Origin of the sequence: Yoonia sp. 2307UL14-13 (assembly GCF_037572755.1) — a bacterium.
Classification (GTDB): domain Bacteria; phylum Pseudomonadota; class Alphaproteobacteria; order Rhodobacterales; family Rhodobacteraceae; genus Yoonia.
Window position 1 is genome coordinate 109,400 of the sequence record NZ_JBBIFZ010000001.1, and the last position, 55,712, is coordinate 165,111.

Genomic DNA, 55,712 nt, shown 5'->3' on the forward strand with positions numbered 1-55,712 from the left:
CCGAACTGGGCTGGCATCTGGCAGGGGACGCAGATTATGGCACCCAGCGGTTGCGGCTATGGAGCACATACGATCTTGGCGATGTGCGGGCGCGTGTCGCGGGCGGGCTGACCTATTACGACATCCCGGGCGGTGACGCCAACGGCACCAATCTGGGGGTCGGGGTCGAGCGTGACTTTTCCCCCAACGTGACCCTGCGCGGCGAGTTCATCCGCGATTTCATGGATGACACCTTTACCGCCGCGGTGACGACGACCCGTATCGCGGTGCTTTATAACTTCTAACGCTCGCGGCTGCGGCCCAGCAGCCGCCCGATCGCAAAGCTGGTCCGGGGCGCGTAGACATAGCGCGTCCGCTCTTCCGGTGTCTGCCGCACGATCATGCGGCGAAGACCGAACAGGATCAGTACGGCGTGGCCGATGGAAATAAGGTAGAACATCGCGGCCGGGCCGAACCCCGCGATGAGGGCGGATGTGGCGTAAGGCGCGGCGATGGCACCGACGGCGTAGAAGAACATCAACGCGGCGGAGAGCGCGATGCGTTGGTCGGAGGTGGCGAAATCATGCGCGTGGGCGGCAGCGACCGAGTAGATCGGGAATGTCGTCAGGCCGAAAAGCGCGGCGGACAGCAATATGCTGGAGGTGCCATTCGCCGCGATTGCGACCGTGATCGCGCAGGACGCGATTGCCGCGACCGACAGCCAGATCATCACCCAGCGCCGGTCGAATTTGTCGGCGAGCCATCCCACGGGATACTGCGCCAGCGCACCGCCCGCGATGAAGGCGGCGAGGAAATAGCCGATTTCCTGGGCGCTCAGCCCCACCTCTTGCCCGTAGATCGGGCCGACCATACGGAAGGATGCACCTGAAGGGCAGCCACGAGCACGGCCGCTACGGCGAGCGGAGAACAGCGCCAGGCAAGGCGCGGTTCCAGTCGCGGGGCCGTCGGCGTTTCGGGTTGTGGCAGCCTGGTGAGGGCGAGGGGGAGGAGGGATGCGCAGCAGAAGATCGTGAGAACGTTGTAGGCGATGTAAGTCTCAAGATTGGCGAGCGCGCCGATCATGAATTGCGCGACGAAAGCGGCCGAGATATCGGCGATCCGATAGCTGCCCATGGCCCGCCCCCTTGTTTCATTGGTCACTTTGGCCTGCAGCCATGCTTCGATCACTGTGTAACAGCCCGCCACGCAGATGCCCGAGGCGATACGGCAGAGCGCCCAGAACAGCGGGTCCTCGATGACGACGTGAGCGGCGAGGCCGATGGCGCCCATGGCGGTGAAGGTCGCGAAGGTGCGGCTGTGCCCCACCGCCCCCATCAGACGTGGGGCCCACCAGCAGCCGATGAAGAAGTCCAGGAAATGGGCGGAGCCCAGAAAGCCGACCTCTGCCGGTGAAAACCCTGCGTTCAACCCCGTCAAGGCATCCAGCGGGCCGACCCCGCCGGAGGAGAGTTGGAGCAGCACGACTGAAAGAAACAGTGCGGCGAATGTGATCAGCAAATGCATATGCGCAGCTTTGAACCGAGTCGCGCCGAATGACCATCAAAGATGCGACATCGGGTTGCCCCTTTGTGCGTGGGCGCTAATGTCCGCCGGGCAACCAGATGAGGCACCCCATGAAACAGATTCCCCTTGGTCGCACCGATATCATGGTCAGTGATTGGTGTTTGGGCACAATGACTTATGGCAACCAGACGCCAGAGGATGATGCCCACAAACAGATCGACATGGCACTGGATGCTGGAATAAATTTTCTGGATACCGCCGAGATGTACCCTGTGAACCCGATCCGGGCCGAGACGGTGGGGTTGTCCGAGCGGATTGTTGGGAATTGGCTGGCCAAGACCGCGCGGCGGGATGAGGTGGTGATTGCCACGAAGGTATCCGGCAACAACCCCGGCTGGGTGCGCGAGGGGCGCGGCTATGACGGGGCGGTGATCCGTGAGGCGGTGGAGACCTCGCTCAAGCGATTGCAGACCGATGTGATCGATCTTTACCAGATGCATTGGCCTGTGCGGGGGTCTTACATGTTCCGCCAGAACTGGACGTATGATCCGTCGGGGCAGAACCGGCAGGAAACGCTCGATCATATGATGGACGTGCTTGAGGCGCTGGGCGAGTGCGTCAAGGCCGGGAAAATCAGGGCAATCGGGATGTCCAACGAAAGCGCGTGGGGCATGACCAAGTGGATCGATCAGGCTGAAAGTGCGGGTCTGCCGCGGATGGCGTCTGTGCAGAATGAGTATTCGTTGCTGTGTCGTCTCTACGATACCGACATGGCCGAGATGGCGGTGAATGAGGATGTGACCTTGCTGTCATTCTCGCCTTTGGCCTGTGGGTTGCTGACCGGCAAGTATCAGGGCGGCGCGGTGCCAGAGGGCAGCCGGATGTCGATCAATGCCGAGATGGGTGGCCGGATGACGGACCGCACTTTGCCCGTCACGCAGGTCTATCTGGACCTGGCCGCGGCGCATGGTTTGGATCCTGTCCATATGGCCATGGCGTGGCAGGGGACGCGGCCTTTTCCGGTTTCCGCGATTTTCGGCGCGACGACCGCGCAGCAGTTGGAGCGGATTTTGGCGGGGGTCGATGTGGCCCTTTCGAATGAGCTGGTGAGTGCCATTGACGAGGCGAATAGGACCCATCCGATGCCTTATTGAGCTGGGGTGGCTCGAGAGCCACCTTACGTTATTTCGATCCAGAAGCGTGGACCGGCATCGGTGATCTCTTCCAGGCCCATCGCGCGGTAGGCGGCCTGGGCCGTCGCGTTCTTTGGGTCTGTGCCGATCGTCAATCCCTTGGCGCCGCGCCTTGTCGCGTGGGTTTTCGCGGCGGCGATCAGCGCTTTTCCGATGCCCTGACTGCGTTTGTTCTCGATCACATGCAGGTGGTGGATGTCAAAACGGGGGACAGCACTATGGATCGCGATGGTTTCCAGGACTCCGGCATAGCCGATGATCTGATCGCCGTCCTTGGCGACGAAGGCGGCGCCCTTGGCCTTTGGTCCGAAGAATATGTCTTGCAGCTGTTCGAGCGTGACCGTTGCCGTGTCGCCGTGAAAAGCAGAGAGGGCGCGGATGAGTTTCTGGATATGCGGCAGGTCGCTTGGTTTTGCCATGGTGACTGAGGGGTGTTTCATGTTGTGTCCTTGCTGTGTCGCCCGGCAAGGACACGAGACAGTTCGGGCCCTTGCGGGCGGCTGTTGTCATCGAATGTCGAAAAAGAACCAGCTGCCCTATGTGGCGCTGGTAAAGTAGACCGTTGTAATGGTGCGATCTGTACTCATGGCTCTAGCAGTGGCAGAGGAAAGGTGCCGATGTCAAGAAACGTGGTTGCCGTTGCGTCCGGGATCGCTGACGGTGCCCGGAAAACGGATAGGGTTTTTGGCATGAAACGTTTTCTTTTCGGTGGCTTCCTTCTTTTGACGGCCTGCACCAATTCGGATGGCGGCGGGTTGTTGGAGGTGTATCGCGATACAAATGTGCCGATTTCATCGAAGGCGGTTTTTGAACCCGAGCGATATCTGGGCACCTGGTACGAGGTCGCCCGCTATCCCGTGCCGTTCGAGGCCGGGTGTGTGGATGTGACGGCGACATACGGTCGGCGCGATGATGGGTTGCTGTCGGTCTTGAACATTTGCCGCAACCCGGATGGGTCTGAGCGGTCGCGGATCGAAGGCACGGCTGAGATCGTGGGGCCGGGCCGGTTGAAGGTGCGGTTTCCGAGCGTGCCGTTCGTGGCCGCCGATTACTGGGTGCTTTGGACGGATGAGGCGTATCGTGTGGCCGTCGTCGGTGCGCCGAACGGCCGGTCGGGGTGGATATTAAGCAGGACGCCCGAGATCAGGCCGGATCTTTATGCGGCGGCGCGGGATGTGCTGGCGTTTAACGGGTATGATCTGAGCCGTTTGCTGGTTAACGAACGCTGAAGGCGGAGTGCGGTGCGCAACCTGTGGGCGATCGGCAGTGCATTTTTGGGGGTTTTACACTTTGTGTTCAGAACCGCCCTTAAAACAAAGGGTTTGCCTGCAAAAACAGGTGTCGGACTTGCGTCGGATAACCGTCGGATTTGCGTCGGACATTTGTCGGACCCTCGCGTGCGGTGGTCCGGCGTTTAACGCAACGCGCGGTGACCGCCTGTTAACATTTTACCCCTCTCTCTGGTTTGCCGGATATGTAAGCTATTTCGGCAAGCGTTAACGCATCGACAAGGCCACGCTCGAGACGGGCTCCGGTCCGGTAGGGGATTGTATCCTAAGCTGCCTTTGGGGATGCACGCGGTGAAATTCAGGGGAGAGCCCAACCTGTGAATTCAGTTTTCTCGCTGCGCGCGCTCGCAGCACGACAATCGCTGCATGTGCACCATGTTGGGCCATATTCAACCGCGAAGAAAGCTGCCGTTCGAAGCATGCTAGGCTATCGCCGTCAGCGCGGTGCTGATGACTGGGTTTGGAGGGAGGAACGGAGGGCAAATCATGCCAAGAGTCCAACTTCCCGCAACAACCCCGAAACGAAGAACCTGGAACAAAGGGCGGATCATTGGTCAGAAGCGGCCGCTGTTACCGAAGCAGGTCTGGTCGATCCGGGCACGGCTGGAACTTGCCGGCAATCTGCGAGACCTGGCCTTGTTCAACGTTGCCATCGACAGCAAGTTGCGCGGCTGCGATTTGGTTAAACTTGAAGTGAGTGATTTGGTGAAGGATGGCCGAGTGCGAGAACGCGTTTCAGTGATCCAGAGCAAGACCAAACGACCTGTTCAGTTCGAACAAACAGAAAATACACGTGAAACTGTGCTGGCCTGGGTCAAATCTCGTGAGATGTTCGCGGGCCGCTTCATGTTCCCGAGTCGCTTCCATGATCGGCCACACATATCGACGCGCCAATACGGCCGGATTGTTCGCGATTGGGTGACCGCGATTGGCCTAGAGCCGAGCGGCTACGGCACGCACTCGTTGCGCAGAACTAAGGCTGCGGAAATATATCGCAAGACTGGCAATCTCCGAGCTGTCCAATTGCTGCTTGGCCACACCAAGGTCGACAGCACTGTTCGATATTTGGGCGTCGAACTCGAAGATGCACTGAGTATCGCGGAGCGCGTTGATATCTAGTCAACAAAGGCGGGCGGCGGTGCCGTTCGCCTGCTTGAAGCGGTTGCCCGTCTTCGTGCGGTGACAGTACCTACCGATCTAGTGCCATCTCGGACACTGAGGCCGCATCACCAACACCAGCCAAAGCGGCAATCGTTTCGAGCCGCGCCACGGATAACTTACGTTCTGGTGCCCCGAGCCGGATGGATTCCAGGTCGGATAGGATCATGTCACCGATAAGCTGCCGCCCTCCGGCCACAGCCGCAGCACGGTGTGGGGACAGGACCACGTTGGATTGCCGGCGCAAACTGTCGTCTTGCGCGACAGGCTCATGAGGAAAGACATCAATACAGGCGCGAATGCGTCCGCTTGCAAGCTCGGACTTGAGCGCCGCAAAGTCCACAAGGTGCGCGCGGCTCAACACGATCAGCAAGGCGTTTTGTGGCAGTTGTTTCAACTGGACCCTATCAATGAGGTGTTGGTTCTCTGATGAGGGGGCCGCTGTCACGAACAGGCATCGAGACTGGCTCATGACCTGATCCAATGAACACAGTTCGGCCTGGAACCCATCAGCGACTGCCTTGGGCAACCACGGGTCATAGGCCCGCGTGATTGGCGCAAAGGGCGCAATCAGCCTCGTGATTTCCTGCGCGATCTGGCCAAAGCCGACAAATCCCACATCGGCACCGAACAGGCTGAAATCGGTGTCCCTACGATCAGCGAGCCAGTGCTCTTGGCCCACTCTGAAGGCTTCGTGTTCGTCCACCAACCCGCGCGCACCAGCGAGTGCCATGGCGAGACCCATTTCAGCGACGGATTGGCGAAAGCCGGGCGCGCAGCTGAGGACTTCGACGTTTGAATCGAAGCAGGCCTGATAGTCGATGGTGTCTGGAAAAGCGCCGGAGACCTCAATGACCGTCCTGAGACTAGGAGCACAGCGCAATGTGTCAGCATCGATGCTTGGTGTCGCAGCGATGAGCACAGTGGCATGTGGCAGAGCCTGCGAAAGAACATCTGATGGGATCGATCCGTCCCGCCCCCATACGACGTCATATCTCTCCCGCAGTTTAGACTGGGCGGATGTCGAAAAAAGCTCATCCATCCGCCGCCAATCCGGGTCAATGATGACGACCGGCTTGCTCATCGTACCTCAGGAAAAATGTGGGCTTGATTTGGGTCGAATTGGAATGATGCCGAAGTGCCTTCGGTCAGGATGGCATCCTCAGATAGTGCTGCGATGATCTTGTTGCCGTCGGCCAGTTTGATGTCGATGACCGTTTCGCTGCCAAGTCGTTCCGTCAATGCGACCTTGCCGTGCAGCTTACCTGTCGCTTCGTCAGCGGGGTGAAGATATTGCGGCCGCACGCCCAAAGTTGCCGTCTGCCCCTGTGTGAAAGCCCGGCCTTTGGATGGGACTTCGATCAGATCAAGCGAGGCGTTCTTCACGGTCACGGTCGTCTCATTGACCGCCTCGACCGTGACATCAAGAAAGTTCATCGAAGGAGCGCCGAGGAACCCTGCAACAAACAGGTTGGCAGGTTCGTGATAAAGCTCCATCGGGGCACCGGCTTGCATAACCATGCCGTCTTTCAGCACGACGATCTTGTCTGCGAGTGTCATTGCCTCCACCTGATCGTGGGTGACGTAAATCATGGATGCCGCAAGATCGTTGTGCAGCTTGCCGATCTCCATACGCATGTCCATCCGCAATGCGGCGTCCAGGTTCGACAGGGGTTCGTCAAACAGGAACACCTTCGGGTCGCGCACGATCGCCCGCCCGATTGCAACGCGCTGTCGCTGACCACCTGACAATTCAGATGGTCGACGGTCCAAAAGATGTTCCATTTGAAGGATACGCGCCGCCTCGGCGACCTTTCTCTCTTTTTCTGCCTTGCTCGCCTTGTTGATCGTCAGGCCGAACGCAACATTCTCGCGCACCGTCATATGCGGAAAAATCGCATAGGACTGGAACACCATGGCGATCCCACGCTTGGACGGCTCAAGGTCGTTGACCCGCACTCCGTCGATTTCGAGGGTACCGCCCGTAATGTCTTCAAGCCCTGCAATCATCCGCAGCAGCGTCGACTTCCCACATCCCGACGGGCCGACGAACACCACGAACTCTCCATCATCGATGTCAATATCCACACCCTTAATCACCTCGACTGAACCGTAGCTTTTGCTAATGTCATGAAGTTTCACCTGTGCCATGATCTATTCCGCCGCCTTGATGGAAGGATTGATAAAAAGAAGACCGTTCTCGGTGACCTCGACCCGTTCGGGGTCCATCACGTGACCGCGGAACGCACCGCCGTCGGGCCGATCGGCAAAGCCTTTGATGAAAAGGCCATCCTTGGTCTGAAGCAGTCGCGCCGCGTACCGGTTTGGCGGCAGCGCGCCGTCCAGAAAACCCGGTGCTATGCGCCACGGACCGCGCGGCGTATCACCAATCAGATAGTGGTTTCCAGTCACTGGCCCTCCAGGTGTCGCCTCAGCCTGCGCCTTCGAGAAATGTTCGGCCGCGGTGCAGAAAAGGCAATACCAGTCCCCGTTCACTTCCAAGACTTGAGGCACCTCAAGCTGGCCATATCCGCCTGTGAAAACAGGTGGTTGAAGCGTCCAGTCATAGCCGTCGGGCGAGGTGGCAAAGCCGATATTGCCGCCAGCATTGGGTTCTTCAATGCCACGGGTCCGCGCGGTGAAAAACATCAGCCAGCCATCGCCATCAGGGTCGCGCATGACCCAAGGATCGCGCATCGCACGGTCATGCCAGACAGATGTTTCCATGCTGTCTTCGTAGTGCACGGCGTTGGGGCCTGTCAGGTCAAGGATAAGCCCGTCACCGACACGCTGCCAGCTGTGCAGATCGCTGGATGTCGCATGCCCGATCCGCTGGTACAAGCCATCCTCGGCCTTCGTCGAGCCGGTATAATAGAGATGCCAGAGCCCATCGTCGCCTTTGATGGTTGACCCGGTCCATGTGGTGTAGTCGTCCCAACCGCCATTATTGGAAGGTTCAAAGCAGGTGCCCAGATGGGTCCAGTTCATCAAATCGGTAGAGGTCGCATGCCCGTAGCTGACATTCCAGTGGCGCTGCTCGGGGTCTTCAAGCGAGCGCGGCGCCTGCAGGAAAAAGGCATGCCATATGTCGCCATCCTGAACGTACCAGCTGTCCCAGATATATTTGTCATCAAGCGCAATCATCAGATCACCCTTTCACGCCGGTTGAGGCAATCGACGCGATGAACGCGCGCTGCAGAACGAGGTAGAAGGCCAAAACGGGCACGGTGATGATGGTCAGGTAGGCCATGATCTCGCCCCAGGCAGTGTTGAGCTGGAAGAAATATTGCAAACCGACCATGACAGGGCGGTAGGTTTCTTCTTGCACGACGATGAGCGGCCAGAGGTACTGGTTGTACATCACCAGAAATTTGAGAATCGCCGCCGTCGCAATGACAGGACCAGAGAGGGGCATGACTACCTTGGTGTAGATCTGCCACCACGTCGCCCCTTCCACTCGTGAGGCTTCAATGAGGTCACGTGGCAGGTCTTTGAAGAACTGGACGAAGAGGAATATCGTCAGCCCGTCCGCGATCCAGGGAATGATCTGGACCCGGTAGGTGTTCAGCCAGCCAATGGAGAATCCATCGAACCCGATCCATGGTAGTTTCGACACAAGCAACAGAAGCGGGATCGCGATGGTCTCGAAGGGGACGATGAGCGTCGCAATGATGATCGAAAGCAACACGTTCCGTCCCTTCCATTCAAGGAAGACAAAGGAAAACGCGGCCAGAGAGCATAAAAACAGCGACAACAGGACCGTCACGCCTGTCACGAGGACCGAATTGAACACGAACAACCCAATCGGGGCGCGGTTAAACGCCGCCGCGTAGTTGTTGGTGCTAATGTCACCCACCGGCAGGAAGGCCCGAATGCTCGAAGCATCGCGGAGCAGCTGCAGGTCGGGCTTGAAGCTCGACATGACCATGAACACGAGCGGGAAGACAAAGATCAGCGCGATCAGCGTCAGCACCACATAGCGGGTGACGAGACGCAGGCCGTGATTGTCAGGATTGATTGCAGCCATGGTTATTTCTCCCGCGTGAGGTAGCGTTGGATCAGGCTGATGCTCAACACGATGAGGAACAGGATGACTGAGATCGTGGACCCGCCAGAAATGTCCTGCTTGCCATAGCCCCGTTCAACTGCCTGAAAGACGACCGTCGTGGTGCTGTCGAGTGGGCCGCCGTTGGTCATAACGTCGATCTGCGCGAAGAGCGCAAAGGCCTGCATGGTGATCACGATCAGGATCAGCACAGCGGTATTGCGCAGACCCGGCCACGTCACATAGCGGAAAGTCTGCCACTTGGAGGCGCCTTCTATGGAGGAGGCTTCATAAAGTGTCGGTGAGATGGTTTGCAGACCCGACAGCCAGATCACCATGTGAAACCCGACCGCCTGCCAGATCGACATGGCCTTGATCGCACCAAGGGCTGTGTTCTCATCGCCGAGCCAGTCCCGCCCTTCGAAGGCGCCGAAACTGAGCGTCTGGAGAATTGAGTTTAGCAATCCTTCCTCGGCATAAAGGAACCGCCATAGCAAGGAGACCACCACGATCGAAACCACAACGGGCATGAAATAGATCGCCCTGTAAACGTTGATCCCGCGCAATCGTTGGTTGATCAGCAGAGCGAGTCCCAAGGCAATGGCCGCTTGCACAGGGGCAACCACCAATACGAACATCAACGTATTTCGCAAGGATTTCCAAAAGACGACGTCCTTTGCCACGACCACCTTTGCGGTGTCGCCTGAGTGCCAGCGGAACCATTCGCGCATCCTGTCGAATTGTGGGTAGTCGGCATTGTTGCGGGTGAATTCCCGAACACGCGGGTACTCGGGGTTTCCGTCGGCGTCGCGCACGATTTCTCCCGCATCATCGCGTTCAGGCTCAATCGTCAGCACGCCGATCGCGAGCAGGTTTCTGTAGTTTTCCAGCCCGACAAACTCAGTCGGGTTAGGAGATATCAGTCGTTGGTTGGTCAGCGATAGCCAGAAGGCGAAAAAGAAGGGCACCACGATGAACATGGCCAAAAGGCCAAAGCCCGGCAGGGCAAAGGCCCAACCCGTACGGTTCGATGTTGTCAGTTTGGATGCCATTGTCATTCGCCTCTCGGGGAAAGAGAGTCGGGGCCCGCCGAAGCAGGCCCCAACCGGGAGGATCGCTTAGTGGCCGTAGCCGCTGTTACGTTCGATGTCAGAGTCGATTTCATCGACGGCGGCATCGAGCGTGTCGGCCACATCCGCGCCGTTTGCGATGTCTGCCAGTGCCTTTTCAAACACCTTGGCTGCCACGACGTAACCGGGCGACACCGGACGCACGAGCGCCTGGGCTTCCGACAGACCAAAGAACGACTCTAGCGCACCGCCTGCCGCGTAGTTCGCCGTCATCTGTGCCGCGTCCGTCGTGGACGGGATCAGGCCGATGCCGTCCGAGAAGGCTGCAAGATATTCGTCCTGCAGGGCATGTTCGACAAAAGCAGCGACGCCGTCAGGATGTTCGCATGTGCCCGATGCGCCGAACTGCCAGGAACCCGCCCCGATGACGGATCCATTGCCAAAATCTGGCGCTGGCAGGAAGACGACATCATAAACGCCGCCGTCAAGCGTCGCGACACCCGCCCAGTTGCCGTTCCACGCAAAGGCATATTTGCCGTCAATGAACCCGGTGTCACGATCTGCCGGGTCCTGGCTCGTGCCGGGCGCATAGCCTTCGGTGAACAGGGTTTGCCACCATTCACCAAACGCCAGCGCCGCATCCCCGTTCAGGACGCCATCAGCCGTTTGATAGGACGAACGGTCGACAATATCGCCACCGAAGCTTTGCAGGAAGGGGCTGAATGCATATGGATACCATTCACCGGTCCAGGCCATGCCGGGATCGAAAGCATATTCATAGTTGCCAGATGCTTTGGCTGCATCAAGCGCGCCCATGAATTCTTCCATGTTCCAAGGGTTGTCGAGGGTCGGGATCCGCAGGCCAAGTTCGTCCAGCGTGGACTGACGCGCATAAAGGGCGACCGCTGCTTCCCAAAGGCCAACGGAGTAGATATCACCGTCCCAACGACCGATGGTGCTGTCGAGGTGACCCTCAAGAGCAGCGTCAGAGATCGGAAGCGGTTGCATGTAGCCTGCCCAGGCCCAGTTGGGCATCACTGGGCCGTCAACATCCAGAATACACGGCAGGTTGCCCGCCAGTGCGGCCGCAACGACACTGTCGTTATAGCTGCCCTGCGGGAAGCTTTCGACCGTGACCATCCAGTCCGATTGTGCTGCGTTGAAGTCTTCAACGATCCCGTTCAGGATGTTGCTTTCAACTTCGTTACCGCCGCCATGATACCACATGGTCAGCTCTGTTTGGGCCATGGCCGCGCTGGCCAGCCCAGTCGTGGCCAGCAAGGTTGCTGCAAGTGTTGTCTTCAGTTTCATTTGGTCGTCCTCCCTATTGACGAAAGATGGGTGATGGGTGTGGGCAGGTCCTTCACGGAGTTGCCGTGCACAACGGGGCCGCTGACAAGGATCGGGTCCTTTGTGGGCGGTGCATTGCCTTCGATCATGCTCAACAACAGCTCCGTCGCGCGGATGCCGATGGCTGCATAAGGCAGCTCCGCCGACGTGAGCGTTGGATAGAGCGTTTGGGTGATCAGTTTGTAATTGTCATACCCGGCGACCGAGATGTCATCGGGCAGCGACAGGCCACGGCTGCGCAAAATGCCGTAGGCGCGCATGGCCATCCGGTCATTGCCAAAACAGATCACGGTCGGTGGTCTGTCCAAGCTCAAGAGCCGATCAATCGCGTCCCACAACAGTTGTTCTTCGGCAGCGCCATCTGACGCGTCAACGCCCGCTGGCATGAGAAGCGCCGGGTCAAAGGCAATACCAGCCTCATCCAGCGCCGAGCGATAGCCGGCGGTGCGCAAGGTCGTCGCCTCATGCCCCGGTGTTAGGGTGATATAGCCAATGCGAGAGTGCCCCTTGGCAATAAGCGACCGGACCAGCGCATATTGTCCCTGGAAGTCATGAGGCAGAATACAGGGGGTCCCTGCATCATCATAGCAATTTGCCAGCACCAGTTTCGTCGCGTCAGACACCGTCGGAAGTTCAACGCGCCGGTGGTAGTCGGCCACATAGATAATGCCTTCGACGCGATGTTCTTCGAAGGTGCGGATCAATTTCGGAACGCGGTCAGAATGACCGCCCGTATCGGCAATAAGAAGTGTTTTGCCGCTGTGTTCCATCGCTTTCTGAATGCCCTGCACGATAAACAGATCGGGCAGGCCAGAGGCCTCGGAGCGATCAGGTGACAGTGAGATCGCGCCGGTAATCAACCCGACCAGACCGGACTTGTTCGACCGCATCAAGCGGGCGGCGGTCGAGGGAACGTATCCCAGGTCAGCAATCGCCTTCTGAACCTTTTGCTTGGTCGACGCCTTGACGGCACCATCCCCATTGATCACCCGACTAACTGTCTTGGGCGACACGCCAGCCGTGCGCGCAACATCGTAAATCGTTGCCATCAAGCGCCCTCCCAACCGTTGTGACGTCCCTGATTGGAATCAGGTCATCACAAATGACACCGATGTCATGACACCGATGTCATAGGCGTGTCAAACGTAAGTTTGACGGCCCTGAGGGGATTTGGCCTCCATTTCCCAAGGCTCAGACGACCAAATCTCTTTAGTGACGGCCGACAATTCAAGGAAAAATCCAAATCAGAACTGGGCTTTAAGGTTGGGTGAGTAATTGCCCCACATTGAGCAAGCGGTGCTGATGCGGTGCTGTCCTGCGTGAAATCAAAGTGATTGAATGCCCGGTTCGGAGACGTCGGAGTTTCTCTAGCTTAGCTGACGTCGCAATCGCAGATGGATGCTGCGTTAGCAATAGCCGCAACTGCAAAAGTCCGCTTTGTCCCGCACCTTACCCCTTCGCGTGCTGTGCGGGCAATGGCGCCTGTGCGGATCGGAACCCGCATTTGAGCTTCCTGCTGTACCATCTATGTGAGACGCTCAATCGCCGACCCTGCGTGGACAGCGATGCAGTATAGCACCGTCACGTTCAACGGCCCCCTTATGGTACGATTCTACCCCCCTCCCGGAACGGCCCGCCAAACGAAAAAGCCCGCCGCATTTCTGCGACGGGACATGTTACGTAGCTTCTTTCCGCTTATTCGCGGCTGCCGAACAGCTGCAGCAGGAAGATGAACATGTTGATAAAGTCGAGATACAGGTTCAGCGCGCCCATGATGGCGGCCTTGCCCAGCCATTCCGTATCGCCGTGGGCGGCGTGCGCGATGTAGTCGTTCTTGATCTTCTGCGTGTCATACGCGGTCAGACCCGCAAAGATCAGTACACCGATGGCCGAGATGGCGAACATCAGGCCGGACGATTGCAGGAACAAGTTGACGATCGATGCGATGATCAGACCGACCACGCCCATGATCAGGAACGCACCCCAGCCGGAGATGTCTTTCTTGGTCGTGTAGCCCCAGAGCGACAACGACGCGAATGCGATCGCCGTGATCAGGAAGATCTGGATGATCGAGAAGCCGGTGTAGATCAGGAAGATCGAGCTGAGTGACACACCCATCACAGCGGCAAAGCTGTAGAACACTGTCTGTGCGGTGGCGGCCGACATACGGTTGATCATCGCGGCAAAGCCGAAGACGAAGGCCAGGGGCGCGAACATGATGACCCAGCGCAACGGCGATCCATAGATCATTTCACCAAAGCTGGTCAGCAGTTTGCCGTTGGCCAACTGTGCGGTTGCCACGGATGGATCCGTAGTGGTTGCGAGACCTGAAATCGCCCATGCGGCCAGTGCGGTGATCACCATGCCGATGGACATGGTGCCGTACACCTTGTTCATGTGGGCGCGCAGGCCCTCGTCAATGGCCGCGGCGCGGACGCCGGTGGCCGGATTCATTGTCTCGTATTGAGCCATTTAGACCTCCAGTTAAATCCAAATACCGCTAAGCGATACTTTCCGCACTAATATTGGCCGAGACCCCTGTTTTTTCAAGCCGCTTTGCGACTCAATCGCTTAAAACTGATCGTTTTGGGCGGCTTTGTCGCATTGCGGCCCGCAAACGCGCCCTACCGCCAGTGATCCGGCACGTCCCAGACCTGTCTTTTGCTTTCGATATCAGCCTCTTCGCGGGTCACGCCGATATCTCTTAGCATGTGATCGTCAAGGTCCTTGAGCGTCCGCCGTTGGCGGTTGAGCGCCAAGAAGGCGAACAGGCGTGGCATGAGACCGCTTGGCCGCGCTGTCGTGGTGCATCCGCAGGTGGTCGATGTTTGTATTGCGTGGGGCATATCCGGTCCTTTCGTGATGAAACAAGCTGGTCTTATTCGAATGCTTGATATTTATCGGCGCTTGATACATGTTGAAAGCGAATGTTTGATATGTCTTTCATCAAGGATGGTGATGTATGCGTAATCTGGATATGACGGCCCTGCGTTCATTTGTGGCAGTGGCCGAGACTGGCGGGGTCACCAAAGCGGCGGGGTCGCTGAACCTGACTCAGTCGGCGGTGTCGATGCAGTTGAAGCGGCTCGAAGAGATGCTGGATATCGCGCTGCTGGATCGGTCGGCCCGGCAGATCGGCCTGACCCCGCAGGGTGAGCAGTTGCTGAGCTATGCCCGCCGGATCGTGACTCTGAATGATGAGGTTTACGGCAAACTGACGGCGACCGCGTTCGAGGGAGAGGTGACGCTGGGTGTGCCGCACGACATCGTCTATCCGGTGATCCCGCGCGTCATGCAGCGCTTTGCCGCTGCCTATCCGCGCGTGCGCATTCATTTGGTGTCGTCCTATACCCGCAAGCTGATCGACGATCTGAACCGGGGTCAGATCGATATCATCCTGACGACCGAGGACAGCGTGGGCACCGGCGGTGAAACATTGGTCAAGCTGCCGCTGGTCTGGGTCGGCGCGCCGGGTGGTCAGATATGGAAGCAGCGCCCGTTAAGGCTGGCCTATGAGCAGCGTTGCATTTTCCGTCAATACGTGCAGCGCCGGTTGGACGATGCGGGAATTCCGTGGGAGATGGTCGTCGACAGTAACTCGACCCGCACGATCGAGGCCACCGTCAGTGCCGATCTGGCCGTGCATACGATGCTGGAGGGAACATCCCCCCGCCATTTCGAGCCGATCCAGCATGGTGGCGCGCTGCCACGGTTGCTGGACCTGAACATCAACATGTATCGCAATGGTGTGAAGGACGGCCCGGTGATGACGGACCTGTCCAAGTTCATCCGCGATGGATTTTGTGCGCTGGGCGCGCCGGTTATGGCGTGACGACGACCTTGCCGGTGGATTTGCGGGTGCGCATGAGGTCAAGCGCCTCTGCCGCCTGATCCAGCGGGATTTTGTGGCTGATATGAGGTTTCAGCCGCCCCTCGCCATACCATGTCATCAGCTCGCCCAGGCTTTCGGTCAGCGCGGGTGGATTGAACATCAGGTAGCCGCCCCAGTAGAAGCCGATCACCGTGATGTTCTTCACCAGGATGATGTTGGCGGGGATTTGCGGGACGTCGCCGCTGGCAAAGCCGATAGTGATCACCCGCGCTTCGCGGTTGCAGGCGCCGAGTGCTGCTTTGAAGGCGTCGCCGCCGACCGGGTCGTAGACGACGTCAGCGCCGCCCAGTTTCTTGACCTCTGTCTTGATGTCCTGGCTGTCGCTGTCGATGAGGTGGTCGGCCCCGGCCTTTTTCGCGACGGCCAGTTTGTCGGCACCGCGGGCGACGGCGATGACCTTGGCCCCCATGGCCTTGCCGATTTCGACCGCCGTCAACCCGACACCACCGGCCGCACCGAGGACGAGGAGGGTTTCGCCGGCTTGCAGGTTGGCGCGCCGCGTCAGGGCGAGGTGTGAGGTGCCGTAGGCGACCATGAAGCCTGCGGCCACATCGGACGGCATGTCGTCGGGGACAGGACGGCAGAGCATGGCGGGGAAACAGCCCTGTTCGGCCATGCCGCCATGTCCGCCAAAGACCGCGACGCGCGTGCCGATTGCGGGTTCTTTAACGCCCTTGCCGTGTGCGGTGACGGTCCCGCAGACCTCCATCCCCAGGGTGAAGGGTGGTTCGGGCGTCGCCTGATAGGTGCCGTTCGCCATCAGCAGGTCGGCGAAGTTTAGACCACACGCCGCGATATCGATCAGAACTTCGCCTGCTTTGGGTTGTGGTTTGTCGATATCGGCAAGGGTCGGGGGCGTGTCGAAGGCGGACACTTGAAATGCGCGCATGGGGCGAATCCTGTCTTGTATTGGTTTGTTAATCCTTATGAACGCATGATGATCGGGATGAAAGATTAGTCAATTTGACCGGTTGGACAAAAAAATCGCGGGTTGAACCTGTCCTAAAGGGCAGGTCGTCGCCTGCAACCGTTGCGTGTTCATCCGGATTGGTGCCATGCACGTGCACAGGCGTGATGCGGCCGCGGTGAGATCCGCGTGCGGAGCGTTGTATAGGATGCCGACCGATCAATGGTCGGTGTTCTTTCAAATTAAGGAAACGAGTGAATGAAACATCCCGTAGATGTACATGTCGGCAAACGTATCCGTCATCGCCGTTGGATGAACGGTACGACGCAACAACAACTTGCCGAGCAAGTGGGCATCAAATTTCAGCAAATCCAGAAGTACGAAACCGGTATGAACCGGGTCAGCGCGTCTCGCCTTTGGGATATCTCCAAAGTGCTGAACGTGCCGATTTCGTTCTTTTTCGAAGGTCTCGACGCTCAACCTATGGCCGAAGGTGCCGAGGGTGATATGCCGGGCGATATCCTGACCGATAAAGAAGCGCTGGAGCTTTTGCGGTCGTACTATGCCATTCCGGAAAACCAGCGCCGCCGGTTGTTCGATCTGGCGCGCGTGCTGAGCGAGGCGGCGTAACGCTGCCTTGACCCCCAAACTGCCCCGCGTTACCGCCTTGGTCGGGAGCGGGTGCAGACAGGGGTGATTTCCATGCAGATCAATGATGCGATGCGGGTCGATCTGATCCGGGTTGCGCATCTGATGGCGGATGCCGCACGCCCCGAGACGCTGCGGCTGTTCCGCCATGTCGATCTGTCGGCGGACAACAAGCTGACAGATGGTTTTGATCCGGTGACCGAGGCCGACCGCGCGGCCGAGCGGGCGATGCGCGGCGTTCTGGCGCAGGAGCGGCCCGATGATGCCGTGCTGGGCGAGGAATTCGGCCATCAGCCAGGCACGAGCGGTCTGACATGGGTGCTGGATCCGATCGATGGGACGCGCGGGTATATCAGTGGCACGCCCACCTGGGGTGTGCTGATTTCGGTCGCCGATGAGATGGGCCCGGTCTTTGGTCTGATCGATCAGCCCTATATCGGCGAGCGGTTCATTGGCGGCTTTGGTCAGGCGGAACTGGTCGGGCCGCATGGGGTGATGCCGTTGCGGACGCGGAAGACCGTCGCATTGGCGCAGGCGACCATTTTGACCACATTTCCAGAAGTCGGGACGGCGCGGGAGATGGCGGCGTTTCAGGCTGTCGCCGGGCAATGCCGTCTGACCCGCTATGGCATGGACTGCTATGGCTACGCGCTGGTCGCGACGGGCCAGGTCGATCTGGTGATCGAGGCCGGATTGGCGGCTTATGACATTCAGGCGCCGATCGCCGTTGTCACTGCGGCGGGTGGTGTTGTCACCGATTGGAACGGTGCGCCGGTGCATGAGGGCGGCCGTGCCTTGGCGGCGGCGAACGCGGATATCCATGCCGCCGCGCTCGCGATCTTGCGCGATGTGATGCATGGCTGATCTGGTTCTGCGCAATGCCGACGTGGTCGTCACGATGGATGACGACCGGCGTGAGTTGCGTGGTGCGGTTATCGCGGTGACCGATGGTGTGATTTCCGGTGTTGGTGCCGATCTTGACGGAGTGGAGGTTTTAGATGCCACTGGCTGCATCGTCACGCCGGGCCTGATCAACACCCATCATCATCTGTACCAGACCCTGACCCGTGCGGTGCCAGCCGCGCAGGATGCGTTGCTGTTTGGCTGGCTCCAGACCCTTTATCCGATCTGGGCCCGGTTCGGGCCCGAAGAGATGTTTGTCTCCGCCCAGATCGGGTTGGCCGAGTTGGCGTTGTCGGGTTGCACGCTGACCTCGGACCACCTGTATCTGTTCCCGAACGGTGCCCGGCTGGATGATACGATCGCTGCCGCTGGTGAGGTGGGGCTTCGTTTGCATGCGACCCGTGGCGCGATGAGCATTGGCGAAAGCGATGGCGGCCTGCCGCCGGATGCGCTGGTCGAGGGTGAGGCGGCCATTCTGGAGGACTGCATTCGCGTCATTGATACGTTTCACGATCCCGCGCCGGGGGCGATGATCCGCGTGGGTGTCGCGCCGTGCAGTCCGTTTTCGGTCAGTCGCGATCTGATGCGTGATGCGGCGGTACTGGCCCGCGACAAGGGCGTAATGCTGCATACCCATCTGGCCGAGAATGATGAGGATGTGGCGTATTCGCTGGAAAGATTTGGGTGTCGTCCGGGGGAATACGCCGAGGATTTGGGCTGGGTCGGCGATGACGTCTGGCATGCGCATTGCGTAAAGCTGGATGGTGCAGAGATTGATCTGTTTGCCCGGACCCGCACCGGTGTCGCCCATTGTCCGTGTTCGAATTGCCGTCTGGGGTCGGGGATCGCGCCTGTGCGGCAGATGCGGGATGCGGGCGTGCCGGTGGGTCTGGGCGTCGATGGATCGGCGAGCAATGATGTGGGCAGCGTCGTGGCCGAGACCCGGCAGGCGATGTTGTTGCAGCGGGTATCGCTGGGCGCCGATGCGATGTCGGCGCGTGAGGCGTTGGAAATTGCCACGCGCGGTGGTGCGGCGGTGCTGGGCCGCGATGATCTGGGTCAGATTGCTGTGGGAAAGCGGGCTGATTTTGCTGTGTGGGATGCGCGCGATGTGGCGAATGCCGGGTCGTGGGACCCGGCGGCACTGGTTCTGGCGGGGCCAAGCCGCGTCCGGGACCTGATCGTCGAAGGTCGTCGGGTGGTGGCGGATGGCCGCATCCTCACGATTGATTTGCCAAAAGTGATTGCACGTCAGAATATACTTGCGCGGGATCTGATGGAGGGGAACTGATCATGCGCTTTATTATCGCTGTTCTATTGGTGTTCGGGATGAGCGCCTGTGTGGTGCCTGTGCCGGTGACATCTGCGGCACCTGCCGGGAACCAACCGGTCGGCAGGCCGGATTCGAGCGAATTCACGACGCGGTTGAATGCTTTGCGGGCCGAGCGGTCGTTGCGCCCGCTGGTGCGCAATGCGCGCCTCGATCGCGCGGCCAAGGCGCATGCGAACGACATGGCGCAGCGTGGGTATTTCTCGCATCGTGGTGCGGATGGCAGCAGTGCCGGGGATCGGATTGGCCGTGCCGGATATCAGGCGTGCGGCTGGGCGGAGAATATCGCCGACGGTTATCGTGGGCCATCGGCGGCGTTTGCCGGGTGGGAGGGGTCGGCTGGGCACAGGCGGAACATGCTGGGGCGGAATTACACCGAATATGGCCTAGCGAATACCGGCGGGAAATGGGTGATGGTGCTGGCGCGCCGGTGTTAGTGCTTTTGCCCCGCGACCCAGACGTCTTTGATCGCCCGGTCGTCCCCCATCATGATCGTTGGAAAGAGGGCGTCCCAGATGCTGTCGGCCCGGTTGGTTCGCTGCGCGATTGCGGGGGTTGAACCGAGGTCGAGCACGGTGATGTCGGCCATGGCGCCGGGGCCGAGATGGCCGATTTTGCCTTGCATGTGCAATGTGCGGGCAGAGCCTTCGGTCGCCAGCCACATCAGTTGTGCGGGGTGCAGGGCGGTGCCGCGCAACTGTCCGATCTCGTAAGCCGCGGCCATGGTGCGCAGCATGGAGAAGGACGAGCCGCCGCCGGTATCGGTCGCGAGGCCGATGTTGAGCCCGGTCTTGGCGAGGCCCATGAGGTCGAAGAGCCCCGAGCCGATGAAGCAGTTGGAGGTGGGGCAGTGGATTGTCGCGGCGCCTGTTTCGCGCAGGCGGTCGATTTCGCGCTGTTCGAGGTGGATGGCGTGGCCGTAGAGGCCGCGTTCACCCAGCAGTCCGAACTTTTCGTAGGTGGCGAGGTAATCCTGTTCCCCGGCGTAGAGCGATTTGACCCAGTCGATTTCGGGAAGCTGTTCGCTGAGATGGGTTTGCATCAGCGTGTCGGGATGCTCGGCCCAGAGCGCGCCGAGCGCTGCGAGTTGTTCTGGTGTGCTGGTCGGCGAAAAGCGAGGTGTAATCGCGTAGGTGGCGCGTCCCTTGCCGTGCCACTTTTGCAGGAGTGCCTTGCTGTCTTCATAGGCCGATTGCGCGGTGTCGCGCAGGTTGTCGGGCGCGTTGCGGTCCATGCAGGTCTTACCCGCGACGACGGCCATGTTGCGGGTGGCGGCGGCGCTGAAGAAGGCGTCAACGCTTTCGGGGTGGATCGTGCAGAAGCTCGTCAGCGTCGTGGTGCCGTGGGCGAGGGCAAGGTCGAGGGTTTGGGCCGCGATCTGATCGGCATAGGCGCGATCGCTGAACCTGGCCTCTTCGGGGAAGGTATAGGTATTGAGCCAGTCGATCAGTTGTTTTCCCCAGCTCGCGATGATCCCGGTCTGGGGGTAGTGCATGTGCGCGTCGACGAAACCGGCGGTGATGAGGGCGCTGCCGTAGTCGGTGATTTTTGCGTCGGGGTTTTCGTCTTTCAGCGTCGCGGCTGATCCGACCACCACGATCCGCTCGCCGTCGATCAGAACGCCGCCTGCGCTGTCGTGATGCGCGCAATCCTTCCACGCTGTCGTCAGCGGATTGCCAGTGAAATGCAGCGTTTGCCCGAGGAGGAGGTGTTTCGTCATGGCCGCAGCTTATGGCGCGGCTTGAGGGGCGTAAATCGCAGAAATGCCGTTGTCTGTGCGAACCCAGCGGCTATGTTGCGGCGGCAAAGAGGGGCGTTATGACAGAGCATCACGACGAACATTCAGACGGTGCCTTCGGTGTCACCGACAAGCTGTTGGCCGGTGTCATGGACGCGGTCAAGGCCCGCGATACCGAGACGATGGATGCGTTGCTGGACCCGCTGCATCCGGCTGATGTCGCACATTTGCTGGAACAGATCGACGGGAAGTACCGCCCCGACGTGCTGTCGCTGTGGTCGGGGGGTCTTGAAGGCGACGTTCTGTCCGAACTGGACGAGAGCCTGCGCGAAGAGGTCATCGAGCAGCTTGAACCTGCCGAACTGGCCGAGGCCGTGCGTGATCTGGAAAGTGACGATGTTGTCGATCTGGTCGAGTATCTGGATGACGCGCAGCAAGAGGCGGTTCTGGGTGCGTTGGACGCGACCGACCGGGTGGTCGTCGAGCAGGCGCTGTCCTACCCCGAAGAGTCCGCCGGTCGCCACATGCAATCCGAATTGGTCCGCGCGCCCGAGCATTGGACTGTGGGCGAGGCGATCGATTACATGCGCTCGGACGTCGTTCTGCCGGATCAGTTTTATCACATCATTCTGGTCGATCCACGGCTGAAGGCTGTGGGCTATGTCACGCTGGGCCGGATTCTCAGCAATCCGCGCAAGACGCCTTTGCGGGATTTGACGGAGGACACGTTCCGCACCTTCCACGTCGCGCAGGACGTGGAAGAGGTGGCGCAAGCCATCAACCACTATCACATGATCACCGCGCCGGTGGTCGATGACGACGAGCGGATCGTCGGCGTCATCACCATCGACGACGCGATGATGTTTCTGGAGGAAGAGGCGGAGGAAGACATCCTGCGTCTGGCCGGTGTGGGCGAGGGCAGCCTGTCGGACCGGGTGATCAATACGACCAAGCAGCGGTTCCCGTGGCTTGCGGTGAATCTGGTGACGGCGATCCTCGCCTCGCTTGTGATCGCCATGTTTGAAGAGACGATTGCGGGGTTGGTCGCCCTGGCCGTGCTGATGCCTATCGTGGCGTCGATGGGGGGAAATGCGGGGACGCAATCGCTGACCGTCGCCGTGCGGGCGCTGGCGACGCGCGACCTGACCGGGTCGAATGTGTGGCGCGTGATCCGGCGCGAGGTGCTGGTTGGCCTGATCAACGGGGTGATCTTTGCCGTGGTGATGGGTGTGATCGGTGTGATCTGGTTTGGATCACCGATGCTGGGTGTGGTGATTGCCGTTGCCATGGTCGTCAATCTGGTGGTCGCAGGGCTGGCGGGCACGGTGATCCCGATTGCGCTGGACCGGTTGAAGATCGACCCGGCGCTGGCCTCGGGCGCGTTTGTGACGACGGTGACGGATGTCGTCGGTTTCTTTGCCTTTCTTGGATTGGCGGCAGCGTGGCTGCTGTGATGGACAAATCGGCGGCGCGAAGGGCGGCTTTTGCCCGACGCAAGGTGGCGCATGACGCGGGCATCGGGAATGCGGGGTACTTGAGCGAGGTGCTGGCCGGGTATCGCGGTGTGCGGCTGGCCGGATACATGGCGATGCGGACCGAGATCGATCCGCTGGCGGCGATGGAAGAGGCCGCCGCTCATGGGCCGGTGGGCATGCCGGTGATTATTGGCGCCGGGCAGCCTTTGCGGTTTCGGGTGTGGGAGCCGGGTGTGCCGATGATCAAAGGTGAATTCGGGGCGATGATCCCGGAGGTGGGTGACTGGATGGTGCCAGAGATCGTCGTTGTGCCGCTGGTGGCCTTTACCCGGTCGGGCGGGCGTCTGGGCTATGGTGGTGGCTTTTATGACCGGACCCTGGAAGGGCTGCGCACGGCGCGTCCGACCTTGGCGATCGGATTTGCCTATGGCGCGCAGGAGGATCCGGATTTGCCGTTGGAGCCGACGGATCAACCGCTGGATATGATCGTGACCGAGACCGGTGTCGCCGCAGATTTTTCGTGACGAAAAATCTGGTGGGTCAAAAATCTTCTGGAAGATTTTCTGTCTGCTGCTTAGGGGTTATCCATGAAAATTCTCTTTCTTGGTGATGTGATGGGCCGTGCGGGGCGGAGCGCCGTGCAGGCCCATTTGCCGCGGTTGCGGAAAGACTGGCGGCTGGATTTTGTCGTGGTCAATGGCGAGAATGCGACCTCTGGCATGGGTCTGTCCGGAGATCACGCGAAAGCGCTGCTGGAGGCCGGGGCGGATGTGATCACCCTGGGTGATCATGCCTTTGACCAGAAGGATATGCTGACCTTTATCGGGCAGGAGCCGCGGGTCATCCGGCCTTTGAACTATTCCAAGGCCGCGCCGGGGCAGGGCGCGCGGGTGTTTACGGCACCCGGTGGCCGTAAGGTGCTGGTCGCGCAGGTGCTGGGACAGGTCTTTATGAAGCGCCCGTTCGACGACCCGTTTTCGGTTTTGGATGCGGTGCTGCGCCAATACCCGATGGGCGGGCAGGTGCAGGCCTCGCTCATCGACATCCATTGCGAGGCGACGTCGGAGAAAATGGCCACGGGTCATTTTTGTGACGGCCGGGCGAGTGTCGTTGTCGGGACGCATACGCATGTGCCGACCGCGGATGCGATGATCTTGCCAGGTGGGACGGCTTACCTGACGGATGCGGGGATGTGTGGAGATTACAATTCGGTCATCGGGATGGAGAAGGCCGAGCCCATGCGCCGGTTCGTGACGGGGATGCCCAAGGCGCGGTTTACCCCTGCGTTGGACGAGGCGACGTTATCGGGGCTTTATGTGGAAACCGACGACCGCACGGGCAAGGCTGTCAGGGTCGAGATGGTGCGCGAGGGCGGGCGATTGACGGCGGCGGGACCATCATGATGGCTTGTCGTCGCGTGCAACCTTCGCGACACTGGTCCCTATGAGCGAATTTTTTCAGTTGACCGACATGCAGGCTGCGTTTCTGACGATGACCGTCGTCGTCATCATGTTCCTGATGTTCCTGCGTGAGGCATTTCCGACCGAAGTGGTCGCGATGATCGGTCTGTCGATCCTGTTGGTCACGGGGGTGCTGCCTTACGAAGACGCCGTGATGGTGCTGGCCAATCCGGCGCCGTGGACGATTGCGGCGATGTTCATCATCGTGGGCGCCCTGGTCCGCACCGGGGCGCTGGATACGATGACGCGGCTGGCGCAACGGCAAGCGCGGAAGAGCCCGGCGCGCGCGATTGGCGGCGGCCTCGTCTTTGTCGCCTTTGCCAGTGCGATCATGAACAATACACCGCTGGTCGTCGTGATGATCCCCGTGTTCATCCAGCTGGCGCGGACCTTGGGCACGTCGGCCTCTAAGCTGCTGATCCCGCTCAGTTATGCTGCGATCGTTGGTGGGACGATGACCTTGCTGGGCACGTCGACGAACCTGCTGGTCGATGGTGTGGCCCGGGCGTCGGGGATGGAGCCATTCGGGATTTTGGAGATTTTCCCCGTAGGGATCGTCGTCGTGGCATGGACCTTTACCTATCTCTACTTCATGGCCCCCCGCCTGTTGCCGGACCGTCAGAGCATGGGCGTCATGCTGTCGGACCCGTCGAAGAAGAAGTTCTTTTCCGAGGCGGTCATTCCGCCCGACAGCAACCTGATCGGGCGTGAGGTCACAGGCGTGCAGCTGTTCAAGCGCGAAGGGGTGCGGCTGATCGACGTGATCCGGGGGGATAGGTCGCTGCGCCGGAATTTGAAAGGCGTGGAACTGCAGGTGGGTGATCGTGTGGTGCTGCGCACGGCGATGACCGAGCTTTTGTCGTTGCAGGCGAATAAGGAGTTGCGGCGTGTCGATCAGGTCTCAGCCGTCGAAACGACAACGGTCGAGGTCCTGATTACGCCCAACTGCCGGATGGTGGGTCGCCGGTTGGGGATGCTGCGGCTGCGCAGGCGTTATGCCGTCTATACATTGGCCGTACATCGGCGAGATACCAACATCGCCCAGCAGATGGATGATATCGTTGTCCGCGTGGGTGATACGCTGCTGTTGGAGGGCGCGCCGGAGGACATTCAGCGGCTGGCGGAGGATATGAACCTGGGCGACGTGTCGCTGCCGTCGGAACGGGCCTATCGCCGGGGTCATGCGCCGATCGCGATTGGTGTGCTTGGCGCCGTTGTGATTTTGGCGGCGCTGGGTGTGGCCCCGATCCTGTTGCTGGCCATGGTGGGCGTGACCACCGTGCTGATGACGGGCTGCATCGATGCGGAAGAGGCGTTTTCGCATATCGACGGTCGGCTGCTTGCGTTGATCTTTGCGATGCTGGGCGTCGGGTCGGCCCTTCAATCGTCGGGGGCGGTCGCGTTGATCGCCGATACGATTTCGCCGGTGATGATGGTGCTGCCGTCGTTCTTTGTCGTGCTTTCGGTCTATCTGCTATCGAGTGTGTTGACGGAGCTGGTGTCCAACAACGCCGTGGCGGTCGTGATGACGCCGATTGCGATTGGCTTGGCCAGTGCCTTGGGCGTTGATCCCCGTCCGTTGGTTGTCGCGGTGATGATCGCGGCGAGCGCGAGTTTTGCGACGCCGATCGGGTATCAGACGAATACGCTGGTTTATGGCCCGGGGGGGTACCGGTTTGCGGATTTCCTGAAATTCGGCATTCCGTTGAACCTGTCGCTGGCGCCGATTGCGTCGTTTGTGATTCCGATCATCTGGCCGCTTTGAGTTGAAAGGGCGGATGCCTCCGGCGGGAGTATTTTTGGCAAGATGATAAGCTGGTTGCGAGATGTGCTTTGGTTGCCATATAGAGGCGCAGATTTTCTGAACAGACGTGAGGTTTCCGATGGCGGGCCATTCCAAATGGGCAAATATTCAGCATCGTAAGGGGCGGCAGGACAAGCTGCGCTCCAAGCTGTTTTCCAAGCTGGCCAAGGAAATCACAGTGGCCGCGAAGATGGGCGACCCGGACCCGGATAAGAACCCGCGTCTGCGTCTGGCCGTGAAAGAGGCCAAGAGCCAATCCGTCCCGAAGGACGTGATCGAGCGGGCTATCAAGAAATCGCAGGGCGGCGATGCCGAGAATTATGATGAAATTCGCTATGAGGGTTATGGCCCGAATGGTGTGGCCGTGATCGTGGAGACGATGACGGACAACCGGAACCGGACGGCATCGACCGTGCGCTCGACCTTTTCGAAAAATGGCGGGAATTTGGGGGAGACCGGGTCGGTTGGCTTCATGTTCGACCGTAAGGGTGAGGTGGTTTATCCGGCTGATGTCGCTGACGCTGATACCGTCATGATGGCGGCGATTGAAGCAGGCGCCGAGGATGTGCAGAGCGATGAGGATGGTCATGTGATCATCTGCGCCGATACCGATCTGAATGATGTGTCCAATGCGCTTGAGGCGGAACTGGGCGAGTCGGAGTCGACGAAGCTGATCTGGAAGCCGAACATGACGACCGAGGTGGATCTGGACGGGCTGACCAAGCTGATGAAGCTGCTGGATACGTTGGAAGAAGATGATGACGTGCAGCGTGTGACCGCCAATTTTGAAGCTTCGGATGAGGTGATGACGGCTTTCGCAGAGACCTGATCTTGTCATTTCCGGCCTGGCCTGCCACGGCTGGGCCATGAGTGTTTCCCCCGCATCACGCCCGGTTGTCGGCATCTTTTGGATGGTGATGACGGGGTTCAACTTTGTCGCCGTGACCGCGATTGTGAAACATGTGGGCGATGATGTGCCAGCCGCGCAGGCGGCGTTTTTGCGGTATGTCCTGGGGCTGGTGTTTCTGGTGCCGATGATCCGGCCTATCCTTGCCGCACGGCTGAATAGGCGGCAGGTCTGGCTGTTCGGTTGGCGCGGGCTGGCGCATACGATTGCCGTGATGCTGTGGTTCTTTGCCATGACCCGCATTCCGATCGCCGAGGTGACGGCGATGAATTATCTGTCGCCGATCTACGTATCGGTGGGCGCGGCGTTGTTTTTGGGGGAACGGTTGCCGTTGCGCCGGTTAGTCGCTGTCTTAGTCGCCCTGTTGGGGGCGTTCATCATTTTGCGTCCGGGGATACGCGAGGTCGATCTGGGCCATATCGCGATGCTTGGGACGGCTTTGGGTTTTGCCGCCGGGTATTTGATTGCGAAGCCGTTGGCGGGGGAGGTCTCGGCGGCGGTCGTGGTGGGGATGTTGTCGATTACGGTGACGATTGGGTTGGCGCCGTTTGCCTTGGCCGTGTGGGTTGCACCCACCCTACAGGACCTTGGCTGGCTGTTTCTGGTCGCGTGTTTTGCGACGGCGGGGCATTATACGATGACGCTGGCCTTTGCGGCGGCGCCGTTGACGGTGACGCAGCCCGTCACGTTCTTGCAGCTCGTCTGGGCGGTGATGCTGGGGTATTTTGTGTTCTCGGAGGCGGTGGATTTGTGGGTGATCGTGGGTGGGGCGATTATTATGGGGGCGGTGAGTTTTATTACGTGGAGGGAGGCTGTGGCACGGCGGGGGGAGGCACATGCTTAAGTATAGATTTCAAGTTGCAAGCAACGTCATTAATGACTCTTTGAGTGTCGAAGTGTTGAATGAAGCTGGGAATTGTGTTGCTGCAGTCGAACGTTTTGACACGACAAAAAAACTCAAGTTGAGCATCTTTTCGGCGAGTTTGGACGTCGCTTTCGTCAGAGAAATACTGGAGCTTGCAGATAAAGAGTTGGTTGCTTTCGAAGATAATACCCCTCTTTACCAAGCTAATCGTGACGAGGCGATGACTTAAGCGGCTAATTGAGATACACAATTTTGCAACGCGCGCGAAGACTCATTTCGGCGTCAGTCGTGCCAGCAGTGATGTCTGCGTGACCTGACCCACCGGCTCCCCATTCTCTGTCACTGACAGCGCCGTCGTTTCGATCTGTTCGATGATCTCCTGCACCGGGGTTTCTACATCGATGCTTGGGCCGTTTGCCACCCCGTCGGTCATGACATCCCGCGCCGTCAGCACGCCCAGCGGATTCATGTGGGCGACGAATTCGGCGACGTAGTCGTTCACCGGATTCGTGAAGATGTCGCGGGGGGTGCCGCATTGGACGATCCGTCCGCCCTCCATGATCGCGATGCGGTTGCCGATCTTGAACGCCTCATCAAGGTCGTGGCTGACGAAGATGATCGTGCGGTTCCGCTTTTGCTGCAGGTCGAGCAGTTCGTCCTGCAGTTTGGTGCGGATGAGCGGGTCGAGCGCGGAGAAGGGTTCGTCCATCAAGAGGATCGGCGCGTTGGTAGTGAAGGCGCGGGCGAGGCCGACCCGCTGTTGCATGCCGCCGGAGAGTTCGCCGACCAGCGCATCGGCCCGGTCGGCGAGGCCGACGAGGCCGAGTTCTTCGTCGACCCGTTTGAGCCGTTCCTTTTTACTGAGGCCAGAGAGTTCGAGGCCGAGCCCCACATTGTCCCTCACTGTCCGCCATGGCAGCAGGCCGAATTGCTGGAAAACCATCGAGACGCATTCGCGTCTAACGCGGCGAAGGTCGCTGGCGGAGGCGGAGCCGACGCTGCAGGACCAGTCGCCGTCGTGGATGCGGACTTCGCCCCGGATCACCGGGTTCAGGCCGTTGACGGCGCGCAGAAGTGTCGATTTGCCAGAGCCCGATAGGCCCATGAGGACGAGGATTTCGCCAGCCTGCACGTCGAGTGAGCAGTTGTGGACGCCGAGGATCTGGTTGGTCTTCTCGCTGATCTCGGGCCGCTCCAGCCCTTCATCCATGAGGGGCAAGGCGGTTTGCGGTTTGTCCCCGAAGACGATGGAGACGTTATCAAACTCAACAGCGTTCATTTGTTCACCCGCAGCATACGGTCCAGCATGATGGCGACGGCGACGATGGCGAGGCCGGATTCAAACCCGAGCCCTGGGTCGTTTCGTCCGAGCGCTTGGACCACTGGTTTGCCAAGGCCGTTCGCGCCGACATAGGCCGAGATGACGACCATAGAGAGCGACAGCATGATGACCTGGTTCAGGCCCGCCATGATCTGGGGGAAAGCGTAGGGGAGTTCGACTTTCCACAGGCGTTGGGAAGGGGTCGCGCCAAAGGCTTCGGCGGCTTCAAGAAGCGGGGTTGGCGTTTTCGATACGCCCAGATAGGTGAGCCGGATCGGCGCGGGCAGGACGAAGATGACCGTCGCGAATAGTCCGGGGACCATACCGAGGCCGAAGAACACGATGGCGGGGATCAGGTAGACGAAGGCGGGCAGCGTCTGCATCAGGTCGAGGATCGGGCTGACGGCTTGGTACGCCTTGGGCCGGTGGGCGAGGAAGATGCCGATGGGCACGCCGAGCCCCATGCAGACGAGGCAAGAGGAGAGGACGAGGGCGAGGCTGTCTGTCGTTTCTTCCCAATAATCCTGGTTAATCACGAAAAGCAGGCAAACGAGGACCAGAACGCAGATTTTCCACGACTTCTGCAAGAACCATGTGAGTGCTACAAAGGCTATGACGACGACCCACTCGGGTGGCGTTTGCAGCGCCCAGACGATTGTGTCGATCATTGCATCCAGCCCATCGCTGAGCGCGTCGAAGAACGGGCGGCCATTGTCCTTGAGCCAGTCGACGGCCGTTTCGGACCAATCGCCGATGGGGATTTTGTTTTCGGTGAGCCAGTCCATAATCTACACTCTTTGATATCTGTTCATTTCTGGAGGGATCGTACGATGGCTGACCTGACGCTTTACACCAACCCGATGTCGCGCGGGCGGATCGCCCGATGGGCGATGGAGGAAATCGGACAGCCCTATGAAACGGTGCTGCTGGAGTTCGGAACGACGATCAAGGCACCCGATTATCTGAACGTCAATCCGATGGGCAAGGTGCCGACGCTGACGCATGGTCAGACGGTCGTCACTGAATGCGCGGCGATCTGTGCCTATCTGGCGGATGCTTTTCCTGATGCGGGTCTTGCGCCGCCCGTCGGCGGTGATCTGCGCGGATCCTATTATCGCTGGCTGTTCTATGGTGCCGGACCTGTGGAGGCCGCCGTGACGAACCACGCGATGGGCTTTGATACGGCCGGGAAAGAACAGCAGATGGGCTATGGCGCGTTCGATCACGTCATGAATACGCTGGAGGGTGCTGTGAAAGACCGGGAGTTTCTGGTCGGCGACAGCTTTACGATGGCCGATCTTTATGTCGGATCGCAGATTTCCTGGGGGCTGGGTTTCGGCACGATGGATAACCGCCCGGGATTCAAGGAATATGTCGCGCGTCTGACGGCACGTCCCGCTGCGATGCGGGCCAATGAACTGGACGATGCGGCGATGCCGCAGACCGCCGGTTAAGGCGGTCTGGGTCTTTGGTCTAGGGTTCAACCTTCGAGGGCAGTGCTGACAGCTGCGACAGCGTCACCGCCATCTTCGGTCGTCACGCCTTCGAGCCATGGCTGCCATGTGTCGGGGTTCGCGGCGAGCCATGCTTTGGCGGCATCTTCCGGGTCCTCGCCGTCATTGAGGATCGCGCCCATGATCTCGTTTTCCATGGCGAGCGTGAATTCCAGATTCTGCAGCAGTTGGCCGACATTTGGGCACTCATCGACGTAACCGGCGCGGGTGTTTGTTGCGACTGTCGCGCCGCCAAGGTCGGGGCCGAAGAAGTCATCACCGCCCGGCAAATAGGTCATTTCGAAATTGGCGTTCATCGGGTGCGGTTCCCATCCAAGGAACACGATGGGTTCGTCCCGGTCATCGGCCCGTTCGACCTGTGCGAGCATCCCTTGTTCAGAGCTCTCGACAACCTCGAACCCTTCGAGGTCAAAGGCGTTGGCCTCAATCATGTCGATGATCAGGCGGTTGCCGTCATTGCCGGCCTCGATCCCATAGATTTGACCGTCGAGCGCGTCTTTGGCCTGCGCGATAGAGGCGAAATCGGTGATGCCCGCTGCCACACCGGCAGCGTTGGTCGCGAGCGTGTATTTCGCGCCTTCAAGGTTCGTGCGGACTGTGTCGACGGTGCCCGCTTCGCGATAGGTCGCGATGTCGCCTTCCATGGTCGGCATCCAGTTGCCGAGGAATACGTCGATATCGCCTTGCGCCATGGAGGCGTAAGTGACTGGCACCGACAGAATATCGGTCGAGGTGTCGTAACCCAGCGCTTCAAGCACGATGGATGTCGCCGCCGTCGTCGCGGTGATATCGGTCCAGCCTACATCCGAAAACCGCACCGCGCTACAGTCAGCGACAGCGGGGGCAGCGGCGCAGATCGCCAAGGCCGAAATGGTTGATTTCAATGTCATCGTTTTCTCCCAGTTTTTTCTTGATTGACGAGTCAATAAAGAACGATCTATGTGCTGAGGCATGTTTTTTCGCGAGGATGCGATGCCAAAGCTTGGAATGGAACCTATCCGCCGTGCCGCATTAGTTAAAGCCACGATTGACGAGATCGGGGCCGTCGGGTCGTTGGACGTGACCGTGGGGAAGATCGCCAAGCGGGCGGGGATGTCGTCGGCGCTGGCGCATCACTATTTTGGCGGGAAAGAGCAGATATTTCTGGCGGCGATGCGGCATACGTTGTCGCTGTATAAGGCTGAGGTTTTGGGGGCTTTAGGCCGGGCATCCGGTCATCGCGCGCGGCTGGAGGCGATTGTGCAAACCAGCTTTACCTCGTCCAATTTTCGGCCCGAGGTCATTGCCGTCTGGCTGAATTTCTATGTTTTGGCGCAGACATCTGCTGATGCCGATCAGCTTTTGCGGATTTATCAGCGCCGTTTGCACAGCAATCTGGTGCATGATTTGCGACCTTTGGTGGGTGCGCGGGCGGTGGATGTGGCTATACGGGTCGCGGGGCTGATCGATGGGCTGTATCTGCGGCAGGCCTTGACGGGTGTGGGGTCGGATGACGCCGCCGCCCACGTTCTGGCGTCGTTGAAAGCGGAATTGAAAGCGGGGGCGCAATGACCAAGCCGAATATCCTGATCATCATGGTGGACCAGTTGAACGGCACGTTGTTCCCGGATGGCCCGGTTGATTGGCTTCATGCGCCGCACCTCAAGGCTTTGGCGGCGCGGTCGACGCGGTTTGCGAACACCTACACAGCGTCCCCCTTGTGTGCCCCGGCGCGGGCGTCTTTCATGTCGGGTCAGTTGCCCTCCCGCACGGGGGTTTATGACAATGCGGCAGAGTTTGCGTCCTCCATCCCGACCTATGCCCACCATCTGCGCCGTGCGGGTTATCAGACATGTCTGTCGGGCAAGATGCATTTCGTCGGTCCTGATCAGTTGCACGGGTTCGAAGAGCGGCTGACGACCGATATCTATCCACCCGATTTCGGCTGGACACCGGATTATCGCAAACCCGGTGAGCGGATTGATTGGTGGTATCACAATATGGGTTCGGTCACGGGGGCAGGTGTGGCCGAGATCACAAATCAGATGGAGTATGATGACGAGGTCGCTTATCACGCGACGCGGAAAATTTACGATCTGTCGCGTGGTCATGATGACCGCCCGTGGTGCCTGACGGTCAGCTTCACCCATCCGCATGATCCGTATGTGGCCCGCAAGAAGTATTGGGATTTGTATGAGGATTGTGCGCACCTCATGCCGGAAGTTGGGCCGATTCCATATGCAGATCAGGATGCCCATTCGCAGCGTATTCTGGATGCGAATGATCGGGACAATTTCAACATCACCGATGAGGATATCCAGCGGGCGCGGCAGGCTTACTTTGCCAATATCTCGTACCTTGATGACAAGGTGGGGGAGGTCTTGCGGACGCTGGAGGATACGCGGCAGGAGGCCGTGATCCTGTTCGTGTCCGACCATGGCGATATGCTGGGCGAGCGGGGCTTGTGGTTCAAGATGTCCTTCTATGAAGGGTCGTCGCGGGTGCCCTTGATGATCGCGGCGCCGGGGATGGCACCGGGTTTGGTCGCGGCGCCGGTGAGCACGATCGATGTCACGCCGACCCTATGTGATCTGGCGGGTGTGGACATGTCCGAGGTCATGCCCTGGACCGAAGGCGAAAGTCTTGTGCCGCTGGGGCAGAGTGGTGGTCGCGATACGCCGGTGGCGATGGAATATGCGGCCGAGGGCAGCTATGCGCCGCTCGTGTCCCTACGCTATGGCAAGTGGAAGTATAACCGCTGCGCGCTGGACCCGGATCAGTTGTTCGATCTTGAGGCTGATCCGCACGAGATGACCAACCTCGCCGACGTTTCCGAACATCAGGGAACGGTGGCATCCCTGCGCGCGAAATCCGAGGCGCGATGGGACTTGGAAACTTTCGACGCCGCCGTTCGCCATTCACAGGCCTGCCGCTGGGTCGTCTACGAAGCGCTGCGCAATGGCAGCTATTTCCCATGGGACTACCAGCCGCTGCAAAAGGCGTCAGAGCGGTACATGCGCAACCATATGGACCTGAACGTTCTCGAAGAAAATCAACGCTTTCCCCGTGGGGAATAGCTTTATCATCTTGCCAAAAATACTCCCGCCGGAGGCTCCCGACCTATGCAAACACAACCAACTGCCAGCCATTTCGTGAATGGTGAATACGTCGAAGATACAGCAGGCGAGGTGATTGATGTCATCTATCCGGCCACTGGCGAGGTGATCGCGACACTGCATGCGGCGACGCCCGCGATTGTCGATCAGGCGTTGAATGCGGCGAAGGCAGCGCAGAAAGAATGGGCCGGGTGGTCGCCGACAGAGCGGGGTCGTGTGTTGCGCCGTGCTGCCTATATGATCCGCGACCGCAACCATGATCTTTCGGTGCTGGAGACCTATGACACCGGTAAACCTTATCAGGAAACGAGTGTGGCGGATGCGACGTCAGGCGCGGATGCGCTCGAGTATTTCGGTGGGCTGGCGGCCAGTATCACGGGCGAACACATTCCGCTGGGCGGGGATTTCGTATATACCCGTCGCGAGCCCTTGGGGGTTTGCGTCGGTATCGGCGCCTGGAACTATCCGACGCAGATTGCCTGCTGGAAAGCCGCGCCGGCATTGGCTTGTGGCAATGCGATGGTGTTCAAGCCTTCCGAGACGACGCCTTTATGTGCGTTGAAGGTTGCGGAAATCCTACATGAGGCGGGGCTGCCTGCGGGATTGTTCAACGTTGTGCAAGGCTACGGTGCGGTCGGGGCGTCGCTGATCAGTGACCCGCGGGTGGATAAGGTGTCGCTCACCGGATCGGTGCCGACGGGCCGAAAAGTTTATGCTGCGGCGGCAGAGGGTCTGCGCCATGTGACGATGGAACTGGGCGGAAAGTCTCCGCTTGTCATCTTCGACGATGCCAATCTGGAAAATGCCGTGTCGGGCGCGATCATGGCGAATTTCTATTCCACCGGACAGGTCTGTTCGAACGGGACGCGGGTCTTTGTGCAAGGCGGGATCAAAGAGGCGTTTCTGGAACGGCTGGTGACCCGTCTGGCCAATGTGAAAATGGGCGATCCGCAGGACCCGGAGGTGAATTTCGGCCCGATGGCGTCCGAGCGCCAACGCGATATCGTCGAAGGCTTCATCGAAAAAGGTGTCGCCGAAGGCGCCCGTTTGGTGACGGGTGGCAAGCGGGTAGAAGGACCGGGTTCTTTTCTGGAACCCACTGTGTTCGCCAATGTCACCGATGACATGACCATCGCGCGGGACGAGATTTTCGGACCTGTCATGTCGGTGCTGGATTTCGAGACGGAAGAAGAGGCATTGGCCCGCGCCAATGCGACCGAGTTTGGCCTGTCTGCCGGTGTTTTCACGTCTGATCTGACCCGCGCGCATCGCATGGCAGCGGGGTTCGAGGCGGGGACGTGCTTTATCAATTCCTACAACGACGCCCCGGTCGAGGCCCCCTTTGGCGGCATGAAACTGTCGGGCGTGGGTCGCGAAAATTCCAAGGCCGCGATTGAGCACTATAGCCAGATCAAGAGCATCTATGTCCGCATGAGTGAGATGGAGGCGCCGTTCTAAGATGCGTGCGGATTATGTGATTGTCGGCGCGGGCTCTGCCGGTTGCGCCATTGCCTATCGTCTGGCCGAGGCGGGTAAGCAGGTTCTGATCATCGAACATGGCGGCAGCGACCGGGGGCCGTTTATCCAGATGCCGGCGGCCCTGTCGTATCCAATGAATATGAAGATGTATGATTGGGGGATGAAATCCGAACCCGAGCCGCATCTGGGTGGTCGTCGGCTGGTAACCCCGCGCGGGAAGGTTATTGGCGGGTCGTCTTCGATCAATGGCATGATCTATGTGCGCGGTCATGCGCGTGATTTCGACCATTGGGCCGAAAGCGGGGCGGATGGCTGGGCCTATGCGGATGTGCTGCCCTATTTCAAACGGATGGAAAGCTGGGATGATGGTGGTCATGGCGGTGACCCATCGTGGCGAGGATCGGACGGGCCGTTGCACATCACGCGGGGGCCGCGACGCAACCCGCTGACCCGTGCCTTTGTCGAGGCCGGACGGCAGGCCGGTTATCCGGTGACCGCAGATTACAACGGGGAGCGGCAGGAGGGCTTTGGCCCATTTGATGCGACGATCTACAAGGGCCATCGCTGGTCGGCGGCGAGCGCGTATCTGCGACCCGCGTTGAAGCGTCCGAATTGTAAGATCACGCGCGCTTTGGCCCGTCGGATCATCATAGAGGACGGTAAGGCCGCAGGTGTCGAGGTCAGTCACGGCAGTAAGGTCGAGGTCATCGGCGCGAATGCCGAGGTGATCATCGCGGCCTCATCGATCAATTCGCCAAAGCTGTTGATGTTGTCGGGGATCGGTCCGGCTTCGCATCTGGCCGAGCACGGGATTGATGTCGTCGTCGATCGTCCGGGTGTGGGGCAAAATCTTCAGGATCATCTGGAGTTGTACATCCAGCAGGCATCGACCCAGCCTGTCTCACTCTTCTCCCATTGGAACCTGCGCGGCAAGGCGCGGATCGGGGCAGAATGGGTGCTGTGGCGGACCGGGCTGGGATCGTCGAACCAGTTTGAAAGTGCCGGTTTCATCCGATCGCGGGCCGGGGTGGAATATCCCGATATCCAGTTTCACTTTCTGCCGATCGCCGTCAGCTATGACGGGAAAGTCGCGCCCGAAGGGCACGGCTTTCAGGCGCATGTGGGTCCGATGCGGTCGAAGTCCCGCGGTGAGGTCACGCTGCGATCAGCAGATCCGAAGGAAAACCCGCGTATTCTGTTCAACTACATGTCCGACCCGCAGGATTGGGTTGATTTCCGGCAATGCATCCGGCTGACCCGCGAGATTTTCGCGCAAGAGGCGTTTGCCCCGTTCCGCGGGCACGAGATTCAGCCGGGTGATGATGCGCAAAGCGATGAGGCGTTGGATGATTTCATCCGCGAACATGTGGAAAGTGCCTATCATCCTTGCGGCACCTGCCGGATGGGGCGACGTGATGATCCGATGGCCGTGGTTGACCCGCATGGCGCGGTGATTGGGGTGGATCACCTGCGGGTGGCGGACAGTTCGATCTTTCCGCGTGTGACCAACGGAAATACCAATGCGCCGTCAATCATGGTGGGCGAGAAGATGGCCGATCACATTCTGCGGCGGCATCCGCTGCCTCCGATCGATGATCAGCCCTGGATTCACCCCGATTGGGCGACCACACAGCGATAGGTTACTGCTGTTTGTCTGGATGACCTAAGGTCAACTTCCCTTTGGTTAACCCTTTATTAATGCCTGATCGCTTGAAATCGCATCGGTGCGGGTGTTGGCGGGGAAAGCCCGCACGTGACTGGAGAATTCAGCTTGACGGATTTGGCGATTGTGCCGTGTGCGCCCACCGCGGGGAATGCGCATGCGGAGGAACGGGATGTGGACTTCGCGCGGCTTCTTTATCGGTGTCATGCAGCCGGAAAGGCGCGGCGCGCGGCCGAGCAAAGCGGGTCGAGAAACGACATCCTTTGCGCGCGCAGCAGGCGTGATCAGGCAGCCGCGCGGGCAGAGATGGATGCTTTTCTGGCGATCCCACGTCAATCGTCCAGTTGATAGGGCAGGATACCACGTTTGTTCGGATCGACGCGCAGGTGCCGTTCCAGCGGCGGCACCGAACGTTGGTGGCAGTTCCGCCGTTCGCAGATCCGGCAAGATATCCCGATAGGTGCATAGGCCGAGGTTGCGTTGATATCCATGTGATCGGCGTAGACAAGCGCGGGTGCATGTTTCACCTCGCACCCTAGGCCGATGGCATAGCGCCTGACCGGCAGGCTGTACGCTCCACCCGATTTGCTGACATCGCGGGCGAGGCAGAAGTAGCGTACCCCGTCGGGGGTTTCGGCCAGTTGGCGCAGGAACCGCCCCGGTGTTTCGAAGGCCCGGTGTACGTTCCAGAGCGGGCAAGCCCCGCCGTAGCGGGCGAATTGCAGCGTCGTGGCAGAATGTCGTTTGGTGATCGTGCCCGCCGGGTCGACTCGAACGAAAAAGAACGGGATACCCTTGGCGCCGGGCCTTTGCAGGGTCGAAAGCCGATGGGCGACCTGTTCCAGCGATGCGCCAAAGCGTGTGGCCAGGATTTCGAGGTCGTGTCGGGTGTTTTGGGCCGCTTGCAAGAAAGTCTCGTAAGGCATCAATGCGGCACCGGCGAAGTAATTGGCCATGCCGACCTCGGCGATGCTGCGGGCCTCGTCTGACTGAAACCTCGCTAGGTCGAGTGTGGCTGTCAGCAGTGGCGCTTGCGTGATCAGCGCGACTTGCAATAGCAGCTGAAAGGTTTGTGTGGCCGGGCTTGCATGGCGTGAGATGTGCAGCGTCCGTGTCTCGGGATCGAATTGCCGGATCGTGGGCGTGTCGGACAGGATCGTCGTGATCTTGTGGGCGGTAAGTGTGCGGATCGCAGCGTCGCTCATGCTTTCACCTGGTTTGCGCTGGCTGGCGAAACGTTCGGCGCTGCGGTCCACGGCGTCGATGTAGTTGTCGCAGTAATGGAAGAAATCCCGCACCTCTTCCCAGGGACTGGGGCGGATGCGGGCGTCTTCGCGACCCAGTGCCTCGTCAAGTGAAGCGAGCCGTTCGTGGTTTTGCCGGTAGGCGGCATGCAAGTCGAGGAAGGCGCGGGCGAGAGTGGGCGCGTTAGAGGCCGCTAAACGCAGGTCGGCGAGGCCGGGGGCCGGACCGGTGAAGACCGGATCGGCCAAAGCCTCGCGCATGTCGCTGACCAACCGTGCCTCGTCGCCGGATTGCAGTTCGGTGACGTCGAACCCGAATTCCTGTGCGAGGCCGAGCACGACCGATGTGGAAATCGGGCGGTTATTGTTCTCCATCTGGTTCAGGTAGGGCAGCGAAACCCCCAGTTTTTCGGCGAAGGATTTTTGCGTTAGTGACATTCTGCTGCGCAGTTCGCGCAGTTTGGCCCCGGCATAGAGTTTCTGGGTCGGCATGACGGTCCTTTGCAGATTTGCTGCGCAGGTTTAGCCGTTGCTAAGCCCGCGTCAAGCGATCCGCTTTTCCCGCCAGACGACAAAGATGATCGACATGAGGGCAAGTATCGAGACCGTCAGCATGACGACCTGCAAGGGCAGCGTGCCCGTCTCGACGGTTAGCAGGCCGCCCGCGAATTGCGATAGTGCCGCCCCGCCGCCGATCATGAACGCGCCGCCAAGCCCGCTGGCCGTGCCAGCGAGGTGCGGGCGAACGGAGATGGAGCCCGCCATGACATTTGGCAATGTCATTCCGTTGCCGATGCCCAGGAACACGCAGAAGCCGAAGAAGTTCAGCGGGTGATCAACCCCGAGGAGGGTCAGCGTCAGTGACAACCCCATACCGGTGATCGTGACAAGCGCACCCGCAGCGGCCATCCAGTTGATCCCCATCTGCACTGAGAAGCGCCCGGAGAGGAAGTTGCCGAGGGCATAGCCGATGGCAGGCGCGCCAAGGGCGATACCGCTCCAGAGTGGAGAGAGACCGTAGATGCCGTCGGCGATGAAGGACGCGCCGCCCAGCAGCGCGAAGAAGGCACCCGACGAGAAGGCCGAACACAGGACATAGCCCCAGAAACGGGGTGAGCGGATCAGTTCGGGATAGCCCTTCACCTGATCGGCGAAGCTGACGCCGCCTTGCTTGACCGTCTCGCCCAAGTCGAAATAGCAAAGCGTCAGCACCGAAAGCCCCATGATTGCGAGGAAGATGAACGTTGCCTGCCAGCCGAAGGCCTGATCCAGCGCGCCGCCGATCATCGGGCCGACCATGGGCACGATGGCCATGCCCATGGTGACATAGCCGATCATTGACGCTGCTTCGGCCTGCGGGACCATATCGCGGACGATGGCGCGGCTGAGTGCCATGGACGTGGCGACGGCGGCCTGCATGATGCGGAAGAAAAGGAAGGTTTCGATGGTTTGGGCGTAGTAGGTGCCGATCGTCGCGAAGACGAAGAGGATGAGCGAACCCAGCACCATCTTGCGTCGACCGAACCGGTCGGAAATCGGGCCGATGAAGATTTGCAGCACGGCTGTTGCGGCCAGATAACCCGACAAAGAAATCTGCATGATCGCGTAATCTGTCTGGAAATAGTCGGTCATCGTTGCCAGCGAAGGCAGGAAAATCGACATGTTCAGCGCCGACATGCCGGTGATGAGGATCAACGTCAGAATGTGCGGCGGGGTTGTCCGATCCAGAAAGCGGATGAGGGGCATTGCGGTCATTGGCCAGACTTAAGGGCGCCCTTTGGGCATGTCCACTACTGTGGTCAGATTTGCTGATTTGCAGAAATTTAATTCTGATAACATCAATATTTGCAAATATTCCGAAATGGTCTTTTGATCCGGTCGTCCGCCCGTTATCCGAAAGAGAGCACCACGGGAGGTCAGCACATGGATGTTTTGCAAGAGCTGGAAACGCGGCGGGATGCGGCGCGGTTGGGTGGCGGTCAGCGCCGGATCGACGCGCAGCATGCAAAAGGCAAGCTGACTGCGCGCGAGCGGATTGACCTGTTGTTGGATGAGGGATCGTTCGAAGAATACGACATGTTCGTCGCCCACCGCTGCACCGATTTCGGGATGGAGAAAGAGCGTCCCGCAGGTGATGGTGTGGTGACCGGTTGGGGCACGATCAATGGCCGGATGGTCTATGTCTTCAGCCAGGATTTTACCGTCATGGGCGGATCCGTGTCGGAAACGCACGGCCAGAAGATCTGCAAGATCATGGATATGGCGGTACAGAACGGTGCACCTGTGATTGGCATCAACGATTCAGGCGGTGCCCGCATTCAGGAAGGTGTCGCCAGTCTTGCCGCCTACGGTGACGTGTTCCAGCGCAACATCATGGCCTCTGGTGTCGTGCCGCAGATCAGTGTGATCACCGGGCCATGTGCCGGTGGTGCGGTTTATAGTCCTGCAATGACCGACTTTATCTTTATGGTGAAGGATTCCAGTTACATGTTCGTGACCGGCCCCGACGTGGTAAAGACCGTCACGAACGAGGTTGTGTCAGCTGAGGAATTGGGCGGGGCGTCGACCCATACGAAGAAATCATCAGTCGCCGATGCTGCGTTCGAAAACGATGTGGAGGCGCTGGCCGAGGTGCGGCGGTTGATTGACTTCCTGCCGCTGCATAACCGCGAAAAACCCCCCGTGCGTCCGTTCTTTGATGACGTGAACCGGATCGAAGACAGTCTGGATACCCTCGTTCCCGACAATCCGAACACGCCCTACGATATGAAAGAGCTGATCCTGAAGATCGCAGATGAGGGTGATTTTTATGAGATTCAGGAGGAATTCGCGAAGAATATCCTGACCGGCTTTATCCGGCTCGAGGGCAGCACTGTTGGCGTCGTGGCGAACCAGCCGATGGTGTTGGCGGGGTGTCTGGATATCGACTCTTCCCGCAAGGCCGCCCGGTTCGTGCGGTTCTGCGATGCGTTCGACATTCCGATCCTGTCGCTGGTCGATGTGCCCGGCTTTCTGCCCGGGACCAGCCAGGAATATGGCGGCGTGATCAAGCATGGGGCCAAACTGCTTTACGCCTACGGTGAGGCGACCGTGCCGAAGGTCACGGTGATCACCCGCAAGGCCTATGGCGGGGCCTATGTGGTGATGGCGTCGAAACATATGCAGGCGGATGTCAACTATGCCTGGCCGACCGCCGAGATCGCGGTGATGGGGGCCAAGGGCGCGACGGAGATTATCCATCGCGCGGACCTCGGTGATCCGGACAAGATCGCGGGGCATACCAAAGATTACGAAGACCGTTTCGCCAATCCGTTCGTCGCGGCCGAGCGTGGCTTTATCGACGAAGTGATCATGCCGCATTCGACCCGCAAACGGGTTTGCCGCGCCTTCGCGGCGCTGCGGGGGAAGCAGTCGCAAAATCCGTGGAAGAAGCATGACAATATTCCGCTCTGATCCGGGAACGGGATCGCTGTCCACGATGTTACTTTTTAAAGGAGGACGTCATGGCCAAGGATCACGGACCCAGTATCAAGGACGACGATACCTATCAGGCGCTGCGCGAGGACGGCGCATCGAAAGAAAAGGCGGCGCGGATCGCCAACGCGCAGGCAAGCGCGGATCAGAACCCGTCGAAGAAGGGCGGCAAGGCGCCGCCATACGAAGAATGGACCAAGGACGACCTGTATCGGCGCGCGCAAGAGCTGGACATCGATGGGCGCGCGCGCATGAACAAAGACGATCTGATCGCCGCCTTGCGCGACAACTAGGCCGGGCAGCAAAATCGTGCGTTTGGCAGAATCACGCCGGAAATGACAGGAAATCTTTGGGGGCTTTGTGCGCTCTGGAACCACTTGATGTAGTAGGCGCCTGGGCCGGCTGCCGAAATATTGTGCGTGGGGGTCAGCATGTTCTTGCCCATGATGCCCCTACGTCACATCGCTTGGCCTTCGGCCTTGGTGCGTATGAGAACAAAGGAGTTTTTGCTACTGTATATGTGCGTGATAACGATATCGCACCCTTGTGGGTCGAGGCCGATGACACCGGTCCGACCTGCGCCCAAGGAGGCAGGCAAGATACATGGTACAGGGACTTATCGCATTCGCAGTGGCCGCGCTCATGGCGTTGGTCGCCGTGTCGGGTAGCAACGATCGCGCGTCCTTGCCGGTTACGTCCGACCAGGTCGTACAGGACCTCGACCGGTGAAAGGGTATCGTTAGACTTTAGACATGTTTGCGGGCGGACCGACGGGTTCGTCCGCGATACCCCGTCTTTCAGGGGCGGTGGCTGAGATGGAAAAGCATCGCGGCTTTCCCGGGCGCCTTCCGGGTACGGATTTTCAATTCACCATTCGTCGGGCGAACAAGGATGGCGCGACAGCATTGGTCGCGCGTGAACGCTATGCCGACCGCCGCCCTGCGGATCGTCGTGCAGATGCGGGGTTCATGCAGGCGCTGTGGGATCAGTTCGGCGATGCCCCGTTTTCACGCGGGAATCTGGATGCCGGGCGGCTAAGCTGGCTTTTTGGGCGGGAGGTGATCCCTGCAGAAGACCCTTTCGACCCCACGAGTTATGACGCATTGTTACGGATCGATGTGGATGTGATGCGCGTCGGCTTTCCCGATATCGAGGGGTCATAATGCTGATTATTCGCGAGATTACGCATCTACCGATGCAATCTAAGCGGGAAATCGCTCATTCTTGGGGTGATAAATCCTGTTTGTTTGCAATCGTTTCCGGTCTGCGCTCAGGTGTTATTGTAACGTCGTGGCCCAGCAAGCGCGCCGTTGCAAATTGTCAACACCGTTACCCTTCCCCTGACCGGTCCGCTTTCACCACAAGCGGACCGGTTTCCATTTTCCGCTCATTCTTCGGCGAAAAACCGTTTGATATTGGATATCATCGCCCAACGCCTATTGAGTGCGGATCAGTCAGCCCCAATTCTATGGCTGTCAACAAAACAAGGTTAGGCAAAGAACGATGCAAAAGAAATCGATCATTATCGCTGCGGTGGCCACTTTTGGTCTTGCTGGTTGTTTGGACACAGATGTGGAGCGTGGCGTCGCTGGCGCTGGTGCCGGTCTGGTCGGCGCGGAAGTGCTGGGCACGGATCCAACCGGCACGGCCCTGGCCGGTGCTGCCATCGGCGTGCTGTGTGATGACGCAGGCGTCTGCCGCCCAGCACGTTAAAAACGGTGCCCGCAAGGGCGCACACAATCTGAAACCGCCATCGGGGATATTCCCTGGTGGCGGTTTTGTTTTTGGGGACGGAGCCAAATGTTCAAGAAAATACTGATCGCCAACCGCGGTGAAATCGCCTGCCGTGTCATCAAGACCGCCCGCAAGATGGGGATCCAGACGGTTGCGATTTACTCTGACGCGGATCGCAACGCGCTGCATGTAAAAATGGCGGACGAGGCGGTGCATATCGGCCCGCCCCCTGCGAACCAGTCCTACATCGTCATCGACAAAGTGATGGATGCGATCAAACAAACCGGCGCCGAGGCCGTGCATCCCGGCTATGGGTTCCTGTCCGAGAACCCAAAATTCGCCGAGGCGCTTGAGGCGGCTGGCGTGGCCTTCATCGGCCCGCCCAAGGGTGCCATTGAGGCGATGGGTGACAAGATCACATCCAAGAAGATCGCCCAGGATGCGAATGTATCGACCGTGCCGGGCTATATGGGCCTGATCGAGGATGCTGATGAAGCGGTGAAGATTTCCAACGATGTCGGCTATCCGGTGATGATCAAGGCATCGGCTGGCGGCGGCGGTAAGGGGATGCGCATCGCGTGGAATGATGATGAGGCGCGCGAGGGCTTTCAATCGTCGAAGAACGAGGCGGCCAATTCGTTTGGGGACGACCGCATCTTCATCGAGAAATTCGTCACCCAGCCGCGCCATATCGAAATTCAGGTGCTGTGCGATAGCCATGGCAACGCGGTTTACTTGCATGAACGCGAATGCTCGATCCAGCGCCGAAACCAGAAGGTGATTGAAGAGGCGCCATCGCCGTTTCTGGATGAGGCGACGCGCAAGGCGATGGGTGAGCAATCCGTCGCGCTGGCGCAGGCGGTCGGGTATACCAGCGCGGGCACGGTTGAGTTCATCGTGGATGGCGACCGCAATTTCTATTTCCTCGAAATGAACACCCGTCTGCAGGTGGAACACCCTGTCACCGAATTGATCACCGGCGTCGATCTGGTCGAACAGATGATCCGCGTGGCTGCGGGTGAAAAGCTACCGTTCAAGCAGGACGACCTGAAAATCAACGGCTGGGCGATGGAAAGCCGTCTGTATGCCGAGGATCCATATCGCAACTTCCTGCCGTCGATCGGCCGTCTGACCCGTTACCGCCCGCCGGAAGAGGGCCATTGGGAAACCCATTGCGTGCGCAACGATACCGGCGTCTATGAAGGCGGCGAGATCAGCATGTATTACGACCCGATGATCGCAAAGCTCTGCACCTGGGCACCAGATCGGGCGGGCGCGATTGAGGAAATGCGTCTGGCTCTGGATGGGTTCGAGGTCGAAGGGATCGGGCATAACCTGCCGTTTCTCGCCGCCGTCTATGACCACGACAAATTCACGTCCGGAAACATGACGACCGCCTTTATCGCCGAAGAATATCCCGACGGGTTCGAAGGCGTGACGCTGGATGACGACACATGTGCCCGCATCGCGGCGGCTTGTGCGGCGATGCATCGCGTCGGCGAAATCCGCCGCAGCCGGATTTCTGGCCGAATGGACAATCACGAACGTCATGTGGGTGCGGATTGGGTGGTCAGCCTGCAGGGCATCGGGCATGACGTCGTTATCGATGCCGATAAGGCGGGCGCGAATGTCACTATCGGCGAGCGGACCATGCGGGTGGAAAGCGGCTGGACACCAGGACAGCCGTTGGCCCGGCTGACCGTTGATGGCGCGCCGCTGGTACTGAAGGTCGGCAAGATCTCTGGCGGGTTCCGTGTGCGTTACCGCGGTGCGGATGTGAAAGTGCATGTGCGCACTCCGCGACAGGCGGAATTGGCCGCGCTGATGCCCGAAAAGCTGCCGCCCGATACGTCAAAGCAACTGCTTTGCCCAATGCCTGGTCTGATCGTAAAGGTCGATGTGGCCGAGGGTGACGAGGTGCAGGAAGGTCAGGCCCTTTGCACCGTCGAGGCGATGAAGATGGAAAACATCCTGCGCGCCGAACGCAAAGGCATCGTCAAAAAGGTCAACGCAGATGCAGGCGACAGCCTTGCCGTGGATGACGTGATCATGGAGTTCGAATAGTTGGCCTATCGCCCTAACAGACGCCGATCCTCGATCTCTTGTTGGCGCAGGGGCATCTTGTCGATGGAGCGTGAGATTTCGCGCACGTTCCAGGGTGTTGGCTTGCGAAATGCGACCCGACCGTCCTTGGACAGCAGCGCCATCATGTATCCGCGCGGGCGCAGTTCCAGCCGGATGTCGGATCGGGCCCCGGGGTCGGTGTCGGTGATGACGATGACGTCGCGCAGCGCCAGTTCCTCGATATCGATTGCGATCAGATCCATTTGCTGCTGGAAGCGCGGATCGTTGGGCGTGTCTGCGAACACGACAAGCGGCCGTGCGATCCATTCCAATTCGTCCAGCGACACGTCCTGCGCGTCGAATATCTGTGCCCGGTCGGTTTCCCAGTGCTCAAGTACATTCGCGCTTTCCGCGAGGGCGGCGCTGGCGACAAAAAGGGCTGCGATGGCAGCCCGGCTGATGGACGTGAAACTGTTCATGATCAGAGATATAGAGGCCGCTTTGCGAAAAGCTAAGACCCTATGGCGATTTGGGGCAAACAAAATTGTGTCACCCAGCAGGAGACCGGCATGAGCGACAGGAAAACTTGGGAAGAAACTGCCACTGCCGAGCTGCGGGGTAAGCCGCTGAATGCGTTGGGCTGGGACACGCTGGAAGGCATCAAGGTCAAGCCGCTTTACACGGCAGAGGATACCGCTGATCTGCCGCATATGGGCGGGGTGCCGGGGGCCGCGCCGTTCACGCGCGGGGTCAAGGCTACGATGTATGCGGGCCGCCCCTGGACGATCCGGCAATATGCGGGGTTTTCGACGGCGGAAGAATCGAACGCATTCTATCGCAAGGCGTTGGCGGCGGGCCAGCAGGGTGTCTCGGTCGCCTTCGATCTGGCGACGCATCGGGGTTATGACAGCGACCATCCGCGAGTGGAGGGCGACGTGGGCAAGGCTGGCGTGGCGATCGATAGCGTCGAGGATATGAAGATCCTCTTCGATGGCATTCCGCTGGACAGGGTATCTGTCTCGATGACGATGAATGGCGCGGTGATCCCGATCCTCGCCAATTTCATCGTTGCGGGTGAGGAGCAGGGGCACGACAAGAGCCTGCTGGCGGGGACCATTCAGAACGACATTCTCAAAGAGTTCATGGTGCGCAATACCTATGTGTATCCGCCCGAACCGTCGATGCGCATCGTCGCAGATATCATCGAATATACAGCGGATTACATGCCAAAGTTCAATTCGATTTCGATCAGTGGCTATCATATGCAAGAGGCCGGGGCGAACCTGGTGCAAGAGCTGGCCTATACGCTCGCAGATGGCCGCGAATATGTCCGTGCCGCGATTGAACGGGGTATGGACGTGGACCGGTTTGCCGGGCGCCTGTCGTTCTTTTTTGCCATCGGCATGAACTTTTTCATGGAGGCGGCCAAGCTGCGCGCGGCGCGGTTGTTGTGGCACCGGATTATGGCGGAGTTTGAACCAAAGAATCCCAAGTCCTCGATGCTGCGCACCCATTGCCAAACCTCTGGCGTATCGCTGCAGGAGCAGGACCCGTATAACAATGTCGTCCGCACCGCTTACGAGGCCATGGCGGCGGCATTGGGGGGGACGCAGTCGCTGCATACAAATGCGCTGGACGAGGCGATTGCATTGCCGACCGAATTCAGTGCGCGGATTGCCCGCAATACGCAGCTGATCCTGCAGGAAGAGACGGGAATTACGAATGTCGTCGATCCGCTGGCGGGCTCATATTACGTCGAAAGCCTGACCCATGAACTCGCCGAAAAGGCGTGGGTGCTGATCGAGGAGGTCGAGATGATGGGCGGGATGACCAAGGCGGTCGCCTCTGGCATGCCGAAGCTGCGGATTGAAGAGACTGCCGCCCGCCGTCAGGCCGATATCGACCGCGGGACCGAGGTCATCGTGGGGGTCAACAAGTACCGCAAGGATAACGAGGACCCCATCGATATCCTTGATATCGATAATGACGCGGTGCGCGAGGCGCAGATCCGGCGGATCGAAAAAACTAAGGCAGACCGCGATCAGGCCGCGTGTGATGCGGCCTTGGATGAGGTGACGAAGCGCGCCAATGAGGGCGGCAATTTGCTGGAGGCAGCGGTCGCGGCGGCGCGCCAACGGGCGACGGTAGGAGAGATCAGCATGGCGATGGAAAAGGCATTCGGACGGCACCGCGCCGAGGTGAAGACGTTGGCGGGCGTCTACGGCGCGGCTTACGAGGGCGACGAAGGCTTTGCGCAGATCCAGTCCAGCGTCGAGGCCTTTGCAGAGGAGGAAGGGCGCCGTCCCCGGATGCTGGTCGTCAAGATGGGGCAGGATGGACATGATCGCGGGGCGAAGGTGATTGCGACCGCATTTGCCGATATCGGGTTTGACGTCGATGTCGGGCCGTTGTTCCAGACCCCGGATGAGGCAGCACAGGATGCGATCGACAACGATGTTCATGTGATCGGGATCAGTTCACAGGCGGCAGGTCACAAGACGCTCGCGCCCAAGTTGGTGCAGGCGCTGAAGGACGCTGATGCGGAGGACATCATCGTGATCTGCGGCGGCGTGATCCCGCAGCAGGATTACCAGTTTCTCTATGACAACGGGGTCAAGGCGATCTTTGGGCCCGGGACGAATATTCCGAAAGCGGCGGAGGATATTCTGGGGTTGATCCGGGCTGCGCGGGGGTGAGGTTTGGGCTCGACCACTTGGCAGTGGCCTGCACTGACTTGGCCGAGGGCATTGCCTGGGTCAAGGAGCGGCTTGGCGTCGCGATGCAACCTGGCGGCAAGCATGTGCTGTACGGGACGCACAATGCGCTGTTGGGGATGGGCGACATTTATCTCGAGGTGATTGCCCCCGACCCGGATGCAGCGCCCTATGACGGGCCGCGGTGGTTCAATCTGGATCGCTTTACAGGGCCGCCGCGTTTGGCGAACTGGATTTGCCGGACCGATCATTTTGATCCGATTGCCGGGCCGCCGCGTGCGCTAAGCCGGGGTGATCTGCGTTGGCAGATTACCGTGCCCGATGATGGCAGCCTGCCTTATGGCGGGGCTTTTCCGACGTTGATCCAATGGGGCGAAGGCATGGTAACGCCAGCGGAAAGCCTGCCTGATAGTGGAGCTCGTCTGACGCAGTTGACGATCTTTCATCCCGATCCCGACTTGCCGGGGCTGGTAGCGATCGATGACGCGCGGGTGGCTTTCGCCACTGGGCCGTTTGAATTCGAGGCGGTCATTGAAACGGCTTCAGGGCCGGTCACGCTGCGCTGATAACCGGTTGTACTTCCCCGTCGGCTCGGGTCAGATACCCCCGGTTATTCGGTCGTTCGAGAGGATCGCATGTCGATCTGGACACGCATTTCAGAGGCTTTGTCGGCCTTGGCCGCAGGCGAGGGCCTTTCGACGGTGTTCGAAAAACTGCGGACGCCACCGGACCGGACCGTCGCGTTTACCATCGCGGTCATCGCGCTTGGTGCAAAGATGGCCAAGGCGGATGGGATCGTCACCCGCGATGAGGTGATCGCCTTTCGCGAGGTCTTTGTGATTCCTGCGACGGAAGAAGAAAACGCGGCCCGTGTCTTTAACCTCGCACGGCAGGATGTGGCGGGGTTCGAAACCTACGCGCGCCGGATCAAGGCAATGTATACAGACGACGATGCCCCGCTTTGTGACCTTTTGGAGGGGTTGTTTCACATCGCGATGGCGGACGGGATTTATCACCCGAAAGAGGATGCTTTCCTGCGTGAAGTCGCTGACATCTTTGGGTTCAATGAGCGACGCTTTCGCAGCATTCGTGCGCAATTCGTGCCCGACGCAGAGGGTGATCCTTACGATGTTTTGCGCGTCGATCCGGATGCGCCGATGGATGAGGTGCGATCGGCCTGGCGCAAGCTGGTGCGCGAAACCCATCCCGATCAGATGATGGCCCGCGGCGTGCCGGAAGAGGCGATCAAGCTGGCGGAAAAGCGGATGGTCGCCATCAATCGCGCGTGGGAACAGATTCAGGGCGCCCGCGGGTGAGGTTCGCCACCTACAATGTCGAATGGTTCAACAGCCTGTTCGATGATGTTGGAGCCTTGCTGGACGATGGAGAGTGGTCGTCGCGCTGGGACGTGACCCGCGCGCAGCAGATCGCGGCGCTTGGTGATGTGTTTCAGGCGATGGACGCGGATGCCGTGATGATCATCGAGGCACCCGATACGAGCCGCCATCGGTCGACCGTCAATGCGCTGGATTCATTTGCCAAGCGGTTTGCGCTGCGCGCCAGCGAGCCGTTGATTGGTTTTGCCAATGATACGCAGCAGGAAATTGCGCTTCTGTATGATCCAGCCAAAATGCAGGCGGTGCATGATCCGCAAGAGGACACAGTGCCCCGTTTCGACGGCACATTTCGCATGGATTTGGACGTGGATGCCGCACCCGATCCGGTACGCTGGTCCAAACCGCCGCTGGAAATCGCGCTGACGACGCCGTCGGGCCCGCTGCGGATGATCGGTGTGCACGCCAAATCCAAGGCACCCCACGGTGCGCGGGATGAGGACGAGGCAACACGGATCGCGATCGCCAACCGGCGCAAGCACCTCGCCCAGTGCATCTGGTTGCGCAAGCGCGTGCAGGCGCATCTGGATGCAGGTGATGACCTGATCGTCATGGGTGATTTCAACGATGGTCCGGGGCTGGACGAATACGAAAAGCTGTTCGGGCGGTCCGGCGTCGAGATCGTGTTGGGCGAAGGAACTGCGACGCGGATGTATGACCCACATGCGCGAATGGCGCTGAGCCGTCGTTTGGGGGCGATGCCCACGACGGCGCGGTTTCGGCGGAAAGGTCAGCCTTACCTGCAAGCGCTGTTGGACTATGTCATGGTGTCGCCCGGTCTGCGGGCGAAGAACCCGCAATGGCAAATCTGGCATCCATTCGATCACCCGGAATGCTATGAAAACCCGGCTTTGCGCGATGCGCTGTTGACGGCCTCGGATCACTTTCCCGTCGTGCTGGACATCGCCTTGTGATTTGAGTGGGGCGGGCGGATTTGGTACAATGACATCATGAAACACATAGCCGCACTGACACTGGCCCTTGGCCTAAGCGTCAGCCCTGCCACGGCGCAGGATGGCGAGGTCGAAGAAGGCTTCGATCTGATGGAAGAGGGCATGCGGTTACTGATGCGCGGCCTCATGTCCGAGATGGAACCGGCCATATCTGAACTGCGCGGCACGCTGGAAGAGATGGCACCCGAGATGGGCGCGTTTCTGCGCGATATGGGGCCTGCCTTCGCGGAATTTCTGGCGCAGGTTGATGATTTCCAGAACTACGAAACGCCGGAATTCCTGCCGAACGGTGATATCATCATCCGGCGGAAACCCGGTGCGCCTTTGTGGATGCCAGAGGAGGAAAACAGCGAAATCGAGCTTTGAGGTCAGAATTTTGCTGTCGGCAAAGCGTCGGATTTGCGTATGGCGATCTTTCGACTTAGCGGCGAGCCTCGGCGGCCTTGACGCGCGCCAGCGTTTCACGTCGTTTCGCGCGAAATTTCAGCGCACCCATGAATGCGCCTGCGATGGTGGCGACACCGCCCAAAGTAATGGTCCACGGATCGATAGCGCGGAAATCAGGGCCCGGGTCGATCATGTCCAAATATGTGCCAAGCCCCATGATCACGAAAAGAAGACCGCAGGCGGCACCGACGCAAAGAGCGAAGATGATCAGCGGGTACATCGATAAAAATAACCTGTCGACCTTGTGAAACATCAGGCGTTGACCGGTTTCTTGAACTTCACGATCGCCTCGGCCTCAAGCGCGCCAGCCAGATTGCCGAAGCGGCTTTCGGCCACTTCGCCGAAAAGCGGGCGGGCCCGTTCTGTCAGGGTAAGCGTCAAGGTTTTGGATTTCGGGCTCCACTTCAGGTCGCCGGGCGGTTCGTCGGCGTTGACCCACAGCATCGCCCCCAGCCGCATTGCGCGACCAAGGATTTCGGCCTCTTTGATCTGACTTTCATTCAGCATGGCCAGCAGATCGGCATAACGTGTGCTGTCGATCTTGCTGGTGTAGCGGTTCATCAGCGCGAACCCAAGCAGGACCCGTTCGTAGTGTTTCAATCCGCCCAGATTGGCGCGGGTGGCGTTATCGAACGTCACTTCGGCCCGATAGTCAGGATGCGCGCGCCAGCTGACATCATGCAAAAGGCATGCCGCCTTGATGATCCGCTTGCGTTGCCAGTTCGCGCGGGGAAAGAGCGGTTTGACGAAATCATACAATACACGTCCAAAACCGGGCAGTCGGGCATCCTTGGCCTCGACAAAGCGGCACGCTTCGATCAACGGATCACGGTCGCGCAGTTCGCGCGGCATCTGCTCAAATAGCATACCTTCGCGGATACCGTAGGACGACACGGCCACATCTTTCGGTTTGAACTGCCGCATGAGCTCTTTCAACACGATGGCGGCAAGGGGGACCAGTTGCATGCGGCTGTCCGAGATGTTGCAGCGCGCCCGCAGTTCTTGCAGGTCGGATTTCCGGATGTAGTCGGCAGTGTTGCCGATCCGGCGGGATGTCATCCGATATTCGTGCAACACGGTCAGCGGATAACCCCTCCGCTCCATGTCGATCCGTGCGATGGCCCGCCATGACCCGCCGACAAGGAACAGTCGCATACCGGTCGTGTTGCCCATGTCGTCATGCAGCTTCGCCATCGTTTCGCGCACATAGGCTTTGACGGCCTTCTTGCCGCCCTTGATCCCGCGCAGTTTGAGCGGCCCCAGAGCAGAGGTAACCCGCCGCCCCACGCGACCCTCGGCCAGATCGGCCAATTCCATCGATGACCCTCCGATATCGCAGACCAGCCCGTAACTGCCCGGCCACCCCAGCAACACACCCTGGGCCGAAAGCCGCGCCTCTTCCTTGCCGTCGATGACCCACAGCTTGATGCCGGTTTCGCGCAGAACCTCATCCCGGAAATCGTTGCCGTCGCTTGCCTCGCGGACCGCGGCAGTGGCGACGGCGGTCAGCGGCGTGATGCCCATCCCCTCGGCCAAGGCCGCAAACCGCGCGATCGCCCGCAGGGCCCGCATCCGGCCTTCGGGGTTCAAATGCCCCGTTTCCGAAAGACCCGCGCCGAGCGCACACATGATCTTTTCGTTGTAGAAATAGGCCGGTGATCGGGCGGCGCCGTCAAACACGACGAGACGAACGGAGTTCGAGCCGACGTCGATCACCCCCACACGATCGAGGCCCCGCGCGGCCGCATCGCGGAACAGCGGTCGTCCAAAAGGACCCCAATCGACGTTCTCTATATCCGGCTGTTGGTTCATGATCTTCGCCGCCCCATCTTGCAGACCATACCTTGGTGGATGTGCCCCGCCAATGCCCCTAATGGTGTGACGCTGGCCAACCAAGCCCAATTCTGACAACAGGTTAGGCGTTTTCGCATCCCGGAGGAACCTTGATGCGTCCCGCGCTGAAAAAATATGACGATCTGACAGTGGCGGGGCGGGATCTGACGGAATTCCTCGGGGTCCACGTTGTCGGGGCTGGTGTATGACGAAATGCACTTTCTGCCTGCGTTCCTTGATCATTACCGCCGTTTGGGTGTGGAACGTTTTGTTCTGCTCAATGATTGATCCACCGATGGCACCGGCGCATTTTTGGCCGACCCGCAGGATGTGATGGTGTTGCATAGCGCGCACCGCTACGGCGATCAGATCACGCCCGAGGATGCGGTGGCGCTTGGTTTGCGACATCGGCGTTTGGCACTGATCTGGCGTATGTTTCTTTTGGAGAAATACGGGCTGGATACCTGGTCATTGCATCTGGATGCGGATGAATTCCTTGATCTGCCCGATGGGATGCCCGTTCAGGATTTCGCGCACCTTCTGGAATGCGCCGACACGCGCGCGCTTTGGTCGATCATGCTGGATATGTATCCGCCCACACCGGATGACCTGGATGCGATGCGCGCTGATGATATGATCGATCTGGACCGGGACTGGTATTTCGACGGCCGGCGACACCTTTGGGTGCATCGGTTCGGAAAGCCCACGCGGGTATATCCCGGCGCGCGCGGTTGTTGCACAGGTTCGGTCTGAACCGAAAAACCTCTAACTTCCAATGGAACGTCAAACGCGCGTTGCGCCTGCCGGCGCCGTCCTACAACGCGATCCGCAAGCCGGTCATGCTGCGTTGGGCCGCGGGCCATCTGTTCGACAGCGCGCATGGGGTCAGTTTGAAGATGTCTGCCAAGTATCTGCTGCCCCTGCGCCACTATAAATTCAACGGTTCGATCTATGACCGGATCGTGCGCGCGACGACGACGGGAGGCAATATGAGTGGCGGGATCGCGTACAAGGACATGGCCCAGCTGCTGACTGCGATGTCTGCCGCTGACACGCACTTCAGAGACCGCAAATCGGTGCGATACATGGGCTTTGCCGATTTTCGACGCACCGGAAACGCGGACGGATTCCGTTAGTCATCCGTATGGGTCAGGCGCGGCACATCCGACGCGCCCGCCGATCCGCGGCCCGACAGCGACGGGTTTTCCATAAAGAACCGGTGACAGTTGAACGCGAATTCACCCTCGTCGATGGTCGCGCGGGTAAAGCTGCCTTCGGGTGACATGACCCAGCTTTGCGCCATGTCGGCCATGTTGGCGGCCATGATCTGACTGACGATCTGTGCCTTGACGGTGGCGTTCTTGATTTCGACGAGCGTTTCGATCCGCCGGTTCAGGTTTCTTCCCATCCAGTCGGCGGAACTGATATACACCTTGGCCTTCTTGCTGGGCAGCGCATGGCCATTGCCGAAACAGACAATGCGCGAATGTTCAAGGAAACGACCGACGATGGACTTGACCCGGATGTTTTCGGACAGCCCCTTCACACCCGGCCGCAGACCGCAGATACCGCGCACGACAAGGCTGATCTTCACACCGGCCTGAGACGCCGCATAAAGCGCGTCGATCACATCGCTTTCGATCAGCGAATTCATCTTGGCCCAGATCACGGCGGGTTTGCCAGCCTTGGCGTTGTCCGCTTCTGCCGCGATCTGATCCAGCAGAGACTGCTTGAGCGTCAGAGGCGATATTGCCAGACTTTTGAGGTTTTCGGGCTGTGCATAGCCCGAAATATAGTTGAACACCTTCGTTGCGTCCTGGCCCAGCTTGTCGTCGCAGGTGAACAGGCTGAGGTCGGTGTAAATCTTGGCGGTGATCGGATGGTAATTGCCGGTGCCGAAATGGGTATAGGTGACCAGCTTTTTGCCCTCACGCCGCACGACCGTGCTGATCTTGGCGTGGGTCTTGTATTGCAGGAAACCATAGACGACATGCGCGCCCGCCCGTTCCAATCGGCGCGACTGCCGGATATTCGCCGCCTCGTCGAAACGGGCTTTGAGTTCGACCAGCGCCGTGACGGATTTGCCGTCCTCGGCGGCCTCGCACAATGCCTCGACGATCGGGGATTTCTTGGAGGTCCGGTAAAGTGTCTGTTTGATCGCCACCACGTTCGGATCACGCGCCGCCTGTTTGAGAAACCGCACGACCATATCGAACGTCTCGTAGGGGTGGTGCAGCAGCATGTCTTTTTGCCGGATCGCGGCGAACATGTCGCCGTCGTGGTCCTGCACCCGCTCGGGCACACGGGGGCTGAACGCGGGCCAAAGCAGGTCGGGTCGGTTGTCGAGGACAAGTTCGCTCAGGCTGCTGATGCCGATCAGCCCGTCGACCTCGATCACCGTTTCGTCGCCGACATGCAGTTCGGACATGATCAGCGATTTGAGCGCGCCGGGCGCGCCTTCGGACATTTTGAGCCGGACAACTTCGCCCCGGCGGCGGCGTTTCAAAGCGACTTCGAATTCGCGCACAAGGTCTTCGGCTTCGTCTTCCAGTTCCAGGTCGCTGTCGCGCAGGACCTTGAAGGCGCAATGGCCCTTGATCTCATAGCCCGGGAACAGGCGCCCGATATGCAGCAAAAGCAATTCTTCCAGCGGCAGAAAGCGATTGCCGGTATCCGCCGGCAGCGGCACGAAACGGTCGATCTGGGCGGGGACAGGCAACAGTGAACGCAACTGTCGCTTGTCACTGGGCCGTTCGAGTTGCAGGGCGAGCGCGAAACCTTCGTTTGGCAGAAACGGGAACGGGTGCGCGGGGTCGATGGCAAGCGGCGACAAGACCGGAAAGACCTGTTCGATGAACACATCCTCAAGATATTTGATATCGTCCTTCGTCAGCTTGTTGCGCGTCAGGATATGGATGTCCTGCGCGGCCATCTCGGCCTGCAACGTGCTGAAGACCTCTTGTTGGCGACTGACCAACCGCCTTGCATCTTCGTCGATCAGCGCAAGCTGTTCGGCGGGCGTGCGCCCATCCAGACCCGGCGTGGCGTTACCTTCGTGCACCAATTCGCGCAGACCGGCGACGCGCACGGTGTAGAATTCATCCAGGTTCGTCGCCGAAATCGACAGGAACCGCAGCCGCTCCAACAGCGGTACCCGCGGGTTCTCGGCCTCTTCCAACACACGCCAGTTAAAGCCAAGCCAGCTGATTTCACGGTTCACGAACCGATCCGGCGTCGTCGGATCGA

54 protein-coding genes and 2 pseudogenes (2 of these 56 running past the window's edge) are annotated in these 55,712 nt (G+C 59.6%); 34 read left to right on the forward strand and 22 right to left on the reverse strand.

Translation table 11 applies throughout. From position 1 onward, the window contains the following. A protein-coding gene (locus tag V8J85_RS00635) for an outer membrane beta-barrel protein (RefSeq protein ID WP_339951190.1) crosses the window boundary here: on the forward strand, positions 1-284 show its 3' portion. Its footprint begins 184 nt before the window's first position; 284 of the gene's 468 nt are visible here — the last part of the coding sequence; its start codon lies beyond the left edge, outside the window; its stop codon occupies positions 282-284. On the opposite strand, the pseudogene V8J85_RS00640 reads toward V8J85_RS00635, so the two are convergent. Beyond that, positions 281-1,503: pseudogene (locus tag V8J85_RS00640) on the reverse strand (MFS transporter). The gene V8J85_RS00635 and the pseudogene V8J85_RS00640 sit on opposite strands and share 4 nt — an antisense overlap. Positions 1,504-1,613: 110 nt before the next feature. On the opposite strand from V8J85_RS00640, the gene V8J85_RS00645 reads away from it, so the two are divergent. Beyond that, on the forward strand, positions 1,614-2,657 hold the full coding sequence (locus V8J85_RS00645; protein WP_339951192.1) for an aldo/keto reductase: 1,044 nt from the start codon (positions 1,614-1,616) through the stop codon (positions 2,655-2,657). 23 nt (positions 2,658-2,680) lie between these two features. On the opposite strand, the gene V8J85_RS00650 is transcribed toward V8J85_RS00645, so the two are convergent. After that, positions 2,681-3,136 carry a GNAT family N-acetyltransferase gene (locus V8J85_RS00650; RefSeq protein ID WP_339951194.1) on the reverse strand — a complete coding sequence of 152 codons (456 nt, stop codon included), beginning with the start codon at positions 3,134-3,136 and terminating at the stop codon, positions 2,681-2,683. Positions 3,137-3,385: 249 nt separating this feature from the next. On the opposite strand from V8J85_RS00650, the gene V8J85_RS00655 reads away from it, so the two are divergent. Together V8J85_RS00655 and V8J85_RS00660 are read left to right on the forward strand one after the other, a co-directional pair. After that, a complete protein-coding gene (locus V8J85_RS00655) occupies positions 3,386-3,925 on the forward strand; it encodes a lipocalin family protein (RefSeq protein ID WP_339951196.1) in 540 nt (179 codons plus the stop codon). 546 nt (positions 3,926-4,471) lie between these two features. After that, the gene (locus V8J85_RS00660; protein ID WP_339951198.1) at positions 4,472-5,104 is read left to right on the forward strand and encodes a tyrosine-type recombinase/integrase; all 633 of its coding nucleotides are present in this window, start codon (positions 4,472-4,474) and stop codon (positions 5,102-5,104) included. Positions 5,105-5,174: 70 nt separating this feature from the next. Here the strand turns inward: V8J85_RS00660 and V8J85_RS00665 are convergent, their stop codons facing one another. From V8J85_RS00665 to V8J85_RS00705, 9 genes are all read right to left on the reverse strand, one after another. Then, the gene (locus tag V8J85_RS00665) at positions 5,175-6,227 is read right to left on the reverse strand and encodes an NAD(P)-dependent oxidoreductase (RefSeq protein WP_339951200.1); all 1,053 of its coding nucleotides are present in this window, start codon (positions 6,225-6,227) and stop codon (positions 5,175-5,177) included. Continuing rightward, positions 6,224-7,294, reverse strand: a complete 1,071-nt coding sequence (locus tag V8J85_RS00670; protein ID WP_339951202.1) for an ABC transporter ATP-binding protein — start codon at positions 7,292-7,294, stop codon at positions 6,224-6,226. The genes V8J85_RS00665 and V8J85_RS00670 overlap by 4 nt, the downstream gene beginning before the upstream one ends. A 3-nt stretch (positions 7,295-7,297) precedes the next feature. Then, positions 7,298-8,287, reverse strand: coding sequence for a levansucrase (locus V8J85_RS00675; protein WP_339951204.1), 990 nt, complete (start codon positions 8,285-8,287; stop codon positions 7,298-7,300). Between the two features lie 4 nt (positions 8,288-8,291). Next, complete coding sequence (locus V8J85_RS00680) at positions 8,292-9,170, reverse strand: carbohydrate ABC transporter permease (protein ID WP_339951206.1); 879 nt, start codon at positions 9,168-9,170, stop codon at positions 8,292-8,294. Between the two features lie 2 nt (positions 9,171-9,172). After that, positions 9,173-10,240 (reverse strand): carbohydrate ABC transporter permease, encoded by a 1,068-nt coding sequence (locus V8J85_RS00685; protein WP_339951208.1) that lies wholly within the window; start codon positions 10,238-10,240, stop codon positions 9,173-9,175. 66 nt (positions 10,241-10,306) lie between these two features. Beyond that, positions 10,307-11,569 carry an extracellular solute-binding protein gene (locus V8J85_RS00690; protein ID WP_339951210.1) on the reverse strand — a complete coding sequence of 421 codons (1,263 nt, stop codon included), beginning with the start codon at positions 11,567-11,569 and terminating at the stop codon, positions 10,307-10,309. Continuing rightward, positions 11,566-12,657 (reverse strand): LacI family DNA-binding transcriptional regulator, encoded by a 1,092-nt coding sequence (locus V8J85_RS00695; protein ID WP_339951212.1) that lies wholly within the window; start codon positions 12,655-12,657, stop codon positions 11,566-11,568. The genes V8J85_RS00690 and V8J85_RS00695 overlap by 4 nt, the downstream gene beginning before the upstream one ends. Before the next feature lie 646 nt (positions 12,658-13,303). After that, complete coding sequence (locus V8J85_RS00700; protein ID WP_339951214.1) at positions 13,304-14,080, reverse strand: Bax inhibitor-1/YccA family protein; 777 nt, start codon at positions 14,078-14,080, stop codon at positions 13,304-13,306. 152 nt (positions 14,081-14,232) lie between these two features. After that, positions 14,233-14,454, reverse strand: a complete 222-nt coding sequence (locus tag V8J85_RS00705) for a DUF1127 domain-containing protein (RefSeq protein WP_339951216.1) — start codon at positions 14,452-14,454, stop codon at positions 14,233-14,235. A 116-nt stretch (positions 14,455-14,570) separates the two neighbouring features. Here V8J85_RS00705 and V8J85_RS00710 point away from each other — a divergent pair, with 116 nt between their 5' ends. After that, positions 14,571-15,440, forward strand: a complete 870-nt coding sequence (locus V8J85_RS00710) for a LysR family transcriptional regulator (RefSeq protein WP_339951218.1) — start codon at positions 14,571-14,573, stop codon at positions 15,438-15,440. Here V8J85_RS00710 and V8J85_RS00715 read toward each other — a convergent pair. Then, positions 15,430-16,389, reverse strand: a complete 960-nt coding sequence (locus V8J85_RS00715) for an NADPH:quinone oxidoreductase family protein (RefSeq protein ID WP_339951220.1) — start codon at positions 16,387-16,389, stop codon at positions 15,430-15,432. The genes V8J85_RS00710 and V8J85_RS00715 overlap by 11 nt on opposite strands. Positions 16,390-16,665: 276 nt before the next feature. On the opposite strand from V8J85_RS00715, the gene V8J85_RS00720 reads away from it, so the two are divergent. From V8J85_RS00720 to V8J85_RS00735, 4 genes are all read left to right on the forward strand, one after another. Continuing rightward, complete coding sequence (locus V8J85_RS00720) at positions 16,666-17,037, forward strand: helix-turn-helix domain-containing protein (RefSeq protein ID WP_339951222.1); 372 nt, start codon at positions 16,666-16,668, stop codon at positions 17,035-17,037. A gap of 72 nt (positions 17,038-17,109) precedes the next feature. After that, the gene (hisN, locus tag V8J85_RS00725) at positions 17,110-17,919 is read left to right on the forward strand and encodes a histidinol-phosphatase (RefSeq protein ID WP_339951224.1); all 810 of its coding nucleotides are present in this window, start codon (positions 17,110-17,112) and stop codon (positions 17,917-17,919) included. After that, positions 17,912-19,249 (forward strand): 8-oxoguanine deaminase, encoded by a 1,338-nt coding sequence (locus V8J85_RS00730; RefSeq protein WP_339951226.1) that lies wholly within the window; start codon positions 17,912-17,914, stop codon positions 19,247-19,249. Before hisN ends, V8J85_RS00730 begins: the two co-directional genes overlap by 8 nt. Positions 19,250-19,251: 2 nt before the next feature. Beyond that, complete coding sequence (locus V8J85_RS00735; RefSeq protein ID WP_339951228.1) at positions 19,252-19,725, forward strand: CAP domain-containing protein; 474 nt, start codon at positions 19,252-19,254, stop codon at positions 19,723-19,725. On the opposite strand, the gene guaD is transcribed toward V8J85_RS00735, so the two are convergent. Continuing rightward, positions 19,722-21,008 (reverse strand): guanine deaminase, encoded by a 1,287-nt coding sequence (guaD, locus tag V8J85_RS00740; protein WP_339951231.1) that lies wholly within the window; start codon positions 21,006-21,008, stop codon positions 19,722-19,724. The genes V8J85_RS00735 and guaD overlap by 4 nt on opposite strands. Positions 21,009-21,106: 98 nt before the next feature. On the opposite strand from guaD, the gene mgtE reads away from it, so the two are divergent. From mgtE to V8J85_RS00775, 7 genes are all read left to right on the forward strand, one after another. After that, positions 21,107-22,480, forward strand: a complete 1,374-nt coding sequence (gene mgtE / locus V8J85_RS00745; protein ID WP_339951233.1) for a magnesium transporter — start codon at positions 21,107-21,109, stop codon at positions 22,478-22,480. Beyond that, positions 22,480-23,025 carry a 5-formyltetrahydrofolate cyclo-ligase gene (locus V8J85_RS00750; RefSeq protein WP_339953045.1) on the forward strand — a complete coding sequence of 182 codons (546 nt, stop codon included), beginning with the start codon at positions 22,480-22,482 and terminating at the stop codon, positions 23,023-23,025. The genes mgtE and V8J85_RS00750 overlap by 1 nt, the downstream gene beginning before the upstream one ends. A 63-nt stretch (positions 23,026-23,088) precedes the next feature. After that, positions 23,089-23,904 (forward strand): TIGR00282 family metallophosphoesterase, encoded by an 816-nt coding sequence (locus tag V8J85_RS00755; RefSeq protein ID WP_339951235.1) that lies wholly within the window; start codon positions 23,089-23,091, stop codon positions 23,902-23,904. A 40-nt stretch (positions 23,905-23,944) separates the two neighbouring features. Then, on the forward strand, positions 23,945-25,726 hold the full coding sequence (locus V8J85_RS00760) for an SLC13 family permease (RefSeq protein ID WP_339951237.1): 1,782 nt from the start codon (positions 23,945-23,947) through the stop codon (positions 25,724-25,726). Between the two features lie 118 nt (positions 25,727-25,844). After that, positions 25,845-26,594: a YebC/PmpR family DNA-binding transcriptional regulator gene (locus V8J85_RS00765; RefSeq protein ID WP_339953046.1), complete on the forward strand. Its 750-nt coding sequence runs from the start codon at positions 25,845-25,847 to the stop codon at positions 26,592-26,594. 37 nt (positions 26,595-26,631) lie between these two features. Next, the gene (locus V8J85_RS00770) at positions 26,632-27,516 is read left to right on the forward strand and encodes a DMT family transporter (RefSeq protein WP_339951239.1); all 885 of its coding nucleotides are present in this window, start codon (positions 26,632-26,634) and stop codon (positions 27,514-27,516) included. After that, the gene (locus V8J85_RS00775) at positions 27,509-27,766 is read left to right on the forward strand and encodes a hypothetical protein (protein ID WP_339951241.1); all 258 of its coding nucleotides are present in this window, start codon (positions 27,509-27,511) and stop codon (positions 27,764-27,766) included. Before V8J85_RS00770 ends, V8J85_RS00775 begins: the two co-directional genes overlap by 8 nt. Before the next feature lie 42 nt (positions 27,767-27,808). Here V8J85_RS00775 and choV read toward each other — a convergent pair whose 3' ends face one another. After that, entirely contained in the window at positions 27,809-28,816 is a 1,008-nt protein-coding gene (choV, locus tag V8J85_RS00780; RefSeq protein WP_339951244.1) for a choline ABC transporter ATP-binding protein, read from the reverse strand. Then, a complete protein-coding gene (choW, locus tag V8J85_RS00785) occupies positions 28,813-29,643 on the reverse strand; it encodes a choline ABC transporter permease subunit (protein WP_339951246.1) in 831 nt (276 codons plus the stop codon). Before choW ends, choV begins: the two co-directional genes overlap by 4 nt. A gap of 45 nt (positions 29,644-29,688) precedes the next feature. Here choW and V8J85_RS00790 point away from each other — a divergent pair, with 45 nt between their 5' ends. Continuing rightward, the gene (locus V8J85_RS00790) at positions 29,689-30,312 is read left to right on the forward strand and encodes a glutathione S-transferase family protein (RefSeq protein WP_339951248.1); all 624 of its coding nucleotides are present in this window, start codon (positions 29,689-29,691) and stop codon (positions 30,310-30,312) included. 26 nt (positions 30,313-30,338) lie between these two features. Here V8J85_RS00790 and choX read toward each other — a convergent pair whose 3' ends face one another. Further along, on the reverse strand, positions 30,339-31,262 hold the full coding sequence (gene choX / locus V8J85_RS00795; RefSeq protein WP_339951250.1) for a choline ABC transporter substrate-binding protein: 924 nt from the start codon (positions 31,260-31,262) through the stop codon (positions 30,339-30,341). Between the two features lie 82 nt (positions 31,263-31,344). On the opposite strand from choX, the gene betI reads away from it, so the two are divergent. Genes betI through betA form a run of 4 tightly spaced genes read left to right on the forward strand, consistent with a single transcriptional unit; the run spans position 31,345 to position 36,585 of the window. After that, the gene (betI, locus tag V8J85_RS00800; protein WP_339951252.1) at positions 31,345-31,923 is read left to right on the forward strand and encodes a choline-binding transcriptional repressor BetI; all 579 of its coding nucleotides are present in this window, start codon (positions 31,345-31,347) and stop codon (positions 31,921-31,923) included. After that, positions 31,920-33,428, forward strand: a complete 1,509-nt coding sequence (betC, locus tag V8J85_RS00805; RefSeq protein ID WP_339951254.1) for a choline-sulfatase — start codon at positions 31,920-31,922, stop codon at positions 33,426-33,428. The genes betI and betC overlap by 4 nt, the downstream gene beginning before the upstream one ends. Before the next feature lie 45 nt (positions 33,429-33,473). After that, positions 33,474-34,925: a betaine-aldehyde dehydrogenase gene (betB, locus tag V8J85_RS00810; protein WP_339951256.1), complete on the forward strand. Its 1,452-nt coding sequence runs from the start codon at positions 33,474-33,476 to the stop codon at positions 34,923-34,925. Between the two features lies 1 nt (position 34,926). Beyond that, entirely contained in the window at positions 34,927-36,585 is a 1,659-nt protein-coding gene (gene betA / locus V8J85_RS00815; RefSeq protein WP_339951258.1) for a choline dehydrogenase, read from the forward strand. A gap of 356 nt (positions 36,586-36,941) precedes the next feature. Here betA and V8J85_RS00820 read toward each other — a convergent pair whose 3' ends face one another. Together V8J85_RS00820 and V8J85_RS00825 are read right to left on the reverse strand one after the other, a co-directional pair. Beyond that, entirely contained in the window at positions 36,942-38,345 is a 1,404-nt protein-coding gene (locus tag V8J85_RS00820) for a helix-turn-helix domain-containing protein (protein ID WP_339951260.1), read from the reverse strand. A gap of 51 nt (positions 38,346-38,396) precedes the next feature. Then, on the reverse strand, positions 38,397-39,608 hold the full coding sequence (locus tag V8J85_RS00825; RefSeq protein WP_339951262.1) for a multidrug effflux MFS transporter: 1,212 nt from the start codon (positions 39,606-39,608) through the stop codon (positions 38,397-38,399). 168 nt (positions 39,609-39,776) lie between these two features. Here V8J85_RS00825 and V8J85_RS00830 point away from each other — a divergent pair, with 168 nt between their 5' ends. From V8J85_RS00830 to V8J85_RS00855, 6 genes are all read left to right on the forward strand, one after another. After that, complete coding sequence (locus V8J85_RS00830; RefSeq protein WP_339951264.1) at positions 39,777-41,306, forward strand: acyl-CoA carboxylase subunit beta; 1,530 nt, start codon at positions 39,777-39,779, stop codon at positions 41,304-41,306. 50 nt (positions 41,307-41,356) lie between these two features. Further along, positions 41,357-41,620: a Rho termination factor N-terminal domain-containing protein gene (locus tag V8J85_RS00835; protein WP_339951266.1), complete on the forward strand. Its 264-nt coding sequence runs from the start codon at positions 41,357-41,359 to the stop codon at positions 41,618-41,620. Positions 41,621-41,930: 310 nt separating this feature from the next. Continuing rightward, a complete protein-coding gene (locus tag V8J85_RS00840) occupies positions 41,931-42,056 on the forward strand; it encodes a hypothetical protein (RefSeq protein WP_339951268.1) in 126 nt (41 codons plus the stop codon). Positions 42,057-42,142: 86 nt separating this feature from the next. After that, positions 42,143-42,490 carry a hypothetical protein gene (locus V8J85_RS00845; RefSeq protein ID WP_339951270.1) on the forward strand — a complete coding sequence of 116 codons (348 nt, stop codon included), beginning with the start codon at positions 42,143-42,145 and terminating at the stop codon, positions 42,488-42,490. A 340-nt stretch (positions 42,491-42,830) separates the two neighbouring features. Continuing rightward, positions 42,831-43,040, forward strand: a complete 210-nt coding sequence (locus tag V8J85_RS00850; RefSeq protein ID WP_339951272.1) for a hypothetical protein — start codon at positions 42,831-42,833, stop codon at positions 43,038-43,040. Positions 43,041-43,127: 87 nt separating this feature from the next. Beyond that, positions 43,128-45,125 (forward strand): acetyl/propionyl/methylcrotonyl-CoA carboxylase subunit alpha, encoded by a 1,998-nt coding sequence (locus tag V8J85_RS00855; RefSeq protein WP_339951274.1) that lies wholly within the window; start codon positions 43,128-43,130, stop codon positions 45,123-45,125. A gap of 5 nt (positions 45,126-45,130) precedes the next feature. Here V8J85_RS00855 and V8J85_RS00860 read toward each other — a convergent pair whose 3' ends face one another. Beyond that, complete coding sequence (locus V8J85_RS00860; RefSeq protein WP_339951276.1) at positions 45,131-45,604, reverse strand: DUF4174 domain-containing protein; 474 nt, start codon at positions 45,602-45,604, stop codon at positions 45,131-45,133. A gap of 90 nt (positions 45,605-45,694) precedes the next feature. Here V8J85_RS00860 and scpA point away from each other — a divergent pair, with 90 nt between their 5' ends. From scpA to V8J85_RS00885, 5 genes are all read left to right on the forward strand, one after another. Beyond that, complete coding sequence (scpA, locus tag V8J85_RS00865; protein WP_339951278.1) at positions 45,695-47,821, forward strand: methylmalonyl-CoA mutase; 2,127 nt, start codon at positions 45,695-45,697, stop codon at positions 47,819-47,821. A gap of 17 nt (positions 47,822-47,838) precedes the next feature. Beyond that, positions 47,839-48,405, forward strand: coding sequence for a VOC family protein (locus V8J85_RS00870; RefSeq protein WP_339951280.1), 567 nt, complete (start codon positions 47,839-47,841; stop codon positions 48,403-48,405). Positions 48,406-48,474: 69 nt separating this feature from the next. Beyond that, on the forward strand, positions 48,475-49,155 hold the full coding sequence (locus V8J85_RS00875) for a TerB family tellurite resistance protein (RefSeq protein ID WP_339951282.1): 681 nt from the start codon (positions 48,475-48,477) through the stop codon (positions 49,153-49,155). Then, positions 49,152-50,147 (forward strand): endonuclease/exonuclease/phosphatase family protein, encoded by a 996-nt coding sequence (locus V8J85_RS00880; protein ID WP_339951284.1) that lies wholly within the window; start codon positions 49,152-49,154, stop codon positions 50,145-50,147. Before V8J85_RS00875 ends, V8J85_RS00880 begins: the two co-directional genes overlap by 4 nt. 36 nt (positions 50,148-50,183) lie before the next feature. Next, positions 50,184-50,552: an AAA+ family ATPase gene (locus tag V8J85_RS00885; protein WP_339951286.1), complete on the forward strand. Its 369-nt coding sequence runs from the start codon at positions 50,184-50,186 to the stop codon at positions 50,550-50,552. A gap of 55 nt (positions 50,553-50,607) precedes the next feature. On the opposite strand, the gene V8J85_RS00890 is transcribed toward V8J85_RS00885, so the two are convergent. Together V8J85_RS00890 and V8J85_RS00895 are read right to left on the reverse strand one after the other, a co-directional pair. Next, positions 50,608-50,853, reverse strand: coding sequence for a hypothetical protein (locus V8J85_RS00890; RefSeq protein ID WP_339951288.1), 246 nt, complete (start codon positions 50,851-50,853; stop codon positions 50,608-50,610). 32 nt (positions 50,854-50,885) lie between these two features. After that, positions 50,886-52,445 carry a Ppx/GppA family phosphatase gene (locus V8J85_RS00895; RefSeq protein WP_339951290.1) on the reverse strand — a complete coding sequence of 520 codons (1,560 nt, stop codon included), beginning with the start codon at positions 52,443-52,445 and terminating at the stop codon, positions 50,886-50,888. Positions 52,446-52,766: 321 nt separating this feature from the next. On the opposite strand from V8J85_RS00895, the pseudogene V8J85_RS00900 reads away from it, so the two are divergent. Together V8J85_RS00900 and V8J85_RS00905 are read left to right on the forward strand one after the other, a co-directional pair. Then, a pseudogene (locus V8J85_RS00900) lies at positions 52,767-53,219 on the forward strand (glycosyltransferase family 2 protein); the annotation flags it as partial. 41 nt (positions 53,220-53,260) lie between these two features. Continuing rightward, on the forward strand, positions 53,261-53,602 hold the full coding sequence (locus tag V8J85_RS00905) for a hypothetical protein (RefSeq protein WP_339951292.1): 342 nt from the start codon (positions 53,261-53,263) through the stop codon (positions 53,600-53,602). Here the strand turns inward: V8J85_RS00905 and V8J85_RS00910 are convergent. Beyond that, positions 53,599-55,712 carry the 3' portion of an RNA degradosome polyphosphate kinase gene (locus V8J85_RS00910; protein WP_339951294.1) on the reverse strand. It continues 55 nt past the right edge of the window, so only the last 2,114 of its 2,169 coding nucleotides appear in the window; its start codon lies off the right edge, out of view — the gene reads right to left on this strand; it ends in the stop codon at positions 53,599-53,601. The genes V8J85_RS00905 and V8J85_RS00910 overlap by 4 nt on opposite strands.

Excerpts from the sequence above, each read along its gene's own strand:
- scpA (WP_339951278.1), top strand. The coding sequence starts at position 45,695 with ATGAGCGACAGGAAAACTTGGGAAGAAACTGCCACTGCCGAGCTGCGG.
- V8J85_RS00690 (WP_339951210.1), bottom strand. The coding sequence starts at position 11,569 with ATGAAACTGAAGACAACACTTGCAGCAACCTTGCTGGCCACGACTGGG.
- V8J85_RS00675 (WP_339951204.1), bottom strand. The coding sequence starts at position 8,287 with ATGATTGCGCTTGATGACAAATATATCTGGGACAGCTGGTACGTTCAG.
- V8J85_RS00755 (WP_339951235.1), top strand. The coding sequence starts at position 23,089 with ATGAAAATTCTCTTTCTTGGTGATGTGATGGGCCGTGCGGGGCGGAGC.
- V8J85_RS00820 (WP_339951260.1), bottom strand. The coding sequence starts at position 38,345 with ATGCCGACCCAGAAACTCTATGCCGGGGCCAAACTGCGCGAACTGCGC.
- V8J85_RS00750 (WP_339953045.1), top strand. The coding sequence starts at position 22,480 with ATGGACAAATCGGCGGCGCGAAGGGCGGCTTTTGCCCGACGCAAGGTG.
- V8J85_RS00890 (WP_339951288.1), bottom strand. The coding sequence starts at position 50,853 with ATGTACCCGCTGATCATCTTCGCTCTTTGCGTCGGTGCCGCCTGCGGT.
- V8J85_RS00765 (WP_339953046.1), top strand. The coding sequence starts at position 25,845 with ATGGCGGGCCATTCCAAATGGGCAAATATTCAGCATCGTAAGGGGCGG.
- V8J85_RS00730 (WP_339951226.1), top strand. The coding sequence starts at position 17,912 with ATGGCTGATCTGGTTCTGCGCAATGCCGACGTGGTCGTCACGATGGAT.
- V8J85_RS00720 (WP_339951222.1), top strand. The coding sequence starts at position 16,666 with ATGAAACATCCCGTAGATGTACATGTCGGCAAACGTATCCGTCATCGC.
- V8J85_RS00855 (WP_339951274.1), top strand. The coding sequence starts at position 43,128 with ATGTTCAAGAAAATACTGATCGCCAACCGCGGTGAAATCGCCTGCCGT.
- hisN (WP_339951224.1), top strand. The coding sequence starts at position 17,110 with ATGCAGATCAATGATGCGATGCGGGTCGATCTGATCCGGGTTGCGCAT.
- V8J85_RS00840 (WP_339951268.1), top strand. The coding sequence starts at position 41,931 with ATGGTACAGGGACTTATCGCATTCGCAGTGGCCGCGCTCATGGCGTTG.
- V8J85_RS00650 (WP_339951194.1), bottom strand. The coding sequence starts at position 3,136 with ATGAAACACCCCTCAGTCACCATGGCAAAACCAAGCGACCTGCCGCAT.
- V8J85_RS00885 (WP_339951286.1), top strand. The coding sequence starts at position 50,184 with ATGAAACACATAGCCGCACTGACACTGGCCCTTGGCCTAAGCGTCAGC.
- V8J85_RS00825 (WP_339951262.1), bottom strand. The coding sequence starts at position 39,608 with ATGACCGCAATGCCCCTCATCCGCTTTCTGGATCGGACAACCCCGCCG.
- V8J85_RS00705 (WP_339951216.1), bottom strand. The coding sequence starts at position 14,454 with ATGCCCCACGCAATACAAACATCGACCACCTGCGGATGCACCACGACA.
- V8J85_RS00660 (WP_339951198.1), top strand. The coding sequence starts at position 4,472 with ATGCCAAGAGTCCAACTTCCCGCAACAACCCCGAAACGAAGAACCTGG.
- V8J85_RS00775 (WP_339951241.1), top strand. The coding sequence starts at position 27,509 with ATGCTTAAGTATAGATTTCAAGTTGCAAGCAACGTCATTAATGACTCT.
- V8J85_RS00790 (WP_339951248.1), top strand. The coding sequence starts at position 29,689 with ATGGCTGACCTGACGCTTTACACCAACCCGATGTCGCGCGGGCGGATC.
- V8J85_RS00700 (WP_339951214.1), bottom strand. The coding sequence starts at position 14,080 with ATGGCTCAATACGAGACAATGAATCCGGCCACCGGCGTCCGCGCCGCG.
- V8J85_RS00685 (WP_339951208.1), bottom strand. The coding sequence starts at position 10,240 with ATGGCATCCAAACTGACAACATCGAACCGTACGGGTTGGGCCTTTGCC.
- V8J85_RS00850 (WP_339951272.1), top strand. The coding sequence starts at position 42,831 with ATGCAAAAGAAATCGATCATTATCGCTGCGGTGGCCACTTTTGGTCTT.
- betA (WP_339951258.1), top strand. The coding sequence starts at position 34,927 with ATGCGTGCGGATTATGTGATTGTCGGCGCGGGCTCTGCCGGTTGCGCC.
- choX (WP_339951250.1), bottom strand. The coding sequence starts at position 31,262 with ATGACATTGAAATCAACCATTTCGGCCTTGGCGATCTGCGCCGCTGCC.
- V8J85_RS00670 (WP_339951202.1), bottom strand. The coding sequence starts at position 7,294 with ATGGCACAGGTGAAACTTCATGACATTAGCAAAAGCTACGGTTCAGTC.
- V8J85_RS00875 (WP_339951282.1), top strand. The coding sequence starts at position 48,475 with ATGTCGATCTGGACACGCATTTCAGAGGCTTTGTCGGCCTTGGCCGCA.
- V8J85_RS00695 (WP_339951212.1), bottom strand. The coding sequence starts at position 12,657 with ATGGCAACGATTTACGATGTTGCGCGCACGGCTGGCGTGTCGCCCAAG.
- V8J85_RS00710 (WP_339951218.1), top strand. The coding sequence starts at position 14,571 with ATGCGTAATCTGGATATGACGGCCCTGCGTTCATTTGTGGCAGTGGCC.
- betC (WP_339951254.1), top strand. The coding sequence starts at position 31,920 with ATGACCAAGCCGAATATCCTGATCATCATGGTGGACCAGTTGAACGGC.
- betI (WP_339951252.1), top strand. The coding sequence starts at position 31,345 with ATGCCAAAGCTTGGAATGGAACCTATCCGCCGTGCCGCATTAGTTAAA.
- V8J85_RS00860 (WP_339951276.1), bottom strand. The coding sequence starts at position 45,604 with ATGAACAGTTTCACGTCCATCAGCCGGGCTGCCATCGCAGCCCTTTTT.
- V8J85_RS00645 (WP_339951192.1), top strand. The coding sequence starts at position 1,614 with ATGAAACAGATTCCCCTTGGTCGCACCGATATCATGGTCAGTGATTGG.
- mgtE (WP_339951233.1), top strand. The coding sequence starts at position 21,107 with ATGACAGAGCATCACGACGAACATTCAGACGGTGCCTTCGGTGTCACC.
- betB (WP_339951256.1), top strand. The coding sequence starts at position 33,474 with ATGCAAACACAACCAACTGCCAGCCATTTCGTGAATGGTGAATACGTC.
- V8J85_RS00680 (WP_339951206.1), bottom strand. The coding sequence starts at position 9,170 with ATGGCTGCAATCAATCCTGACAATCACGGCCTGCGTCTCGTCACCCGC.
- V8J85_RS00715 (WP_339951220.1), bottom strand. The coding sequence starts at position 16,389 with ATGCGCGCATTTCAAGTGTCCGCCTTCGACACGCCCCCGACCCTTGCC.
- V8J85_RS00655 (WP_339951196.1), top strand. The coding sequence starts at position 3,386 with ATGAAACGTTTTCTTTTCGGTGGCTTCCTTCTTTTGACGGCCTGCACC.
- V8J85_RS00835 (WP_339951266.1), top strand. The coding sequence starts at position 41,357 with ATGGCCAAGGATCACGGACCCAGTATCAAGGACGACGATACCTATCAG.
- V8J85_RS00770 (WP_339951239.1), top strand. The coding sequence starts at position 26,632 with ATGAGTGTTTCCCCCGCATCACGCCCGGTTGTCGGCATCTTTTGGATG.
- V8J85_RS00845 (WP_339951270.1), top strand. The coding sequence starts at position 42,143 with ATGGAAAAGCATCGCGGCTTTCCCGGGCGCCTTCCGGGTACGGATTTT.
- choV (WP_339951244.1), bottom strand. The coding sequence starts at position 28,816 with ATGAACGCTGTTGAGTTTGATAACGTCTCCATCGTCTTCGGGGACAAA.
- choW (WP_339951246.1), bottom strand. The coding sequence starts at position 29,643 with ATGGACTGGCTCACCGAAAACAAAATCCCCATCGGCGATTGGTCCGAA.
- V8J85_RS00735 (WP_339951228.1), top strand. The coding sequence starts at position 19,252 with ATGCGCTTTATTATCGCTGTTCTATTGGTGTTCGGGATGAGCGCCTGT.
- V8J85_RS00665 (WP_339951200.1), bottom strand. The coding sequence starts at position 6,227 with ATGAGCAAGCCGGTCGTCATCATTGACCCGGATTGGCGGCGGATGGAT.
- V8J85_RS00760 (WP_339951237.1), top strand. The coding sequence starts at position 23,945 with ATGAGCGAATTTTTTCAGTTGACCGACATGCAGGCTGCGTTTCTGACG.
- V8J85_RS00895 (WP_339951290.1), bottom strand. The coding sequence starts at position 52,445 with ATGAACCAACAGCCGGATATAGAGAACGTCGATTGGGGTCCTTTTGGA.
- guaD (WP_339951231.1), bottom strand. The coding sequence starts at position 21,008 with ATGACGAAACACCTCCTCCTCGGGCAAACGCTGCATTTCACTGGCAAT.
- V8J85_RS00830 (WP_339951264.1), top strand. The coding sequence starts at position 39,777 with ATGGATGTTTTGCAAGAGCTGGAAACGCGGCGGGATGCGGCGCGGTTG.